Annotated in this window: 37 protein-coding genes, 1 tRNA gene and 1 pseudogene (1 of these 39 only partly in view); 14 read left to right on the top strand and 25 right to left on the bottom strand. The window is 61.6% G+C overall.

Annotated features, from left to right (window positions below; genetic code table 11):
* Positions 1–925: pseudogene (locus tag GG26_RS03710) on the top strand (RNA-guided endonuclease InsQ/TnpB family protein); the annotation flags it as partial.
* A 220-nt stretch (positions 926–1145) separates the two neighbouring features.
* Here the strand turns inward: GG26_RS03710 and tgt are convergent.
* A complete protein-coding gene (tgt, locus tag GG26_RS03705; RefSeq protein WP_414388934.1) occupies positions 1146–2243 on the bottom strand; it encodes a tRNA guanosine(34) transglycosylase Tgt in 1098 nt (365 codons plus the stop codon).
* A 121-nt stretch (positions 2244–2364) separates the two neighbouring features.
* Here tgt and GG26_RS03700 point away from each other — a divergent pair.
* A tRNA-Leu gene (locus tag GG26_RS03700) sits at positions 2365–2447 on the top strand.
* Between the two features lie 44 nt (positions 2448–2491).
* On the opposite strand, the gene GG26_RS03695 is transcribed toward GG26_RS03700, so the two are convergent.
* The 3 genes from GG26_RS03695 to GG26_RS03685 all read right to left on the bottom strand — a co-directional run bounded on the left by GG26_RS03695 (position 2492) and on the right by GG26_RS03685 (position 4058).
* Positions 2492–2878 carry a hypothetical protein gene (locus GG26_RS03695; protein ID WP_414388932.1) on the bottom strand — a complete coding sequence of 129 codons (387 nt, stop codon included), beginning with the start codon at positions 2876–2878 and terminating at the stop codon, positions 2492–2494.
* Between the two features lie 133 nt (positions 2879–3011).
* Positions 3012–3422 carry a hypothetical protein gene (locus tag GG26_RS03690; RefSeq protein ID WP_414388930.1) on the bottom strand — a complete coding sequence of 137 codons (411 nt, stop codon included), beginning with the start codon at positions 3420–3422 and terminating at the stop codon, positions 3012–3014.
* Positions 3423–3680: 258 nt separating this feature from the next.
* On the bottom strand, positions 3681–4058 hold the full coding sequence (locus tag GG26_RS03685; RefSeq protein ID WP_414388928.1) for a hypothetical protein: 378 nt from the start codon (positions 4056–4058) through the stop codon (positions 3681–3683).
* Positions 4059–4427: 369 nt separating this feature from the next.
* On the opposite strand from GG26_RS03685, the gene GG26_RS03680 reads away from it, so the two are divergent.
* Positions 4428–8999 carry a GAF domain-containing protein gene (locus GG26_RS03680; protein ID WP_414388926.1) on the top strand — a complete coding sequence of 1524 codons (4572 nt, stop codon included), beginning with the start codon at positions 4428–4430 and terminating at the stop codon, positions 8997–8999.
* Between the two features lie 212 nt (positions 9000–9211).
* Here GG26_RS03680 and GG26_RS03675 read toward each other — a convergent pair whose 3' ends face one another.
* The 8 genes from GG26_RS03675 to recJ all read right to left on the bottom strand — a co-directional run bounded on the left by GG26_RS03675 (position 9212) and on the right by recJ (position 17466).
* Positions 9212–9382 (bottom strand): chlorophyll a/b-binding protein, encoded by a 171-nt coding sequence (locus GG26_RS03675; RefSeq protein ID WP_011431605.1) that lies wholly within the window; start codon positions 9380–9382, stop codon positions 9212–9214.
* 73 nt (positions 9383–9455) lie between these two features.
* Positions 9456–10520, bottom strand: a complete 1065-nt coding sequence (locus GG26_RS03670; protein WP_414388924.1) for a spermidine/putrescine ABC transporter substrate-binding protein — start codon at positions 10518–10520, stop codon at positions 9456–9458.
* A 97-nt stretch (positions 10521–10617) separates the two neighbouring features.
* A complete protein-coding gene (locus GG26_RS03665) occupies positions 10618–11604 on the bottom strand; it encodes a CHAD domain-containing protein (protein ID WP_414388922.1) in 987 nt (328 codons plus the stop codon).
* 123 nt (positions 11605–11727) lie between these two features.
* A complete protein-coding gene (gene tmk / locus GG26_RS03660; protein ID WP_011431602.1) occupies positions 11728–12342 on the bottom strand; it encodes a dTMP kinase in 615 nt (204 codons plus the stop codon).
* A 15-nt stretch (positions 12343–12357) separates the two neighbouring features.
* Positions 12358–13479, bottom strand: coding sequence for a hypothetical protein (locus GG26_RS03655; RefSeq protein ID WP_099812685.1), 1122 nt, complete (start codon positions 13477–13479; stop codon positions 12358–12360).
* Positions 13480–13671: 192 nt separating this feature from the next.
* Positions 13672–14265: an RdgB/HAM1 family non-canonical purine NTP pyrophosphatase gene (gene rdgB / locus GG26_RS03650; RefSeq protein ID WP_011431600.1), complete on the bottom strand. Its 594-nt coding sequence runs from the start codon at positions 14263–14265 to the stop codon at positions 13672–13674.
* Positions 14266–14315: 50 nt separating this feature from the next.
* Positions 14316–14981: a metallophosphoesterase family protein gene (locus GG26_RS03645; RefSeq protein ID WP_011431599.1), complete on the bottom strand. Its 666-nt coding sequence runs from the start codon at positions 14979–14981 to the stop codon at positions 14316–14318.
* A 22-nt stretch (positions 14982–15003) separates the two neighbouring features.
* Positions 15004–17466: a single-stranded-DNA-specific exonuclease RecJ gene (recJ, locus tag GG26_RS03640; RefSeq protein WP_240527781.1), complete on the bottom strand. Its 2463-nt coding sequence runs from the start codon at positions 17464–17466 to the stop codon at positions 15004–15006.
* Positions 17467–17563: 97 nt separating this feature from the next.
* Between recJ and GG26_RS03635 the strand changes: the two genes are divergently transcribed.
* A complete protein-coding gene (locus GG26_RS03635) occupies positions 17564–17980 on the top strand; it encodes a hypothetical protein (RefSeq protein WP_011431597.1) in 417 nt (138 codons plus the stop codon).
* Positions 17981–18175: 195 nt separating this feature from the next.
* Positions 18176–19249: an SPOR domain-containing protein gene (locus GG26_RS03630; RefSeq protein WP_414388918.1), complete on the top strand. Its 1074-nt coding sequence runs from the start codon at positions 18176–18178 to the stop codon at positions 19247–19249.
* Positions 19250–19323: 74 nt separating this feature from the next.
* On the opposite strand, the gene GG26_RS03625 is transcribed toward GG26_RS03630, so the two are convergent.
* The 4 genes from GG26_RS03625 to GG26_RS03610 all read right to left on the bottom strand — a co-directional run bounded on the left by GG26_RS03625 (position 19324) and on the right by GG26_RS03610 (position 23105).
* Positions 19324–20019, bottom strand: a complete 696-nt coding sequence (locus GG26_RS03625; RefSeq protein WP_099884437.1) for an HNH endonuclease — start codon at positions 20017–20019, stop codon at positions 19324–19326.
* 23 nt (positions 20020–20042) lie between these two features.
* Entirely contained in the window at positions 20043–20795 is a 753-nt protein-coding gene (locus tag GG26_RS03620; protein ID WP_228375373.1) for a DsbA family protein, read from the bottom strand.
* Positions 20796–20928: 133 nt separating this feature from the next.
* A complete protein-coding gene (locus tag GG26_RS03615; protein ID WP_414388916.1) occupies positions 20929–21474 on the bottom strand; it encodes an RNA recognition motif domain-containing protein in 546 nt (181 codons plus the stop codon).
* Positions 21475–21737: 263 nt separating this feature from the next.
* Positions 21738–23105, bottom strand: a complete 1368-nt coding sequence (locus GG26_RS03610) for a glutamate-5-semialdehyde dehydrogenase (RefSeq protein WP_414388914.1) — start codon at positions 23103–23105, stop codon at positions 21738–21740.
* Between the two features lie 248 nt (positions 23106–23353).
* Here GG26_RS03610 and ctpC point away from each other — a divergent pair, with 248 nt between their 5' ends.
* On the top strand, positions 23354–24649 hold the full coding sequence (ctpC, locus tag GG26_RS03605; RefSeq protein ID WP_011431590.1) for a carboxyl-terminal processing protease CtpC: 1296 nt from the start codon (positions 23354–23356) through the stop codon (positions 24647–24649).
* 132 nt (positions 24650–24781) lie between these two features.
* The gene (gene argF, locus GG26_RS03600) at positions 24782–25699 is read left to right on the top strand and encodes an ornithine carbamoyltransferase (RefSeq protein WP_187147178.1); all 918 of its coding nucleotides are present in this window, start codon (positions 24782–24784) and stop codon (positions 25697–25699) included.
* Positions 25700–25732: 33 nt separating this feature from the next.
* Here argF and GG26_RS03595 read toward each other — a convergent pair whose 3' ends face one another.
* Positions 25733–26158: an ExbD/TolR family protein gene (locus GG26_RS03595; RefSeq protein ID WP_011431588.1), complete on the bottom strand. Its 426-nt coding sequence runs from the start codon at positions 26156–26158 to the stop codon at positions 25733–25735.
* Positions 26159–26161: 3 nt separating this feature from the next.
* Positions 26162–26854 (bottom strand): MotA/TolQ/ExbB proton channel family protein, encoded by a 693-nt coding sequence (locus tag GG26_RS03590; RefSeq protein WP_369781495.1) that lies wholly within the window; start codon positions 26852–26854, stop codon positions 26162–26164.
* A 293-nt stretch (positions 26855–27147) separates the two neighbouring features.
* Between GG26_RS03590 and purH the strand changes: the two genes are divergently transcribed.
* Positions 27148–28761: a bifunctional phosphoribosylaminoimidazolecarboxamide formyltransferase/IMP cyclohydrolase gene (purH, locus tag GG26_RS03585; RefSeq protein WP_011431586.1), complete on the top strand. Its 1614-nt coding sequence runs from the start codon at positions 27148–27150 to the stop codon at positions 28759–28761.
* On the opposite strand, the gene GG26_RS03580 is transcribed toward purH, so the two are convergent.
* The 4 genes from GG26_RS03580 to GG26_RS03565 all read right to left on the bottom strand — a co-directional run bounded on the left by GG26_RS03580 (position 28758) and on the right by GG26_RS03565 (position 31591).
* Positions 28758–29513, bottom strand: a complete 756-nt coding sequence (locus GG26_RS03580; RefSeq protein ID WP_071813541.1) for a transporter substrate-binding domain-containing protein — start codon at positions 29511–29513, stop codon at positions 28758–28760. The genes purH and GG26_RS03580 overlap by 4 nt on opposite strands.
* Positions 29514–29562: 49 nt before the next feature.
* On the bottom strand, positions 29563–29919 hold the full coding sequence (gene rplT / locus GG26_RS03575) for a 50S ribosomal protein L20 (RefSeq protein ID WP_011431584.1): 357 nt from the start codon (positions 29917–29919) through the stop codon (positions 29563–29565).
* Positions 29920–30041: 122 nt separating this feature from the next.
* Entirely contained in the window at positions 30042–30242 is a 201-nt protein-coding gene (rpmI, locus tag GG26_RS03570) for a 50S ribosomal protein L35 (protein WP_414388910.1), read from the bottom strand.
* Positions 30243–30364: 122 nt separating this feature from the next.
* Positions 30365–31591, bottom strand: a complete 1227-nt coding sequence (locus GG26_RS03565; protein ID WP_049749799.1) for a class I SAM-dependent methyltransferase — start codon at positions 31589–31591, stop codon at positions 30365–30367.
* Between the two features lie 69 nt (positions 31592–31660).
* Between GG26_RS03565 and glcD the strand changes: the two genes are divergently transcribed.
* Positions 31661–33151, top strand: a complete 1491-nt coding sequence (glcD, locus tag GG26_RS03560) for a glycolate oxidase subunit GlcD (protein WP_414388908.1) — start codon at positions 31661–31663, stop codon at positions 33149–33151.
* Here the strand turns inward: glcD and GG26_RS03555 are convergent.
* The 3 genes from GG26_RS03555 to GG26_RS03545 form a co-directional block, all read right to left on the bottom strand.
* On the bottom strand, positions 33148–35037 hold the full coding sequence (locus tag GG26_RS03555) for an AAA family ATPase (protein WP_099834738.1): 1890 nt from the start codon (positions 35035–35037) through the stop codon (positions 33148–33150). The two genes, glcD and GG26_RS03555, sit on opposite strands and share 4 nt — an antisense overlap.
* A 123-nt stretch (positions 35038–35160) precedes the next feature.
* On the bottom strand, positions 35161–35724 hold the full coding sequence (locus GG26_RS03550; RefSeq protein ID WP_011431579.1) for a phycobiliprotein lyase: 564 nt from the start codon (positions 35722–35724) through the stop codon (positions 35161–35163).
* 47 nt (positions 35725–35771) lie between these two features.
* Positions 35772–36314 (bottom strand): HNH endonuclease, encoded by a 543-nt coding sequence (locus GG26_RS03545; protein ID WP_011431578.1) that lies wholly within the window; start codon positions 36312–36314, stop codon positions 35772–35774.
* Between the two features lie 175 nt (positions 36315–36489).
* Here GG26_RS03545 and GG26_RS03540 point away from each other — a divergent pair, with 175 nt between their 5' ends.
* The 5 genes from GG26_RS03540 to GG26_RS03520 form a co-directional block, all read left to right on the top strand.
* On the top strand, positions 36490–38697 hold the full coding sequence (locus GG26_RS03540) for a glycoside hydrolase (RefSeq protein WP_099812693.1): 2208 nt from the start codon (positions 36490–36492) through the stop codon (positions 38695–38697).
* Between the two features lie 33 nt (positions 38698–38730).
* Complete coding sequence (gene pip / locus GG26_RS03535) at positions 38731–39681, top strand: prolyl aminopeptidase (protein WP_011431576.1); 951 nt, start codon at positions 38731–38733, stop codon at positions 39679–39681.
* Positions 39682–39936: 255 nt separating this feature from the next.
* Positions 39937–40458, top strand: coding sequence for a PDZ domain-containing protein (locus tag GG26_RS03530; RefSeq protein WP_414388904.1), 522 nt, complete (start codon positions 39937–39939; stop codon positions 40456–40458).
* A 31-nt stretch (positions 40459–40489) separates the two neighbouring features.
* Positions 40490–40798, top strand: a complete 309-nt coding sequence (locus GG26_RS03525) for a hypothetical protein (protein WP_011431574.1) — start codon at positions 40490–40492, stop codon at positions 40796–40798.
* A 5-nt stretch (positions 40799–40803) separates the two neighbouring features.
* Positions 40804–41831, top strand: the 5' portion of a protein-coding gene (locus GG26_RS03520) for a hydantoinase B/oxoprolinase family protein (RefSeq protein ID WP_414388902.1). 553 nt of this gene lie beyond the right edge of the window; only the first 1028 of its 1581 coding nucleotides appear in the window; the start codon lies at positions 40804–40806; its stop codon lies beyond the right edge, outside the window.

Below are 41831 nucleotides of genomic sequence, written 5' to 3'. Positions count from 1 at the left end.
CGGTCAAAGCGTTCAAGAGAGGCTTTGCGACCTACGATGCCCGTATCTTTTCGTTCCGCGAGAAAGACTGGACGGTGTCGCTGACCACGGTGGAGGGTCGGGAGCGCTTTGAGCTGGCGATTGGCCGTTACCAGAGAGAACGGCTGGCGGGCTCCAATCCCAAATCTGCCACTCTGGTCAAGCGCAAAGACGGCTCCTACTCCATTCAAATCTGTGTGGAAACGGAACCGTGCCCACCGCAACGCACGGATAGAGTGCTAGGCGTGGATTTGGGCAGGACGGATATTGCCCATACGTCAGAAGGGGATAACTGGAATGGACAGCAGTTGAACAAAGTCCGAGACCACTACTCCAAGCTGAGGGCGGCACTCCAACGCAAAGCCAGTAAGGGCACCCGCAGTTCGCGGCGCAGATGCAGAGAACTGTTGCAACGGCTGTCTGGCAAGGAGAGGCGCTTTCAGGCGTGGGTCAATCATCGCATCTCCAAAGCTCTAGGGCAAAAGCTACCAACAGCGCTATCGCCCTGGAAGACCTGACAGGGATCCGGAAAAGAGTCAATCAACAACCCCGCAGCAAAACCGAAAGGCGCAGGGCCAACAGTTGGGCGTTCTACCAGCTAGGCCAGTTTCTGGAATACAAGGCGAGGGTTGCAGGGGTTTCTCTGGTTCTTGTGCCGCCTGCCTACACGTCGCAGACCTGCCACCGGTGTTTGCACATCCATCCCGACCCTACGCAATCCTATCGCAGTGGTAAGTCGTTCAAGTGTGGGCACTGTGGATGGGAAGGGGATGCGGATTTGAATGGTGCGAATGTGATTGCGCTTTTGGGGGCTGCTGTAAACCAGCCTAGAGGTTCGGGCCTGTTTTGTTCTCTGGTAGGGCAGAGCAGGCTCAGGGCTACTGAAAGCCCGCTCCGTACCGCTTAGCGGTCGGAGCTGGGTAGTTTACTGGCCCGCCCTATCAAAACAGCAATCAAGCCCGGAAGGCCGGCAATGTGCTGTTCGACTACGCTGCTGAGGGTTCGGATAGCCATGATCTGACTCCTTCCTGCGGCTACATGGGATAATTTAGGTATATACACGGGATATTGGAGTGTCTAGTGAACTAGGATGGATCGGATATTTCCAGAGAAATCTCCTGACCGGCTTAGCTCCAGGGATCCCAATTTTCGTGAAACTTACCTTCCAGGATGGCCTGGCGCATTTTCTGCATGTAGCGCACTAGCTCAGTGATGTTGTGGATAGAAAGCAGAGTGTAGCCCAGAAGCTCCCCTGCGCGGATGAGGTGGCACAAGTAGGCGCGGCTGAAGTGGCGGCAGGTGTAGCAGGGACAGTCGGGATCAATGGGATCCAGGCTGCGGCGGTGTTCGGCGTTCTTGATGTTCCAGCGTTGGCCGCGGCTGATCACGGTGCCGTGGCGGGCATAGCGCGTGGGAATGACGCAGTCAAACAAGTCCACGCCGGCAGCCACTGCCGCCCGCATCTCGGCATAGGTGCCTACCCCCATAAGATAACGGGGGCGATCCGCCGGCAACAGAGGAGCTGTTTGTCGTACCACCGCGTGCATCAGCTCCACCGGCTCTCCCACGCTGACGCCGCCGATGGCATAGCCGGGCAGATCCAGCCGGCAGACTTCTTCTGCTGCCTGCCGACGCAGCTCCGGGTAAACCCCGCCCTGGACAATGCCAAACAAAGCCTGGTCTGAGCGGCGGTGGGCCTCCACGCAGCGCTTCAGCCATTGAGTAGTCCGCCGCACCGCTGCCGCCACCGCCTCAGGGCTAGCAGGATAGGGCGGGCACTCGTCAAAGGCCATGATGATGTCTGCCCCCAGGGCATTTTGGATCTGGATAGACAGCTCCGGGGTGAAACGGATGAGACGGCCATCGCGGGGCGAGCGAAACGTTACCCCTTCCTCGTCGATTTGGCGGATGGCGCTGAGGCTGAAGACCTGAAAGCCGCCCGAATCCGTGAGGATGGGGCCCGGCCAAGCCATGAAGCGGTGCAGCCCCCCGGCCTCTTGGATGATGCTTTCGCCAGGCTGGAGGTGGAGGTGATAGGTGTTGCTGAGGATAATGTGGGCGCCGGTTTCCTTGAGTTGGGCAGGGGTGAGGGTTTTCACATTGGCCAAAGTCCCCACCGGCATGAAGCAGGGGGTGGGGATCTCCCCGTGGGGGGTAATGAAGTATCCTGCCCGCGCCTGGGTATTGGGACAAGTGCCCTCGCAAACAAAGGTAAAAGCTGCCAAAGTTAGCGCTCTGGATCCAGTGCGTGCGCAGCCGAGCTTAGCATAAGGGCAGGATCCCCTTCCAAAGCCCGCCTCAGACCTTGACAAGGATCCCTTTCCTTGGGCATCCTTATAGATCGGCGCGGAACTGGCGGAATGGTAGACGCGCTAGATTCAGGTTCTAGTGGCAGCAATGCCATCGGGGTTCAAGTCCCCGGTTCCGCATTGAGGGTTTGGGCAGCAAGCGGGCTTCTGAGCAGACAATGGGCCTAGTTTTTTCCAGCTAGCTCAATCTCAGAGGCTATTTGAGCAAGCTTCAGGCGAGCATGGGCTAGGTTGGCCTTGTCTTGTTCTAAAACTAGAAGGAAGAACAGGCCAGTTATGGCGTTAGCCACTCGGATGATGTAAAAGAACTCTTTGTAAACGAAAATTATTTCCGCAATTTTTTCCCCAGATTTTTCACTTTGCGTAGCTTTGTTTCTAATCACTTCTGAGCTGCTGGCTACCAGCAACATCATTTCAGCCTGCGAAAAACCACTGGCGTCCGTGCTGAGTTGATAGGCTAAGCATTCACCTCTTCTCCAGTCTGCAAAAGCAGCTCCCAAGACTCCGTCGATGGAAAGGCTTTCACCTAGAGCATTCTGAATGTTTTGCACAGCCTAAAGTCCTCCTGCTCTTCTGCAAAGCTTAACACGCACCCAGGAGGGTTAACAATATCTTTAAACTTTAAATCTAGAGGGCTGAGCATCCTGGATTTCTTCAGCCAGGGGCTTACGGAGAGAAAAGCTTTTAGATTATCCTTGAAGTTTTGAGCGGCAACTGGCCCAACTGCTCTGCAAGCTGCTCCAACTTGATACGAGCCAAGGCCAAGTTGGCCTTTTCTAGATCCAAGGCCAGGTAGATGAACAGCCCGCGGCTGTTGACTAAACGGATCAAATGATACTGTTCTTGGGAAACTATAATGATCTCCTGTAACCGCTGGTTCAGAGCCTCTGCAACCCTGAGTTTGCTGCGCAGCACTTCCGAGTTGCCGGCTATGGCCAGCGATAGATCGCGCTCAGGAAAAGCAGAGGCATCTGCAGACTTAGCTCCCAAGCAGGCGCCGCTTCTCCAATCTCCCAGGGCAACACCCAGCGCTCCGCCGATAGCAAGAGCCTCCAGAAAAATCTCCTCCAGCGTAGCTATAGGTGTATTCCCCATTTCCTACCTTACTACTTGACTACTTGCCAGCATTGTTGTCACAGCTATCTAGATAACTTGACATGAGGCCAGCAGTGTTCCACACTTAACCCAGCTATATCGTAATTCACGCTTGCTAGAAAAGAAAGAAGCAAGGCGAGAAGCAGGAGCTACGCCGCAAGGCTGGGCAGAACTAGATAGGAGAGATTTAACTGCTTGGGCAAAAAAGAGCAGAACCTTTTTCAGCTCTGCCCTTACTTACAAGAGCCTTGACCTGGACTAGATTGATAGCTGCTCTGCAATCTGGTCTAGCTTGATGCGGGCAAGAGCCAGGTTACCCTTCTCTCGATCCATAACAAGATAGAAAAACAGCCCTCGGACAGACCTCACTACTCGGACAAGATGGTATTGCGCCTTTAGAACAATGAGAATCTCTTCCAGATCCTCCTTAACGCCTACAGACTCCAAAACTCGAAACTTAGACCGAATAACCTCGGTCATGCCTGCTACGGCTAACTCCAAGTTTCGTTCAGGAAAAGCAGGGGCGTTGGTACCCTTAAACCCCAGGCACATGCCGCTCTTCCAGTCGCCGAGCGCAATGCCTATGGCCCCATCAATGGCTAAGGCAGCGACCAAACTTTCTTGAACTTTTTGCACTGAACCCCCCCCAACAGGATGCATGCAGGAGTTTCTACAGATTCTTCCTGGAAGTATCATGCCCGCCCTGTATTTTAGTTAATAGACCTCTTTTTTGTCAACTCCAATTCAGAGAGTTAGCTTAACATACCCTCAGTTGGGCGAGGTTGAAGCAGTCCACTCCGATATATTGAACAAAACTAAACAAAGCTGTACTTTTATAAGCGGGATCCGATGCTCAGCGTTGGAGAAGATCCTCCTGAGGAGAAAGTTGTCCTGAGGAACGGATTCCGACAAGGCGGCCTGGGAGTTATGCTGGGGTTGTCTCTTTTACCAGGCTGCTGAACTTCCCCAACAGCGGCGCGGGATCCCGTCTCTTCGGCTTGACCTATGCCCAAAGCTCCCCTTCCTCCCAACGAAAAAGAGCGGCTGGCTGCCCTGCGGCAGTATCAGATTCTCGATACGGCACCTGAAACTGCCTTTGACGAGATCGTCCGCCTTGCCGCCTACATCTGCGGCACGCCCATCTCGCTGGTCACCCTCATCGACGAGCATCGCCAGTGGTTCAAGGCCAAGTTCGGAATTGAGGGGATCGAGGAAACGCCGCGGGATGTGGCCTTCTGTGCCCACGCCATTCTCTCGCCCAGAGAGCCGCTGGTGGTGCCCGATGCCACTCAGGATCCCCGCTTTGCCGACAACCCGTTTGTTACGCAAGAGCCCCACATCCGCTTCTATGCTGGCATTCCCTTGGTAACTCCAGAAGGGCAGGCCCTGGGCACGCTTTGCGTTGTCGATTATCAGCCTCGGCACCTGACCCCAGAACAACTGGAGCAATTACAAGCCCTGGCCCATCAGGTGGTGGCCCAACTGGAGCTGCGCCGTACTTTGAGGGAACTGGCTCAGACGCCTCTGCTGCCTAAGTCGGGGGATACTAAACCTGCCCGCAAAAACCGCTTTCTCCTCAAAGTTACCGCCGGTTTTGGCCTGGCTGCCTTGCTTTTGGGCGGGATCACCTACTCAGCTCAGCGGAATGCCTCTCAACTGCCGCAGCTTACAGAACGAGTGGCCCACACTCTAAAAGTGATCCAAAACTTGGAAGGATTGCTGGCGGAAACCCGCGCCGCCGAAGCCGGTCAATATGGTTATCTTCTGACCAATAATCCTCGCTATCTCAGTGAGTACCAAGCCAGCCTTGAAGCCACCTCCACCCATCTGCGCTTGTTGAAAGAGCTCACTGCTGACAACCCCCTGCAGCAAGAGCGTCTGAAGCGCCTAGAGCTGCTGGAGCAACGGCTACGAGTCATCCAAGACTTGATCCGGCTGAGGGAGCAAGAGGGGCTACCTGCCGTTCAGGAAGCTCTAGAAAGCAGCGAAGGGCCAAGGTTAATGGAGCAAATTGTCGAGTTGATTCGGGTGCTCCAGCAGGAGGAAAATCGCCTTCTGCAGCAACGCAGCCAGGAATTTCAGTTTGCCTGGGTTAGAACCAATCTCATTGCTTTTGGCGGGCTCATTTTTACTTACCTGGTTTTGGCCTCGGTTTACTTCCTCATCCGCCGGGAGACTGCCGAGCGAGAAGAGGCAGAACGATCCCTCAAGCAAGAGCGAGATTTTACCAACGCGGTTATTGATACAGCAGGGGTGCTGGTGGTGGTTCTGGATCCTGAGGGACACATTTTGCGCTTCAACCGCGCTGCTGAGCAGCTCTCTGGCTACTCGCTGGCAGAAGTCAAGGGCCGGCTGCTATGGGACTTAGGTTTGATCCCACCGGAAGATGTGCCTGGTGTGAAGCAAGCTTTTGAACAGCTCAAGGGCAATCATTCCCTCTTTTTGAATCGCCATGAGAATTTTTGGCGCACCAAGCAAGGGGCACTGCGGCTTATTTCTTGGTCTAACACCGCTCTAATCAACGCTGCCGGCGAGGTGGAGTTTGTCATGGGCACCGGCATCGACATCACCGACCGCAAGCTGGCGGAGCTGGCCTTGAGAGAAAGCGAAGAGCGCTACCGGGATCTCTTTGAAAATGCCACTGACCTCATCCAAAGCGTGGATGCTGAAGGGCACTTTTTATATGTCAACCGCGCTTGGAAAGAGACCTTGGGCTATGACGAAGCTCAAGTTTATCAAATGACCCTCTTCGACATTCTCCATCCCGACTGCCGGGAGCACTGCCAGGCTCTTTTCCAGAAGCTTCTAGCAGGGGAGAAACTGGAGAGGGTAGAGACAGCTTTCCTCACGGCCAGCGGTGAAACCGTTTGGGTGGAGGGCAATGTCAACTGCCGCTTTGAAGATGGGGTAATGGTGGCTACGCGGGGCATCTTCCGCAACATTACCGAGCAAAAGAAAGCGGCAGAGGAATTGGAGCGGCAAAACCGCCGGGCTCAGTTGCTAGCCAATCTCAGCTTGAAGATCCGCGAATCTTTGGATATCGCCGAGATCCTAGAGACGGCGGTAACAGAAATCCAAGCCCTGCTCAAAGCCGACCGGGTTTTGGTCTATCGCTTCCAGCCGGATGGTTCTGGGATCATCTCCAACGAGAAAACTCAGCCGGGGATCCCCTCGCTGGCAGGAGAGGTGATTGAGGATCCTTGCTTTCAGGAGAAATACGCCCAGCTCTACAGCCAGGGCCGCGTTCGCGTTGTTAGCGATGTGGAAAGTGAAGGACTGGAGCCTTGTTACCTAGAGCTGCTGCAAAAAATGCAGGTCAGGGCCAACTTGGTGGTGCCGCTGTTTTTGGAGCAGCAGTTGTGGGGGTTGTTGCTGGCCCACCAGTGCTCCGGGCCCCGTCAGTGGCAACCCTTTGAGATGGAGCTGCTGTCGCAGTTGGCCAACCAAATTGGCATTGCCCTCACCCAGGCAGCCCTTTTGGAACGGGAGAGAAAGCGCAGCCTGGAGCTGGAGCAGGCCCGCAAAGCAGCAGAGCAGGCTGCCCAGGCCAAGAGCAGCTTCTTGGCCACCATGAGCCACGAGATCCGCACCCCCATGAACGCGGTGTTGGGGATGACGGGCCTGCTGCTGGAGACCCCCCTCAATGCAGAACAGCGAGACTTTGTAGAGACCATCCGCGTCAGCGGCGATGCGCTGCTCACCCTTATCAACGACATCCTGGACTTCTCCAAATTGGAGGCCGGAGAAATGGAGCTGGAGATCTTGGACTTCGATCTCCGCTCGTGTCTGGAGGAGGTGGCGGATCTTTTCGCCCACACTGCCCATGCCAAGGGGTTAGAGCTGGCGGTGCTTATGCCGCCGGAAGTGCCGCGCTACCTGCGGGGAGATGCCTCGCGTCTGCGGCAAATCCTCAACAATTTGGTAAGCAATGCCATTAAGTTCACCCATCAAGGGGAGGTGGTCATCCAGGCCGAGCTGATGCAGGAAACAACCACCCACGTCCAGCTCCGGCTTTCGGTAAGGGATACAGGGATCGGGATCCCCAAGGAGGCCCAAGCCAAGCTGTTTCAGCCCTTTACCCAAGTGGATGCCTCCACCACCCGCAAGTACGGGGGCACAGGACTTGGCCTGGCCATCTGCAAGCAACTGACAGAGCTGATGGGGGGCAAGATCTTCCTAGAGAGCGAGGAGGGCCGCGGCAGCACCTTCAGCGTCGAGCTGACTCTGGAGCGACAGCCTTATGTGCATCAGCTTTCCCAGCCTGCTGTTCGCATCCCGGTGGATTTGCAGGGCAAGCGGCTGTTGGTGGTGGACGACAACGCCACCAATCGCAAGATCCTGCGCTGCCAGGCCACGGCTTGGGGAATGGTGGTGGAAGAGGCCGAAAATGCCTATCAGGCTATGGACAAACTGCGCCAAGCCGTTCGGGAAGGCAGACCCTTCCCCCTGGCCGTTTTGGATATGCAGATGCCGGAGGTGGATGGGGAGACCCTGGGCCGCTGGATCAAGGCGGATCCCGAATTGTCCCAGACGCAACTGGTGATGATGACCTCGCTGGGGTTGGGAGAACACTCCCGCCGCGCCGCCGAAATCGGCTTTGCCGCCTACCTGACCAAGCCGGTCAAACAAACGCGGTTGCAAGAAGCTCTGGTCATGGCCCTGGGCAAGTCTTCCGGCCTGGCCACCTCGCTGCTGGGCATGGGCCCACCCCTTTCGCAAAGTGCGCCCTCGGCCAGCCGCCCCCAGCAACCTTTGCGCATTCTCTTGGCCGAAGACAACCCCGTCAACCAGAAGGTGGCCCTGCGCCAGCTCCAGAGCCTGGGCTATATGGCGGATGTGGTGGCCAACGGACAGGAGGTGCTGGATCTGTTGCAGCGAGTCCAGTACGACCTCATCCTCATGGATTGCCAAATGCCGGTGATGGATGGCTACGAGGCCACCCGCCGCCTACGCCAGCAGGAGCGGGGATCCGGCCACCGCACCGTGGTGATCGCCATTACAGCCAACGCCATGCAGGAGGATCGGGAGCGCTGCTTGCAAGCTGGCATGGACGACTATCTCAGTAAACCGGTGCTGAAGGAGGATCTGGAAAGAGTGCTCAACCACTGGAGCCAAAGGATCGCTCCCTCCGCAGCAGGAGCAGCCAATGGGCCTGCCTCGCCCGATCCCCCTTCTGCTGAGGGCGCCAACGGCAACTCTGCTCCCACGCTGCCCTACCCCATCGACGCCGCCTACTTGGATCGAGTTACCGGCGGAGACCGCCAGTTTCAGCGGGAGCTGCTGCAGGTGTTTGTCCAAGATTGCCAGAACCAGTTGCCGCACCTGCGCCAAGCGGTTACGAAAGGTGACCCTGAAGAGCTGCGGAAAGTTGCCCACCGCCTCAAAGGGGCTAGCGCCAACGTCGGGGCGAATGCCTTCTGTCAAGTGGCCCGCGAGCTGGAGCACCTAGGGGTGGGATTGGCCCAGCCGGGATCCCAGGCTGATGAGCTAGCCTGGGCCAGCGCTTCCCAGAAGCTGGAGGAGCTGGAGCGGATCTTGGCCGACATTCGCCAGTACTTGCAGGATTTGGAGGCCTAGGGCTTCTTAGACTTGTCGCCCTCACCCCCAGCCCCTCTCCCAAAGGGAGAGGGGAGATGGGGATCAAGAGGAGCAAATTGGTGCAGCTGTTTGGGCCTCGTTCTGGCTCGAAATTGCGGCAAAAGCCCGGCTGCTTGATCAATCTGGGAGAGGACAGCCGGGCAGACAGTATCTAGCTAGTGCTTCAACCCGATCGATCGGGCGGGTTGGGCTTACATCAGGCCAATTTGAGAGAGGATCCCTTGGCCGGTCAGCAACTCGGTGGCCACGCCAATCACAAAGCCCAACATCGCCAGACGGCCATTCCATTTTTCGGCAAAGGGGGTAAAGCCAAACTTAGCTTCTTGGTTCTCCATGGTTTTAACTCCATCAGTGGGTGACATCTCCAATGTGGCTCAAGTATTAAAAAGTGTCAAGTTTTGTGTCGAGAGCTAACAAGCCGCAGGCAGTGGATCCCTAGCTGCTTTTGACGGCAGTCCAGACAGCGTCAACCAGACGTAGCTGCTCCTGCGACAGCACTTTGAGGTACTTTAGCCTGGCAAAGGTCGTCTCATCGGGATAGATAGCTGGGTTTTGGCGATCCCGGGGGTTGATCCTGGGTAGGGCAGCAGCGTTGGGGGTGGCGAAGCGGTTGTAGTTGCTCAGTTGAGCGCCGACCTCGGCATCCAAAATGAAGTTGATGAAGCGATTGGCCAGCTCAGGGTTGGGGGCTTTGGCAGGGATGGCCATCACGTCCAGCCAAATGTGGGCGCCCTCGCGGGGGACAAAGTAGCCAATGTTGGGATTTTCTTCGGCAGCTTGCAGGGCATCACCGCTGTAGACAACCGCCACATTGGCTGTCCCGGAGACCAGTTGATTTTTGCCGCCCACCCCGCCAATGAGACCGGCGCTGCGGCGTTTGGCTTGAATCAACAGCTCCTGAATCTGCTGCAGCTCTGCGGGAACGGTAGTACTGGGGTCAAAGCCCAGGTAGAAGGCGGCAGCCGCAAGCATAGAGCGCATCTCGTCGATCATCACAAAGGGGCCGTACTGCTGCTTAGGATCAAAGATCAGCCCCCAGGAACGCTCAAGGTTTTCCGGCAGGCGGTCTTTGCGGTAGCCAATGCCGGTGGTGCCCCACTGGTAGGGAACGGTGTAGGTGTTTTCTGGGTCAAAGGGCAAGCCGACAAACTTCTCGTCCAGGTTGCGGAGATTGGGAATGAGGTTTTTGTTGAGAGGCTGCAGCAGGCCCAGCTCCACCATGTTGGGCACAACGTAGTCGGTGGGCACGACAATGTCGTACTGGCTGACGCCGCCCCCCCGCAGCTTGGCAATCATGTCCTCGTTGGACTCGTACACACTTACCACTACGCGGCTGTTAGTGGCTTTCTCAAAGGCCGTGAGAATGGCTGGGTCAATGTATTCCGACCAGATGTAGAGTTGGAGGGTTTGTTTTCGGGCAGCAGTTCCTAAGCGCCAAAAGAAAAGTAGGGCCAGTAGACAGCAGAGCAAAGCAACGGCCGTGGCAATTCTCTTTTTCATGGGCATTTTCAAACCTAGTGGAGCTGGACGTCGCCCTTACACCTAGCCGTGGATCTGGAGCGATCCTGTTCAGCCAACTGCGGTTCAAACCCCTGCTCTAGCCTACCACCTGGACTTCCCCGTTGCTGTTCTCCCCAACCAAGAAGAGCAACTGATATAGCCGCTGCTGCTCGGCAGGGTTACAGTAACGCTGTTGCTGCGTGGGCCAATCTTGGAGAGCCAGCTTCTGTTGTTCCTGCAGCCAGTTCTGCAAGCTTGAGTCGGCAGGTAGCTGGGCCTGGAGAACTTGCAAGTCGTTAAAGCGGCCCAACTGTTCCTGCAGACGCTTGAGGGCCTTCACCCAGCTTTGGAGGGTCTCTCCGTAGAAGGGGGCAAAAAACTCTAGCTGGTAGCGCAGGCGTTTGGTGGCTTTGCGCAGGTCATGCAGTTGTTCAGCCTGAGCTTCGGTTTCGGGGAAGGCCGGGATCCGCCAACCCGGCTGCAGGAACCACGCCGCTACTAGCGGCGCCAAAAGATGGGGCAAGCTCTCCTGCACAGGAAGCTGGGCCGCAGGCCGGTAGCGAGGAGAAACCAGCCACTCTTCGCAAGCAGCCTGGAACTTCAGGAAGTCCTCCTCTGCCAGAATGCGGCGGGAGTGTTTCTCGGCTTGAGCTTGGCGCCGCTGCAGCTTTTCCTTCAGCTCCTCTAGCTCCGCCTGCTGGTCTGCCGGGATCCCTTGCCAACAGGGTTCGCGGAGGATTTCTAGCAACACGTCCAGATCCCGCTGCTGGCCCAGCGTCTTGATCAACTTTCGCAAACGTTTGGGCCTGAGCGGCTTGGGCAGGCGCAGGGATCCCTGAAACACTTCCGCCCAGGTGCCGATGCGGCGCAAGCTCACCCGGATCTGATGAAGGGATTCTGCCGCCTCCGGGTGGTGCTTGAGCACTCTCCCCACATGCTTCTGCAGCCGCTGCCATTGCTGGCTCAGCAGTTGGTGGGCCAAAGCAGCTAGCGGGGGCAAGCTTGAAGACGAGAGCAAGAGTGACTCCGAGGACTCCGCCTTGCCGAGGCTCTCAGTTTTCGATTCAGCAGCAATGATGTCCACCGCAAGTCTCTTCTACCCACGACAACCACTCCAAAGAGCGGCAGACCCCCTTGCCCTAGCCTACCCAGGCTAGCTTGAGCCGCCCCCTGCTCCCCCCTTTTTAACCAAATCTTAACCTTTCGTCTAGGGCCTTGGGACTGCTGCCAGCAGGCGAGGCTTGACCACCGACCAGATGCGGGCAGCCACCTCCAGGGGGGATCCCCCGGCGTCAATGCGGACAATCCGCTGCGGCTCTGCGGCGGCTAGAGCTTGAAATCCGCGGTAAACCCGGCGGTGGAACTCCAGGTGCTCCTGTTCGAGCTTGTCGCCAAGACGGGAGCGCGCCAGCCCCACTTCGGGAGCAAGATCCAGCCACAGGGTAAGCTGCGGCTGCAGCCCGCCGGTGGCCAAGTGGTTGAGCTGGCGGATCTGCTCCAAGTTCAGGCCTCGACCGTAGCCCTGGTAGGCCAAGGTGGAATCGGTGAAGCGATCACAGATCACCACTTGTCCCACCGCGAGAGCCGGCGCGATGACCTTGTTCACGTGTTCAGCCCGATCCGCAGCGTACAGGAGCAGCTCGGCCAGCGGCGTCAAGGGATCCCCGTGCAACAGCAGCTCCCGCAGCGCTTCGCCCAGCGCCGTCCCTCCCGGCTCGCGGGTAGACACGCAGGCGTAGCCTTCTCGTTGCAGCCGCTCGGCCAAGAGGGCTTGCTGGGTGGTTTTGCCCACCCCCTCCCCGCCTTCTAGAGTAATGAACACGGCGCCGTCAGGGGGCTAGCGCAGATTAAGCTGCGGTTGCAAATCAAAGGAGTGGCCCGGCACCATCACGTACACGTCGGGGATGTTGGTGGGCTCCAGGTTTTGCAGGGCCAGCCCCTCCACGTTGGAGCGGAGCGCGTTGTTGACGGCGGTTTCCAGTTGGGACAAAACCTGGGCCTCATTACCCTGAGTGGCTAAGCTGGGAAACTGGTTGTAGACGGCGCGGGCCAAGCTGCTGGCCAAGGGGATCTGGATCAGGGTGAGGTTGGATCCGCCCAGTTGCGGGCCCAAGGTGTTTGCCCGCCCGCGGATGCCCAAAGCTTGGAGGGCATTGGCCGTTTGGCTGACAGGGATGGTGCAGGTGTCCATCTTGTAAATGGGCACCGAAGCCATGGTGAGGGCAGAGACGCTGGTCAGTTGCACCACGGTAAAGGAAGCCGTGCCGTTGTAGGCAAAGCAAAAATCCCGGAAGGCCGCCGGCACATTGGCAGCGCGGATGGGGCGCTCATCGTCAAAGCCGCCCGACTCGGCAAAGATGTTGCGGATGGCAAACCCGCCGAAGAAGGCCAGCAGGGCCACCACCAGCAGGATGGTCAGATCTGAGGAGGAGACTCCCCCTGAAGAGCTGCTGCTGCGTCCTCCCCCTCCATATCCCCCCCTGCCCCCGTAGCTGGGGGTGTAGCCGTAAGCTGCAGAACGGCTGGAGTCGCTCCGGTAGGAGCCGGCATAGGCGGCAGAGCGGGCGGATCCGTCGTAACCCCAGTTGCTGGAGATAGGGCGCCGGGGAACCAAGGCTTGTCCGGCACGGCTGGGCCGGGGCCGAGAGGACTCCGTCTCGGCACCCCGCGAAGATCCGGCGGCAGCTTCTCGGGCTGAGCTGGCCCTCTGTCCTCCGCGCCCAGAGAGACGAGCAGCGGACGTCTTGCCATCGTTTTGCCTCTCCTCATCCTCTAGCCAGTCTTCGGCACCTCCAGTGGAGGGAGTAGAGCCGTCCTCCGGCAAGGGGGGCGGGGAACGCCGGCCTTGGGACTCTGGGCTGTTGGGAGCTTGGCCGCGGCTTCCCTCGCCGGCAGCAGCCGTTGAGTCTGGAATACGGTTTGGATCCCGGCTTGGATCGCGCTCCTCAGAGAAGGTCATTCTTCAGGCTCCCAACGCAAAACTGGCACTCCCATCTTCCTGTACCGAGGAAACCTTTTGACAGGTAGGATCCACAGAGCTGCAGCCTTAGGGTTCAAGGGATCCCCCCCGCGGCCTCGTGAAACCTTTTCTGGCCCAGGCTGCTGCCATTGTCTCGGCCCCCCTCGTGGAGAATGCAGCCGTACCTTCAAGCTAGCCTAGACTGCGCTCCAAGATGAGGAGCTGTTCTTTCAGGGCTCTCAGGGCCTGGCCGCGGTGGCCGACCGCTTCTTTTTGCGCCGGGCTCATCTCGGCGAAGGTCAGCCCCACTTCGGGCACCCAAAAGAGGGGGTCGTAGCCAAACCCTCCCTTGCCCCGCGGCTGAGCCAGGATCTCCCCGTGGCAGATGCCCTCCACCAAGGCCCGCACCTGGCCCTGGGGATCGACAAGGGCAATGGCGCAGTGAAAGCTGGCTTGGCGGTTGGGGATCCCTTCCATCTCCCGCAGCAGCCGCTGGATGCGGGCGGCATCGTCGGGGGCATAGCGAGCGGAGTGGATCCCGGGGGCGCCGCCAAGGGCTGCCACCGCCAGGCCGGAGTCATCAGCAATGGCCCACTCCCCCAGCGATTCTGCCACGGCCTTGGCCTTGAGAAGGGCATTTTCGGCAAAGGTGCTGCCGCTCTCTTCCACAGTCAGCTCGGCAGGCAGGGGGCGCAGCTCCCAGGCAGGGGCATGGAGCTGAAAAAAGGTGCTGAACTCCCGCCATTTGCCGGAGTTGCTGCTGGCCAAGATCAAGGGGCGTGCCATAAGGGTATCTTAGGGGAAACCAGCAGACAGTGGGGGGGCTGCCCAGGGGCTCAGGGGATTTCCAGAACCATGTTGTGCAGCGCCGTGTTGATCACCAGGGTGGATCCGCACCGCTCCACCTTGCCCCCGTCCCAGTGCATGTGGCCGCAGATGTAGTAGCGCGGCTGCAGGTGATCCACCAAGGGGCGCAAGGTGGGCATGCGGCGGTGGTACCATTTTCCGCCTTCGTCCAACAGGCCCCGCGGCGGCGCGTGGCTGAGCAACAGGTCAATGGGGCGAGGAGGTTGACCGTAGAGGGTGAGCAGCTCCTGCAGATGGCTGCGGGTGAGGGTCCAGCTCCAACCACAGGGGGGAGTCCAGGGCACCGCCAGCACTTGGAGCCCCAGCCACTCAAAGCAACAGGACTGGGTAATCGCCCGCCCCCAACTGCCAGCCAGCGGCTCCAGAACAGAGGCTGCCGGATCGTGGTTGCCGGGCAAAAAGAGCCAGGGCTTGCCCAGACTGTCCACCGCCGCCAGAAAAGATTGCAACTGGGCCACCTCGGCTTGGGCTGTGGGGTGAAAGCCTTGAGTGGCTTTGCAGGAGGGCTTGCCGGCCTTGGAACAGAAATCGCCGCAGTTGATGTAAGCATCCACTTGGGGCAGATGGTCAAGGGCCTGCCGGATCAGCCGGTCGTTGCCGTGGTAGTCGGAGCCGAGGAGCAGTTTAATTCCCATAGGCTGGCGGGAAGCGAGGGGTCTATTGCGGACGAGATCCCTGCAGCAGGGCAGCCACTTGTTGCCAAGAGCTGCGGTACCAGGCCCGCTGGGCCTCCAGCTCCTCTTCCAAAGATCCTGTCGGGCCAAACTCTGGACAGGCATACCCCAGGGAGCGCAGGCCGGCCACTAACAGCGCTGGCGACAGCCACCATTGCTGGGCCAAGCGTAACAGATCCACCTGGGCTTGGTTTTGCAGGTAGTGGCGCAATTGCCGTTGTAAGGCAGCGGCGGAGGGCAGAGGCACCGCCTGGTGGTGCAGGACAATCAGCAGCGCGTCGCCGGGAGTGCAGGAGAGCAACCACTTGAGGTGATCCAAAGAGGGAGGCCAACTCCACAGCCACAGTTGGTTGTAGCGATGGCCAGCTTGGGGGCGGTCGTAGTGGAGGGTCAGGGAGGGATGCTGCTTCGGTGGCAGGACAAACGTAGGGCGCCGGAAGCCGTAGAGGAGGATCGTTCCCCGCGCCTGGGGCAGGAGGGCAGAAAATCGAGATACAGCCTGCCAACGCAGCGGTTGGGTGGGCTGGGGGGCAGGGCGGTAGATCAGCAGGGGGGAGGGTGCTGCCTGGGCGCCAGCTTTGGCATCGGAGAGGGTGGGAGCGACGGCGGCGGGCGAAAGATCGGCAGAGCTGGCTTCTGCGGCAGGCCGGATCCCAAGAATCTCCAGCTCCAGTTGGGTTTCTTCCCCCCACCTTTTGGCCTTGAGGGTGTAGGCGATGTCAATCTGCGCCGGCAGGGGATAGGCGGCGGCCCCTCGCCACCAAATGGCCCACAGGGGACGGCTGCGGGCTTTGGCTGGGGCAGCAAGTGAGGATCCTGCCCCGTCTAGGCCCCGGCTGACGGGATCCCGGAGCAGCAGCTTCAGGTGGCCGGGGGTATCCTCCCCCCTTTGGGCAGGCTGTGGGCAAAATCGCTGCTGTTGCAACACCTGCAGGTTGCGGCTGCAAAAGACCGGCTCCGGATTGCCGATGCCACAGGGCTGCAACCGCTGCAGCTCGCGGTAGAGGTCGAAGGTGAGATCCGCCAGTGCCACCTCCGCGTCGATCTGCACCAGGGGACGGATTTGTTCCGGCTGCAACCGCTGTTGGGCAAATTGCCGAAGCCGCTCTTCCAAAAGAGGCCAGTTTTCCGCCCTCAGGCTAAATCCCCCCGCCGCCGGGTGGCCGCCGTGTTTGCTGAACAAATCTTTGCAAAACTCCAACGCCTGAAACACGTCGAACTCCGGGATCCCCTGCCGCGCCGAGCCGGTAATCTCCCCCTGGGGCGACTGGCTGCCGATAAACACCGGACAGCCAAAACGCTCCGCCAGCCGCGAGGCCACCAGGCCAATTACCCCTTTGTGCCAGCGCTGCTGCGGGGATCCCAAAATCGTCAACACTCGCTCTTGCTGCAGATCCCGCCCTTGCCGGGCGATTTGCTCCAGGGCCTCCGCCTCGATGCGCCCACACATCTGCTGCCGCACCTGGTTGAGGCGTTCGCAGCGGCGGGCCAGTTTTTCTGCCTGCTGCGGATCGTCGGTGGTCAGCAACTGGATCCCCAGCTCCGGTCGGCCAATCCGCCCAATGGCGTTGATGCGCGGCCCCAGGCCAAACCCTACCCACTCTGGCCGCAGCTCCTCTGGGGATCCCGTCATTCCCATCACCGCCAAGAGGGCGCGGATCCCGGCCACCTGGGAAGTGGGCAAGAGAGCCAGCCCCTGCCGCACCCAAAGGCGGTTAACTCCCGTCAGCGGCGCCAAATCGGCAATGGTGCCCACCGTAAACAGTTCCAGCGCCACCCGCTCCAAATGTTCGTCCCCGCGGCGCTCTGCCAAGGCCTGGGCCAGGAGGTAGGCCACCCCCACCCCGGCCATCCCCCGATAGGGAGAAGAGAGGGGGAGCTGTTTGGGATTGAGGATGGCGTCGGCAGGGGGCAACTGGGGGGGCAAGTCGTGGTGATCCGTCACGATCACCGTCAAGCCCAGCTCTTTGGCCAGTTGGATGGGCGCATGGGCGGCAATGCCGTTGTCCACGGTGAGGATGAGGCGTACCCCCTCGCGGTGCAGCTCCTGCACCATGCGGTTGTTGAGGCCATAGCCCTCCCTGAGGCGGCTGGGGATGCGGTAATACACTGGAGCGCCCCGCAGCGCCCGCAGCAGCAGAGCCGTGCTGGTCATGCCGTCGGCATCGTAATCGCCGCAGATGGCAATGGGCTCTTGTCGGCGAATCGCCCCCTCCAGCAATTCCACCGCCAGCGGCAAATCGGCAAAATCTTGGCTGGGCGGGGGCAGGTGGACGGGATCCGGCTGCAAATACTGCTGCACGGCAGCAGGGCTGGAGAGGCCGCGATTGAGCAAGATCTGAGCCAAGACGGGCGAGACCCCCACCGCCTCAGCCAAGCTCTGGGCAGCCAGTGGGTTCACAGGCTGAAACAGCCAGCGTTGGTCAGGGATCCCGGCCATGGCCATCGGTCTTCAGATAGCGGGTAGCAGTGCTACAGTTGGCCTATGAGCTATCTTTTGACCCTAACCCAAAAACGCCTCTCTGCTCCTCAGTCCGCTGCCCATGTATTCTCTGCTGCTTACCTATGGCCTCAACCCCTTGGCGGGACTGAAGCTGTTGGTCAAATCTCCTGAGCAGGCCTCTCTGTGGACGTTGGCCCAACAGCTCTGGAGCCGCCCCGGATCCCGGCGACGCGGGCCGCGCCTACAAATCTCTCTGGGCCGCCTCGTGCCCGAACAGACCGAGCGACTGTCTAAATTGGAGGTGCTGCTGCGCTTGCGGTTTTTCATCGCCATCGAAGCCGCAACGCCGGAGCAGTCTCTGCCAGCCCTCCCCTCCGGCCAGGGATCCGCCATCCAGCTTGCCCGCTACACGGAGGGCTCACAGCAGTACAAGACGGAGATCATCCGCTTTGCTCTGGGGGGATCCCCGGCCCTCCGCCGACCGAGTCGCCAGCGCTATCGTCGCCGTCGCTTCTGAAGACCGCAGGTGACAGGGGTTGTCAAACCCTCCTCGGCCAGCGGCGTGTCTATACTAGAGGTACACTAAATCTGCGCTTCTCCCGTGAACGCTGGGCTGCGTAACCGCCGCAGATGGATTGCTCGCCTGTGGCTTGCCTCAGGGGGGACGACTTGTACAGGCCTCCTTCCATGCGTCCCTTGGCTGCGACCGGCGATGGCGACGGCGCTCGTGGCCGGATCTCTGGCAGCTTTTGCCCTCGCCCTGCCTGCTGCTCTGGCGCTGACGCGTTACCAAGTTCACGTGTTGGCCGATGGGGCAGCCGAGCTGGCCAAGGTGCGCGCCCAGGTGCCGGACGCCTATTTCGTGCAAGGGGATGGACAAGTGTTCATCTTAGCGGGGACGTTCATCAACCGCAACCACGCCCAACGCCGCCAAGCGGAATTGGAACGGCTGGGGTTGCCGGTGCGGGTGGTGAGCCGCCAAGAGACGGATCCGCCCCTGCCGCCCGCTTTTCCCGCTCCCTCCCCCAGTCCTGCCCCGCCAGCGCCAACGGCTCCCCCCTTCGATCCGCAGCGGCCCTTTGCCACCCAAGTGCCCAACCCTACTGGGGATCCCCGGCTGGAAGAGCGGGTGCGCCGCTTCTTTCCAGGGGCTGCTGTGGTGCAATACCGCGGCCAGGCGGCTTTGCAGACGGGCACCTTCTCCCGCCTGTCGCTGGCGCAGGATCAGGCCCGCTGGCTGACCGCCCAGGGCCTGCCGGCGGTGGCGGTGTCGTTGGCAGGAGAGGAAGCTGTGGGGGATCCCGACTCCAACCCACCTCAGGGGGAGCGCTACTGGGTGTTGGTGGCCGATCCCAGCGGTGAAAAATGGCCTGCACTCCAACAACTGCTAGAGGGATCCCTGCCCTTGATCTACGACGACCTGCAGGTGGTGCGCACCGGCGGGTTTGCCGACCCCGCTGCTGCCGCCGAACAGGTGCGGTACTTGGCCGACCAAGGCTACGAAGCCGGGATCTTCCCCGCCGATCTGCGCCGCTCTCGACCGCTTCTGGTTCAGGATCCCACCCCCTCTGCCGCATCCCTGCGCGCAGAAGGCACGGGCGGATTTTGGGTGGTGGTATCCGCCGGGGCAGAGGCGCTGCCCAAGCTCCAGCAGTTTGCCCCTGACGCTTTTGTGCGCGGCTCAGTGATTCAGGTGGGCACCTACCGGCAACGGGCCAATGCCGAACAGGCGCGGCGTGCTCTGGCTGAAGCAGGGTTTGACGCCCGCATCCTGCCCGTCGAGTAGCGGCAGCCGGATTCAGCCCCTCTCCCTCAGGGATTCCCTCACCCCCAGCCCCTCTCCCTCAGGGAGAGGGGAGATTAGGAACCGTTTCGCGGCTGTTGGGAATAGCTCCATCGGGCTGCTTGGGCCTCGCTGCCCTTTGCACCACTGGTTGGAATCGCCAGGGATCCTTCTTCCAGTGAGATCGCCGCCAGCGTGAGGCGCAAGGTTTCCGCCTGCAATTGGGCTGGGCTGGCCAAGGGATAGGCCAACTGTTGCACCAGTTGGGGGCGATCCCCGCCGCCAAGATCTAGGCCGGGATCCAACCAATCCAACTGCCGCTCGCGGGCTTGCTTTTCCTCGACGCCGCCGAGGCCGAGCCAACGCCGAAAGCTGGGCCAAAGGTGCTGAGGCAAGGGTCGCACCCGCCCCGGCACGGCTCTGTCAAAACAAATGAGAAAATCCGCCTTCCAGCCGTTGCAGGCTGGACAAAGAGGCTGCAGGTTGGCAGCCGTGTTGGGCCCCCCACGGCTAAGGGGGATGATGTGATCCTGGACAGGGGCGGATCCCACCTCCGGCCAGGGCTTGCCACAGCAAGGGCAGCAGGGGTACCAACGCAACAGTTGCCAGAACTCGGCGGCGGCCACCTGGCCCGTCAGGTCGTAGCTGCCCCGTTTTTCCCTGGCGCGGGCAGCCTTCTGTTTCTGGCGTTCTCGGCTGGCACAGGTGGGGCAGGGATCCGGCCGAAACAGGAAACTATCTCCGCACTCTGGGCAACGATAGGGACTCGACATCTGGACTTGAGGCTCTAACCGGGCTAGAGGGCTTGCTTGGCCTGTTGCAGCGTCTGCTCAAACACCTCCAAAGGCTGCGCCCCCGAAAAAGAAAGGCCGTTCAAGATGAAATGAGGGGTGCCGCCGATGCCCAGTTGAGAGGCCAGATCCATATCTCGCTGAATGGCGCGCTCCGCCGCCCGGCTGCGCCGATCCCGATTGAATTTCTCCACATTTAGGCCCAACTTCTCGGCGGTAGCTACATAAAATTCATCCCCAAGCTGGGATTGGTTGGCAAACAGCTCGTCGTGGAACTCCCAGAACTTGCCCTGACGGTGGGCAGCCCAGGCCGCGCGAGCCGCCGCCATCGCCTCCGGGTGGATGCTGGTCAAGGGCAGGTGCTTGTACACCAAGGTCACCTCATTCCCGTGCTCGGCCATGAACTGTTTGAGGGTGTCGTGGGCGCGGGCGCAGAAGGGACATTGAAAATCGGAAAACTCCACCAACACCAACCGCAAAGCGTCGGATCCCAGTTGAGGAGAGTCTCCGATGACGGCACGCGGGTTCTCCCGCAACTGCCGGCCAAATTCTTCCGCCAACTTCTGCTGTTGTTGCTGCTGCTCTTGGTACTGCCGCTGCTGGTACTCCTGCACCGCCTCCAGGATCACCTGGGGGTGCTTGCGAATGATCTGCAGCACCTGCTCCTCCAAATCGGCTGGAGCTGCGAGGGCAACTTGGACAACGCTGCTCATCCCCAGCCAAACCAGCAGCGCGCCGAGGAACCCAGCTTTGGCCAAGCACTGTCCCCACGCGCGAAAAACCCTTGCCAGACTATCCATCCCAAAACCCCCTCTCGAGTATGCCCAGAGCTGTACAGCTCAACCAGGCTAACGCCAGATGGCGGCGATGTCCACCACGCTTTTGGGGGGATCAGGAGTTGGTCGCTTGGAGAAGCTGCTCCTTAATCCGCTGCAACTGACTGGCCCAACGGGGATCCGGCTCAAAGGCCCCTTCAGTCTCGGCAACGACATTGCCTCCACTCGCTTTGTTGCCCCGCTGGCGTTGCTTTTTGCTGGGAGCGGACTTTTCCCCAGACTCTTTGGAGCCTTTGGAAGAACCTCGGGGCTCAGGATCCCCGGGCGCCCTAGAATCCTTGCCAGCATCTTTGGCAGACTCCTTAGCTGGGGAGCTGGAGGCTGCTGCCCTGGCTTCGGCGTCTTCCCGTTTCTCCCGCCGCTGGGCAATCTCGATGCGCAGGTTGACATCGCCAAAGCTGTGGCCGTTGAACTTTTCGATGTACTGCTGCGCCTGCTCTTCGGTGCTCACGGTTACAAACCCGAAGCCGCGACATTTGCCTGTCCGCCGATCCCGAATCACCTTGGTGGAAATGACCTCACCTGCAGAGCTAAAGAGCTTCTCCAATGCCTGACGATCCACCTCTTCCGGCAGATTTCCGACATACAGACGAACGGGCATGATGCAGCGAAGCTCCTATCGAAATAACAAAAGGCAGCCAAAAAGCAAGGTGCTAGGTCAAAGGCGCTCAAGCCGACAGCAAATTTCAAAACCCAGTAGCCTTCGGTGGTCTATTGTTGCACCACAGCGGGGCACAAAGCACAACCTTTGCAAATCACAAGGCTATCTTCTAATTTACCTTAACTTGGAGCCACCCAGACGAGCAGAACGGTTTCCGTCATGGATTGCTTTGTACAGTCGGCCGCTGCAGCAGGCCCTGATCCCTAAGACAAACCGGTGGTGTTCAGGCGATCTCGATGTTGAAAAGGTCGGGCCTGGGGGCCTGTATAGTCGGCTACAAGATGGCCTCGCCCTCGCAGTTGGTAGCGGTAGGTCACCAAGCCCTCCAAACCCACCGGGCCGCGCGGCGGCAGCTTTTGGGTGCTGATGCCCACTTCTGCCCCCAAGCCGTAGCGAAAGCCATCGGCAAAGCGGGTGGAGGCATTGTGAAAGACCCCTGCTGCGTCCACTTCGTCGAGGAAGCGCTGGGCAGCGGCGGCATCTTCGGTCACGATGGCCTCGGTATGGCGGGATCCGTACCGCTCGATGTGGGCAATGGCTTCGTCGAGAGAATCCACCATTTTGATGGCCAGAATCAGGTCGGCGTACTCCGTGCGCCAGTCGGCCTCGCTGGCCGGGATCAGATCGGGCACCAGTTGGCGGCAGCGGGGATCCCCGCGCAACTCCACCCCCTTCTCGCGCAGCGCCTGCACGGCCAGGGGCAAAAACCGGGGGGCGATCTCTGCGTGCACCAGCAGGGTTTCGATGGCGTTGCAGGCGGCGGGGTACTGGGTTTTGCTGTCCAGGGTTAGCCTCACCGCCATGTCCACATCGGCAGCCCGATCTACGTACAAGTGGCAGAGGCCATCGGCATGGCCCAGCACCGGGATGCGGGTATTTTCCATGATGTAGCGGACAAAGCTGCTGGAGCCGCGGGGGATGATGAGATCCACCAGCCCTTCCAGTTGCAGCAGGGCCTTGACCTCGGCACGGCTGGTGAGCAACTGCAAAGATCCCTGGGGAAACTCGGGGATCTGCTGCAGCCCCGCCTGGATGGCCGCCATCAATGCCTGGCAGGAGCAGAGCGCCTCCAAGCCACCCTTGAGCAGGACGCTGTTGCCGGTTTTCACCGCCAGGGCGGCAATTTGCACCAGAGCATCGGGCCGCGACTCGAAGATCACCCCCAGCACTCCCAGAGGGTAGGTGCGCCGCTCCAGCACCAGCCCCTCATCCAGTTCCCGGATCAGCAAGGCCTGCCCCACCGGATCCGGCAGCCGCAGCACCTGCCGCACCCCGGCCACCGCGTCGGCCAATTTCTGGGCGTCCAACTTCAAGCGGGCGTAGGCCGAGGCGGACAGCTCACCGGCCTTGACCTGCTCCGCTGCCTGCTCCAAATCCGCCTGGTTGGCTGCCAAGATGGCCTCTTGGTGTTCCAGCAAAGCGGTGGCCATGGCCTCTAGGGCGGCATTTTTAATGGCAGTGGGCAAGGTAGCCGTGCGTCGAGCGGCAGCGCGAGCCAACTGCACCTGGGCCAGCAGGGGCGAGTCAGCAGCAGCTTCCGGCAGGCTGGGAGAGTCGGTTACAAGAGACATGGACTCCAGAAGAAAAAGCGCCTTTGCAAATGTGATCGCGAGAGCACCTTTGCAGGGATCCCTGTGCTACGTTGGGCACAGTTGGGCTGTACCATTTGCAGCCTACCAAACTTTGGATACCACCGGCTGGGGCAGGCAGCACTGCTTTGTCCCTGAGATAAAGTTGGGGCAGGGAAGAGCCTCTGGGCGAAACCCCCAAAAGCTGGAGATTAACCTCGACTTTTAGACCTTGTCTTCCAGGAGAGCCAATGAGAAAGCGTGGGTTTGTGGTGAGTGCAACGGCTGCAGTGGTCACAGCCGTGTCGCTTGTCGGGGTGCAGCTATCCATGCCGGGTTGGGCAGGGTTTCGCCGGGATCCCAAGGAAGTGGTGGACGAAGTTTGGCAGATTGTTAATCGCGAATACGTCGACCCTTCCTTCAACTCCGTCGACTGGGAGGCGGTGCGGCGGGATCTGCTCAGCCGAGAATATGCCACCCGAGAAGATGCCTATGCAGCCATTCGCGAAGCCCTGAAGAAACTGAACGATCCCTACACCCGCTTCTTGGATCCCGACCAGTTCGCCAGCATGCAAATTGACACATCCGGTGAGCTGACCGGGGTGGGGATCACGCTGGGCATGGATCAAGAGACCAACGAGCTGGTGGTGATCTCCCCCATCGAAGGATCCCCCGCCGACCGGGCCGGGATCAAGTCCAAAGATGTAATCGTGCGCATCGACGACAAATCCACCGAAGGGATGGACACCAACACCGCCGTCAGCCTCATTCGCGGCGAGCCGGGCACACGGGTGCGGCTGACCATCCGCCGCGAGGGGGAAGGGCTGAAGGTGTTCGACCTGGTGCGGGAGAGAATTGAGCTGGCCACCGTGCGCTATGCGGTTCACCAGGAAAATGGCCTGCCCATTGGCTACATCCGCATCACCCAGTTTTCCGGCAATGCCGCCGACAAGGTGCGCCAGGCCATTCGCGAGCTGGAGAAACAAGGGGTGGCCGCCTATGTGCTGGATCTGAGGGCCAATCCGGGGGGGCTGCTCTACTCCAGCGCCGAGATCGCCCGCATGTGGATCGACCGGGGCAGCATTGTCTCGACGGTGAACCGGCAAGGGGAGCAGGATCGCCTCACGGCCAACAACAGCGCCCTCACCGACAAGCCTTTGGCTGTCTTGGTGGATGGAGGATCCGCCAGCGCCAGCGAGATCTTGTCGGGGGCTTTGCAGGATAACCGGCGCGCCGTGATCGTGGGCACGCAAACCTTTGGCAAGGGCCTAGTGCAGTCGGTGCATCCCCTCTCCGATGGGTCGGGCCTGGCGGTGACCATCGCCCGCTATCGCACCCCCAAAGGCACCGATATCGATCACAAAGGCATCACCCCTGACATTGTCGTGGAACTGTCCGAAGAAGATCTCAATCGCCTCAGCCGGGATCGCGAGTTGGTGGCGACTCCCGCCGACCCGCAATATGCCGCCGCTATCCAGGCCCTCCAGGCGCAGATCTCGGCCCGCCAGCAACAGGCCAAGGAGCCAATGCGTTCCTCTTCCCTCTAGCCAGCGTTGGGGCCCAGGCTGCGAGACCTTGCTGAGTAGCGGCCTTGCGCTGGCGAGCAGGCAGCAGCGCGGGCCGGAAGTTGTTTGCGGAGGCGGTGAAGCGCGATGGCGGGGTTGCAAGCTGTAGGATCCATCAACTTAGCCGGGCGGGATCTGCTCAAACTCAGCGACCTGAGCCCGGCGGAGCTAGCGGCCTTGCTGGTCCAAGCGGCGCAACTGAAGCGGGATCCCTATCGGGTGGATCTGCGCGGCCGGGTGCTGGGGCTGTTGTTTCAGAAGGCTTCTACCCGCACCCGCGTCAGCTTTACCGCTGCCATGGCCCAGTGCGGGGGCAGCACCCTAGATCTGGTGCCGACGGCGATGCAGATGAGCCGCGGCGAGCCTCTGCAGGATACGGCCCGCGTTCTCTCCCGCTACCTGGACGCCATTGCCATTCGCACCTACAACCAGCGGGAGCTGGAAATCTTTGCCGAATATGCCGAGATCCCCGTGATCAACGCCCTCACGGATCAGTTTCACCCCTGCCAAGTTTTGGCCGATCTGCTCACCATCCAGGAGAACTTCGGCCAACTGGCGGGCCTGACCTTGGCCTATTGCGGCGACGGCAATAATGTTGCCCATTCCCTGCTGCTGGGCTGTGCCATGAGCGGGATCCACATCCGCGTCGCCACCCCCCCCGGCTACGAGCCAGATGCGGCAGTAGTAGCAGAAGCGCAAGCCTTGGCCCAGGGATCGCAGGTGTGGGTGTTGCGGGATCCCTACGAAGCGGTCGCGGGAGCCCAGGTGGTCTATACCGACGTGTGGGCCAGCATGGGCCAAGAAGACCAGGCCGAGGCGCGCAAAGCCGACTTCCTGCCCTACCAGGTCAATGCTAAGCTGCTGAAACAGGCGGCTCGCGAGGCCATTGTGCTCCACTGCCTGCCCGCGCACCGGGAAGAGGAGATCACCGCCGAGGTCTTGGAGGGATCCCAGTCCCGGGTGTGGGATCAAGCAGAAAATCGCCTCCACGTGCAAAAAGCGCTCCTGATCCAACTGCTGGGGGCAGGGTGATGGCCCTCACCCCCGGCCCCAGAGGGGAGCCTGTCAACGGTTATTGGCAGGGCGGCGGGCAGCGATGGCCAGGCTGACGTTGGGCAGTCGCTGCAGGGTATCCATCACCTCCACCACCTTGCCGTGGGAGAGAGCCAAATCGGCGTTGATCACCACCAGGCGGCGCCCTTCAGCCGGCTTCTCGGCCAGGACGCGTTCCACCTCTGGGATCAGGGCGGCAAGATTGGCAATCGCCTTGCGGTTGACGGCAATTTGGCCTTCAGCGGTGATGCTCACCGTAACGTCTGGCTGGCGGCGGGCTTCGGCTGTGGAGGCCTCTGGCAAATTGACATCGAGGGCCTCCGAGCGGGTAAGCACCAGGCTGGCGATGACGAAAAACACCAAGATCGAGAAGATGACATCGATCAGGGGCACGATGTTGATCTCGCCGGATCGAAAGTTTTCTTCGGGGATGCGCATAGGCTAGGAGGGCTCAAGGGGGGAGTAGGGAGGAAGAGTGGAGCTGCCGCTGGGGCTGGGCTTGGCGTAAGAATACTGGGAAAGCTGTTGGGCTTGCATCTCTTGCCGCTGGCGATGCAGCAACTCCAGCTCGCCGCCGTACTCCTGGATCTTGGAGAGCTGCCGCAGGTACAGAGAGCGGAAGACGTTGGAGATTAGCAAGGTGGGAATGGCCACGATCAGCCCAAAAGCGGTCGAGTAGAGGGCTTCGGCGATCCCCTGCCCTACCCCTTGCGTATCGGTGCCGCCGATATCCCCCAGTTGGATGGAGCTGAGGATCTGGATGATGCCGGTAACGGTGCCCAGCAGGCCCAGGAAGGGGGCAACGGTAATGACGGTGTCGAAGACCGTATTGAAGCGCTTCAGCAGGGGCACCTCTGCCGCCAAGGCTGTCTCCAGGGCCAGCTTAAAATCTTCGGGGCTGGCTTCGTTCAGCTCCAGGCCGGCCAAAAAGATGCGGGCAATGGGGAGATCCGCATTTTGCTCCAGCAGGTACTGGGCAGCGCGTGGGTTGCGGCGGTACTGGCTCAGGGCTTGCCGCACCACCTCCTCCTGCCGGTGGGTGACTTTCCACCAAAACAAGGCCCGCTCGATGCAACAGGCCACCGAGAAGACTGAGAACGTCAACAGGGGGATGGAATAGTACCAACCCTGGATCAGGAGCTGCAAGACTCTATCCATACGATCCTAGTTACCCCCTTCTAGCGGCAATTCACGCTCATCTTGTCATAGCACTTTCTCGGCAGGGCTGGGATCCCTTTTGAGTGGCTGGAATTGCACCTTCTGGCATCCTGGATCATCCCACGTGAACCCCAGCCACCTCTCCGACCTCTCAGTAGTGGCAACAACCTCCTATCCCCCTCCCGGCAGGGGCGCTATGCTGGGGCGTGGGATCTCCACCTGTTGGGATCTCCTAGGCAACTCTGCTCTCTTGAGATCGCTAACAACCGATGTCTGCTCAGCCCTTCCCACCTTTGGCTCTCCTAAGTGTCTCCGATAAGACCGGCCTGATCCCGCTGGCCCAGGCCCTCGTGCAGGAGCACGGCTTTCAGCTGCTCAGCAGCGGAGGCACAGCCAAGGCGCTGTCAGAAGCTGGGATCCCGGTCACCCCTGTTTCGGAGCATACCGGCGCGCCGGAGATCTTGGGGGGACGGGTAAAAACGCTGCACCCCCGCATTCACGGGGGCATTCTGGCCCGCCTGGAGCGCCGCGAAGACCGGGCGGATCTGGAGGCGCTGGGGATCCCTCCCATCCAGTTGGTGGTGGTCAATTTCTATCCTTTCGAGCAGACGGTGGCCCGGGCAGGGGTGTCGCTGGAGGAGGCTTTTGAACAGATCGACATCGGCGGGCCGACGCTGGCGCGGGCGGCAGCCAAGAATTATCCCCACGTTACCGTGCTCACCGATCCCAGCCAGTACCCTCAGTATTTGCAATTGCTCTCTAGCCCCTCCAGCGAGGCGGAGCGGCTGGCCTTTCGCTTCCAGTGTGCCCGCCGCGCCTTCGAGCAGGTACTGGCCTACGACCGCGCCATTGTCGACTACCTAACTCGCTCAGAGCTGTCCCGCCCCTCTCAAGCTCCAGCTCCTGCAACCGCTGCCGAGCAGGTTTTTCAACTGCAAGGGATCCCTTGGCAACGCCTGCGCTACGGGGAAAATCCCCACCAAGCCGCCACCTGGTATGTGGTGGATGCGGCTGCTCCCGGCTGGCATCGGGCCAAACAGTTGCAGGGGAAGGAGCTCAGCTACAACAACCTGCTGGATCTAGAGGCGGCCCGCGCCCTGGCGGCAGAACTGAGCCTAGGGCTGGCCAACGGCCCTAGGCCAGCGGTGGCGGTGATTGTCAAGCACAACAACCCCTGTGGGGTAGCCGTTCGCCCAACTCTGGCTGCCGCTTTTGAGGCGGCTTTGGCCGCCGATCCCGTTTCCGCCTTCGGGGGCATTGTCGCCCTCAACCAAACCTTGGATGGGGAGGCTGCCCGGCGGCTGGCGGAGCCCTTTTTGGAATGCGTGGTTGTCCCGGACTGCACCCCCGAGGCGGCTGAGCAACTGGCAGCCAAAAAGAACTTGCGGCTTTTGGTTCTGCCGGACTTTGCGGTTGGGCCGGCCCAAACCGTTCGCACCCTGGCTGGGGGCTTCCTGGTGCAGGAGGCTGACTTGGCCCAGGGATCCGACCGCCGCCCGTCCTGGCGGGTGGTGAGCGAGCGCCAGCCGACACCGGAAGAGTGGGCGGATCTGGAGTTTGCCTGGACGGTCTGCAAACACGTGAAATCCAACGCCATCGTCGTTGCCCGGCAGGGGCAGACCCTCGGCATTGGCGCAGGCCAGATGAACCGGGTAGGCGCCGTCGAGATTGCCCTTCGCCAGGCCGGCTCGCAGGCAGCAGGAGCGGTTTTGGCCAGCGACGGCTTTTTCCCCTTTGCCGACAGTGTGGAGGCGGCAGCCCGTGCTGGGATCCGCGCCATCATCCAGCCGGGAGGCAGTCTCCGCGATGCCGATTCCATTGCTGCTGCCAATGCTGCTGGGATCGCCATGGTCTGCACTGGCATCCGTCACTTTTTGCACTAGGGCAGACCCCAGGCTCTGGCCCGCTCCGCCAGCCAGCCCTCAGCGCGCAGGTTCTCCAGCTCGCGGCGCACCCGCAGCCGCAATTCAGCATGCTCCAGCCCCTTGGGCAGGGCAATGCCCAGCCCCACCGCCGCCAACGGGGATCCCAAAAACTGAAACTGGGGGTGCTCCGCCAGCCACCCTGCCAGCACCGAGCGATCCGCTGCCCAGGCCTGCACCGCTCCCTTTAGGAGCAATTCCGCCCCTTCCCGGTAGGAATCCACCGCCACCAACTCAACCCCTGGGAGGTAGCGCTGGAGGTAAGGAATAGCAGCCGATCCGCGCAGGACGGCAATCCGCGCGCCGCCCACATCCGACCACCTTTCCCAGTTGTGGGAACGGGCCACAACCAAGCTGGGGCCATCCTGATAGTAGGGCGAGGTAAACTCCACTTGTCGCGCCCGATCCGGCGTAATGCCAAGCTGGGCAATAGCCAGATCTACCTCCCCAGCGGCCACTGCCTGCAGCCGCTTCACGTTGGCTACCGGCACCAGCTCCACCGCCTCCGCGGATCCCAAGAGCCGGGATCCCAGCTCGCGGGCCAGCTCGATCTCAAACCCCTGCAGCTTGCCCATGGGATCGCGAAAGCCCAACGGCCTCAGGTTGTCTTTGACCGCAATTCGCACCTGACCCGAACGCACAATCTCTGGCCAGGGGCGGGCAGCTGCAGGGATCCCCCTCCCCAAGCAAGCCAAGGCCAGGCCGGCTGCCATGCAAGACCTCTGGATTGCTGCGGCCAACGGAGACCGAGACCCCATCTCTTTAGGAGGCGCGGGCCTGGCGAGCTGCTTCCACCACTTGGGTAAAGGCTTCTGGATCCAGGAAGGCCAAGCGGGCCAGCATTTTGCGGTTCAGTTGGATATTGCCTTTTTTGAGGCCGTCGATGAACTCGCTGTAGCGCAGGCCCTGGGCGCGGGTGGCCGCGTTGATGCGGGCAATCCACAGGCGGCGAAAATCCCGCTTCTTGCGCCGGCGATCCCGGTAGGCGCTGCGCAGAGCCTTCATCACCTGCTGGTTGGCAGTGCGGAACAGCTTGGAGCCGGCTCCTCGAAAGCCTTTGGCTAGCTTGAGGATCTTCTTACGACGCTTGCGGGCAACATTGCCGCGTTTGACTCTCATGGCAGTAACCCAATACAGACGGATATAGAAGTTGGCGAGCCCCCGGCAAACCTTGAGACTTCAACCCGTCCCCAACGTGCCGAGGCGTCGGGGAAGCGGCGCGTAGCGCGAACAGGACCCAGCTAGTGGGTGTTGGGCAGCATCAGGCGCAGATTGGCCAGATCCTGCTTGCTTACCAGGGCTACACCTGCCAGCTTGCGCTTACGGTTGCTGGTTTTGTGCTCAAGTAGGTGGTTGTGCCCGGCCCGGCGGCGCATAAACTTGCCGCTGCCGGTGAGGCGAAAGCGCTTGGCGGCTGCCTTGCGAGTTTTGATTTTGGGCATGGCAGTACCCCCAGAATGGGTGGGGCTGGAGAAAAGGTCACAGCCTCCCAGCATAGAGCAGGAAAGTCCAAGAAGGCAAATGCTGCCACCGGTCTTGGCTGCCCACATTTGCTCAGAGGCACTCAAAGACAGCCCTCCCGTGGCTCCAAGAGCAGCACTTGCCAGCGCAGCAACTGCTGCAACTGCGGCCAGCCCAGGGGAGACTCCAGGCTGTCTTGAAGGGCTTGGACGGTGCGGATCCCGTCCACCTGCTGCAGGAAGGCGAAGGCTTCCTCGCTGAGGGAGATTGCCTCGTAGGCGTAGTTGAAGATGCTCCGGCCCGGCCACAGGCCTAGACATGGGCTGAGGTGGGCAACAGCCGAGGCCACCGCCTCCGGACTGGTCCATTCCCAGCGGGGGAGGGGAGGCTTGCCGAGGAAGAGCTCGTAGTGGGCCACCACCGGATCCAGCAGCTCGATCAGGCGGTAGCGCTCCGGCTCTGGCAGTTGAGCCGCCTGGGCCAGCAGGGCCTCATCCTGGCCCAACACCCGTTCCAGCCGCCAGAACTCCGGGTTGGAAAAGCGCAAAAACTGCAGCCCGGAGGCGCGGATCAGCTCAAACAGGGTCTCAATGTTGTAGTCCACTTCCTGCGGGTGCAGGTACATGTCGGCAAAGCATTCGTCGTCCACGTTCTCAACGGCCCAGCGGGCGCGTTCCTGCTGCTGGATGCGGTTGCTCTCCGGCAAAATCCGGAAGAGGCGGCGGCCTACCTGTAGCCCTTGTTGCAGGTGTTCTGCGGAAGCCAGGGGCTGGTGTTCGGAGCCGGCGACCAGTAGGCGGATGGCCTTTTGCATCAGGCGAATTTCGTGGCGGCCCAGCTCGCCATAGACAAACAAATGCAGGATCCCGCCAGGGGCCAATTTGCTCGCCAGCGCCTGCAGCCCCGCCAGCGGATCCGGCAGGTGGTGGAGCATGCCCACGCAGTTGATGAAGTCGAACTGCCCCGGCAGTTGGTCGATGTCGTAAACGTTGAGCTGGCAAAACTGCACCGGCGGCGCCTGGGAAGCCCGGCAGCGGGCCTTGGCAATCTCCAGGGCGCGGCCGCTTAGGTCAAAGGCCCAGATCTCCGCTTCCGGGTTTTGGTGGGCGATGTATTCTGTCCCTACCCCAGAGCCGCAGCCGGCATCCAGGATGCGCACCTTGCGCCGGCCCGGATGGGATCCGGTGCAAAAAGCATAGGCCTGGGGCCAGCTCCAGCGCCAGTTCCACCCCGGCGGGGGAACGGTGCCGATGGGCTGTGGTGGGAAGGGGTAGAGGTCGTAGAGCTGCCGCACTTGCTCAAGGATCTGTTCGGCGTTGCGGGACTGCATAGGCTCTCCGGCCAGACTATCCAGACTATAGTGACGATATCCCCCTCACGAGATGTTCTGCCGCCCCCTATGGCTGTTCGCTCCTCTCACCCGTTGCAAGCTGGCCTCACCTTCGATTGGCTCAAACTGAGGGCTGAGCTCAAAAAAATTCTCGATCCCCGGCGGGTGATCAGCAGGCCGGAGGAGCTGCTGGTTTACGAGTGCGACGGGCTGACCAGCTACCGGCAAAGGCCGGCTCTGGTGGTGTTGCCGCGCACCACGGAGGAGGTGGCGCAGGTGGTGAAGCTGTGCAGCCGCTACCAGGTGCCCTTCGTGGCGCGGGGATCCGGCACCGGCCTTTCGGGAGGGGCGCTGCCGCTGGAAAATAGCGTCGTCATCGCCACCACCCTGATGAAACAGATCCTGGAGATTGACCTAGACAACCGCTGCATGGTGGTGCAGCCGGGAGTAATCAACGCCTGGATTACCCAAGCGGTGGCCGCCCAGGGCTATTTTTATGCGCCGGATCCCTCCAGCCAGTCGGTTTGCTCCATCGGCGGCAATGTGGCGGAAAACTCCGGCGGCGTCCACTGTCTCAAGTACGGGGTGACGGCCAACCACATCCTCGGCCTGACGGTGGTGCTGCCGGATGGGGAAGTGGTGCGCTGGGGGGGCAAGATCCCGGAGATGCCCGGCTACGACTGGGTGGGCCTGTTCGTCGGCTCCGAGGGCACTCTGGGCATTGCTACCGAGATTACCCTGCGCTTGCTCAAGGCGCCGGCCCAGGTGCAGGTTTTGCTGGCGGATTTTGACAGCGTCGAGGCGGCAGGAGCCACCGTTTCCGACATCATCGCCGCCGGGATCATCCCCGCCGGCCTGGAGATCATGGACAACTTCAGCATCAATGCTGTGGAGGATGTGGTGCAGTTGGGCTGCTACCCGCGGGATGCGGCAGCCATCTTGCTGGTGGAGGTGGACGGGCTGGAGCTGGAGGTGGAGGAAGTCGGCCAACAGGTGAGGGCGCTCTGCTTGAAAAACGGGGCCCGCCAGGTGCAGGTGGCCGTCGATGCAGAAGAGCGGGCACGGCTGTGGAAGGGGCGCAAGGCGGCCTTTGCCGCCATGGGCAAGCTCAGCCCCAACTACTACGTCCAGGATGGGGTGATCCCCCGCAGCCAGCTAGCCTATGTCCTCAAAGAAATCGAGCGCCTCAGCCGCCAGTACGGCTACCCGGTGGCCAATGTGTTCCACGCCGGCGACGGCAACCTCCATCCGCTGATTCTCTACGACGAGTCGGTGCCGGGATCCCTGGAGCAGGTGGAGAAGCTGGGGGGTGAGATCCTCAAGCTCTGCGTGCGTCTAGGAGGCAGCATCTCTGGCGAGCATGGCATCGGGGCCGACAAGCGCTGCTACATGTCGGAGATGTTTACGCCCACGGATTTGGAGAGCATGCAGTGGGTGCGGCAGGTGCTCGACCCGCAGCGCCTCGCCAATCCCGACAAGATCTTTCCCACCCCCCGCACCTGCGGCGAGGCGGCCCACGCCCACCGGCAGCCGGAATGGCAAGGGATCCCGGTCTTCTAGGTGGCCTGGCGCTGCTGCTGCAGCTCGGCAAAGGCCTGGGCAAAGTCCTCCTGGCGGATGACCAGGGTCTTGGGATCCACCGACTCGGCAGTGGCCCGGTGGCGGCGAATGGCGGCAATTGCCGCCCGGTTGCTCAAGAGAGCCAGATCGGCGCCGCTCCAGCCTTCCGTGCGCTCAGCCCATCCTTCCAGATCCACATCCGGCCCCAGGGGGCGCTTGCGGTTGTGCACGGCCAAGATCTCCCGCCGCCCGGCCCGATCCGGCAGCTCCACACTCAGGTGCAGCTCCAGCCGGCCGGCGCGGGTGAGGGCGGGATCCAAGCTGGCTTTGCGGTTGGTGGCGGCCACCACCAACACCCCCTGGCTGGGGCGGATCCCGTCCAGTTCGGCCAGCAGTTGCCCCAGAACGCGGTCGCTGACGCCGCTATCGCCGGAGTAGCTGCCCCGCGCCGGCGCCAGGGTGTCGATCTCGTCGATGAAAATCACGCAAGGAGCGCACTGGCGGGCGCGGGCAAAGAGCTCTCGCACCGCCTGCTCGGAGGATCCCACCCATTTGCTCAAGAGCTCTGGGCCGGAGACGGCGATGAAGTTGGCCTTGGCCTGGGAGGCAATCGCCTTGGCCAGCAGGGTCTTGCCGGTGCCGGGAGGGCCGCTGAGGAGGATCCCTTTGGGCGCTTGCGCCTGGGCCTGCTCGTACAGCTCCGGGTGCAGCAGGGATCCCTCGATGGCCTCCTGCAGAACCTGCTTGGCCTGCTCCAGGCCGCCGATCTGATCCCAGCTCACCTGGGGCGACTCGATTTCCACTGAGCGCAACACCGCCGGCTTCACCTGTTGCAGGGCCTGCTGAAAGTCCGCCGCCGAAACTGTCAAGGAGTCGGGGATGGGGGATCCCAGATCCGGCACCTGCCGCCGCAAGGCCGCATAGGCTGCCGCCTGGCACAGGCCGCGCAGATCTGCCCCCACAAAGCCCAGCGTCTGATCCGCCAGGCTGTCCAAGTCCACATCTTCTGCCAGCGGCATGCCGCGGGTGTGGATGGCCAAGATCTCCCGCCGCCCCTCCCGATCCGGCACCTTGAAAATGACCTCGCGGTCGAAGCGGCCCGGTCGCCGCAGCGCCGGATCCAGGGCCTCGGGCCGGTTGGTGGCCGCCAGCACCACAACACCTTTTTGGGCCACAAAGCCGTCCATCAGCCCCAGCATTTGAGCCACCAGGCGCTTTTCCACCTCTCCCTCGACGGCGGCGCGGTTGGGCACAAGGGCGTCGATTTCGTCGATGAACACCAGACAGGGGGCCGACTTGGCCGCCTTTTCAAATACCTGCCGCAGGCGCGCCTCCGCCTCCCCATAGTACTTGCCGATCAGCTCCGGGCCGACGAGGGCAATGTAGTTCACCCCCAGGCTCTCGGCCAAAGCGCGGGCCGTCAGGGTCTTGCCAGTGCCAGGGGGGCCAACCAACAGCACGCCACGGGGCGGCTCCAAACCCAACTTGGCCAGCAGATCGGGCCGCTTGAGGGGGATCTCCACCAGCTCCCGCAAAGCTTGCAGTTGTTCCTTCAACCCCCCCACATCCTTGAGGCGCGGTCCCGGCCAGGTGTCTGGGCTGCCGGGGGGGTCGGCGACAGTGGCCTCAGGCGTAGGGTCAGCCTTGGGCGGCTCGCGCCAGCCTGACGTGGACATCACCTGAGGCTCGCTGCTCCAGGAGGGATCCCCCGTCTGGGCACTGCGGCGGCGGGGGATAGAACCAGAAGGGGGGATGGAGCTGCCCAGGGATCGGGCCTGGATGCGCACTTCGGTTCGCAGCCCCCCCGTGTTTTTTTTCTCGTCCAGCTTCTGGGCTAGCTCGATGAGCTGCTCAATACCCTGGATAAAGTCGCTTAGATCCGCCACAGCCCGGGTTTTCCGTCTACAAATGACCCACCAACAGAGGTTTTAGCCCATCCCTTGCCGGCTGAGGCTCTCCCCAGTAAGCCAGGGATCCGGCGCCGGCAAGCTTTCTGGTCAGCCCACAGCCTAGAGAGAGCGGGATTCAGCCACAGCCGAGATGGGGGAAGGGCTGGCGGAGAGCTTGCGCACCTCGGAGCAGAAAGAGGCCATGCTGAAGCCGCCGAAGCGCTTGACGGTGCTGGCCCGCAGGCGCAGGTTGGGGCTGGCAAACCAGATGCGCTCCTCCGACTCGGTCATCTCGTACTCGGTGTAGAGGGTGAGGGCGCCGTCCGATCCCATGACGTAGGTGCCGGCCACCGGCACTTTCTCGGCATAGCCCTGATCCCGCAACAGTTGCCCCCGCATGGGGTTGTCGGGATCGGGAATGGGAACCAGCACCACATCGCCTTTGTACTCTTCGTTGTCCCACTCCTGCTCCCCATTCCACTGCACTCGCGCCGCCCCCACGGCCCGCCGTGGATCCACCTTGAACAGCTCACAAACCTGGATAACTGCCGGATCGGCGGGCGAAAGGGTAGCAATTTGCATCCGCGATCTCCCCCCCTCAGAGCGGCGAAAGGCCAAGTGATGGCTGGTACGCTGACACATCCACTCGCCAGCGCTGAGGGCAAAAAACTCCATTACGGTCATCATGGCCGACGCGGATCCTCCTCGATAACAACCGAAATTTGCCGATTCTAACTTGCGCTGTAGCCGTAGATTGGCTCTTGCCGGCTCTGCTGTTCGCGCCAAAACTGCTCGGCAAAAGCCACCGTCGGGTGGAGGGGGGCGCGGGGTTTGCTGCGCAGAACCATGCCCGCCTCTTCGGGCGTGCGGTTGCCCTTGCGCTGGTTGCAGCGCTCGCAGGCAGTCACCACATTGTCCCAAGTGTGGGATCCCCCGCGAGAAAGAGGCACGACATGATCCAGGGTTAGGTTGTGGGTGCTGCCACAGTACTGACAGGTGTGGTGATCCCGCCGCAGAACCTCCCGCCGGTTAACAGGGGGCACTCGCCAGGCCCGCTCTTTGCCCTTGATGGTCAGGCGGATGTGCTCGGGCACCTCGATCACCTGGCTGGGGGAGCGCACTTTCCATACCGGCACATTCATCATCGCCAGCGGCTCTGCCTTGCCCGTCAGCAGCAGCACAATCGCCCGCCTAATGTTGACCCGGCTAATGGGCAAGTAGTTTTGGGAGAAGACAACGATCGACTGTTCCAGGACGTGGGTAGCAGCAGTCATGACTTAGCTCTTCCATTTGCCGCCATTGTCCTGAGAAATCCGGCGAATGACAAGGTTTTCCCGCAGTGGGCACCATCCAGGCGGATCCCCACCGTTCAACATTCCAGAGTTTCTGACGATCGGGAGCCGGACAGATGGGCTAGTATCCGGGTGATGGTCGGATCCCGTGCCTCCCATGACCTACCCGCTGCATATCGCCTTGGTTTGGCACCAACACCAGCCCCTCTACAAAAGTCCGATAGCGGGTAAATATCGCATGCCTTGGGTGCGCCTACACGGGATCAAAGACTACCTCGACTTGGTTCTGCTGCTGGAGCGCTATCCTCGCCTGCACCAAACGGTCAACCTGGTGCCCTCTCTGATTGTGCAAATCGAAGACTACGTGGCCGGCTCCGCCTTCGATCCCTATTTGGAGCTGACTTTATCTCCTGTCGAAAAGCTGACCCCGGAGCAGCGGCGCTTCATTGTCGAGCGTTTCTTCGACAGCCATTACCCCACCATGATTGAGCCCTATCCCCGCTACCGCCAGCTCTACGAACAGCGGGAATCGCAGGGGATCAACTGGTGCCTACAGTACTGGACACCGCAAGACTTCAGCGACCTGCTGGCCTGGCACAACCTCTCCTGGTTCGATCCCCTCTTCCACGAGGATCCCGAGATCGAGGGCTGGATCAAGATGGGATCCGGCTTTACCCTGGCGGATCGGCAGCGGATCTATGCCAAGCAGCAGCAGATCCTGGCCGCCATCTTGCCCCAGCACGCCAAGCTGCAAGAGAGCGGCCAACTGGAGCTGACCACCAGCCCCTACACCCATCCCATCTTGCCCCTGCTGGTGAGCGAGCGCTCGGCGCGGGTGGCTCGGCCCGGCTTGCCCCTGCCCCGCTACCCCTTCCACTGGGAGCAGGATGTCCACAGCCAACTGGAGCGGGCCAAGCAGATCTACCGGGAGCGCTTTGGCCGCGAGCCGCGGGGTCTGTGGCCTTCGGAGCAATCCGTGAGCCCGGCCATTGTCCCCATCGTGCAAAAGCAGGGTTTTGAGTGGATCATCTCCGACGAGGGCGTGCTGGGCTGGAGCCTGGGCCAACCCTTTCATCGCGACGGGCAGGGCCATATCCTCGAGCCGGAAAAGCTCTATCGGCCCTACCGTCTGGAGAGCGAGGCAGGGGATCTGGCCATTGTCTTTCGGGATCACCGCCTCTCCGATTTGATCGGCTTCAGCTACAGCGCCATGCCCGCCGATGCTGCCGCCAAGGATCTCATCGGCCACCTGGAGAGCATCCGCAACCGCCTGCCCCAGGAACAGCCCTGGCTGGTCACCATCGCCCTAGATGGGGAAAATTGCTGGGAGTACTACCCCCAAGATGGCCGGCCCTTCCTGGAGAACCTCTATGCCCGCCTCAGCCAGCACCCGGCGCTGCGCTTGGTGACGGTTTCGGAGTTTTTGGACCAGTTTCCCCCTACGGAGTTTCTGCCAGCCGAACAACTGCACAGCGGCTCCTGGATTGAAGCTGACTTTACCACTTGGATCGGGGATCCCGTCAAAAACCGCGCCTGGGAGCTCCTGGCCCAAGCCCGCCAGGTCATTCAGGATCACCCTCACGCCAATCCCGAAGCCTGGGAAGCCCTCTGGGCCGCCGAGGGATCCGACTGGTTCTGGTGGTTTGGGGCGGGCCATTCCTCGGCCCACGATGCCGTTTTCGACCAGTTGTTTCGGGAACATCTGCAGGCCCTCTACACCGCTTTGGGAGAGGCCGTGCCGGCAGTGCTGCAGTTCCCTCTCGAGGATCACGATGGGCTGGGGGATCGCCTGCCGCAAGGATTTATCCACCCGGCCATCAACGGCCGCCCCGCCGAACGGGAGTGGAGCCAAGCCGGGCGGGTGGAGATCGGCGCCGCCCGCGGCACCATGCACCGCAACAGCGTCGTCCGCCGCCTCTGGTACGGGTTCGATCACTTCAACCTCTACCTGCGGCTGGATTTTAACTCGGTGGTGCAGCGGCCCAAGCAACTGCAGGTGCTGTGGTTTTACCCCAACTGCGTCACCGTCAACAGCCCCATTCCCCTCCAAGGGTTGCCGGCAGAAGCCCCCCTCAACTACCACTACCGCCACCTGTTGAAGCTATCGCTGCCGCCCCCCGGCACCGGCCAGCATCCCGCCCCTGTCGAGGCTCAGCTCTTGCAGGCAGGGGAGTACCACACCTGGCACGCCATCAGCCACCAAGTGAAAGCGGTGGTGGATGCCTGTTTGGAGGTGGCTATTCCTTGGAGCAATCTGGGCGCCCAGCCGGGACAAGAGCTGCAGTTCGTCATCGTGGCCGCCGATGGCGAGACCTTCCAGGAAGGGATCCCGCCCAAGGCCACCATCGCCCTGCGCAGGCCTTGAGCGGCTGGCCGTTGATCCTTAGAATCTCTGGTTATGCAGCGCGACCTCTACCCGCCCATCGAGCCTTACGATCACGGCTTTCTCCCCGTCTCTTCCCTGCACACCCTCTACTACGAGCAGTGCGGCAACCCAGACGGGAAGCCGGTGGTGTTTTTGCACGGAGGGCCCGGCGGCGGCATCGATCCCCTTTACCGGCAGTACTTCGAGCCCAGCCGCTGGCGGGTGGTGCTGTTCGATCAACGCGGCTGCGGCAAGAGCCGCCCCTACGCCGAGCTGCGGGAGAACACCACCTGGGATCTGGTGGCCGATATCGAAAAGCTGCGCCGGCACCTGGGCATTGAGCGCTGGTGGGTGTTCGGGGGCAGTTGGGGCAGCGCCCTCGCCTTGGCCTATGGGCAAACCCACCCCCAATCCTGCCTGGGGTTTATCTTGCGGGGCATTTTTCTGCTGCGCTCGTTTGAGATCCGCTGGTTCTACCAGTCGGGGGCCAGCTACCTGTTCCCCGATGCTTGGGAACATTACCTGGATCCCATCCCCCCCAACGAGCGGGATGACCTGCTGGCAGCCTACCACCGCCGCCTCAACGACCCCGATCCCCAGGTGCGCCTGAGGGCGGCCCGCGCCTGGGCCATCTGGGAGGCCAGCACCAGCAAGTTGATCCCCAGCCCTGAGCTCATCGAGCGCTTTGGCCGGGAAGAGTTTGCCGAGGCCTTTGCCCGCATCGAGTGCCATTACTTCGTCCACGGCGGCTTTCTGGATCCTGAAGATCAGCTCCTCAGGGGGGTGGAGCGCCTGCGCCATCTGCCGGCTGTCATTGTCCAGGGGCGCTACGATGTGGTCTGCCCCCCCATTTCCGCCTGGGAACTGCACCAGGCCTGGCCAGAGGCGGAGTTTCATCTCATTCCCGATGCCGGCCATTCCATCACCGAGCCCGGGATCCGCACCGCCCTGCTGCAGGCCACCGATCGCTGCGTTGGTCTGTGAGCCGCTGAGATAGGCCGGGTTGAGGATCCCAAGAGCTTGAAGAATTGCTACAGAAATGCCGGCAAAACCTTGGGATCTAGCCCCAAAGCACGGCCAAGCCTATCGACAGTTGGCGATTTTGGGTTTATCACTGAGGGAAGGGCGGTGCAAGCTGCCCGGTTGATGGCTTCCGCTGTCTCTCTCGGGCTGGTCGATCCATCCCAATGCTTTTGCGGATCTCAACTTGTTATTCTTCGCCGTTTCCAGGCTCGAACTATGCAGAAACCGAACACTCTGTTCAAGCTTGCCCTCGCCCTGCCCGCCTCCCTCCTGCTGGCAGATGCTGTTGTGGCCTACCCCTGTGACTCGGTTGGGGGTGAAGCTTACAACTTCTACAGCCCCACGGTTCAGGTTGACAGTTTCGGGGCTCAGGTGTCGCCTGCTGTCGTAGGCAACGGTTTCATCGGGGTTGCCATCGAAACGGTGGATGGACAGCCGGCTCAAGGCGCTATCAGCCGTCGCCTGTTCGGCCCTGCGCCTCGAGTTCAAGGGGTGCAGGTGGTTGGCCTGCTCCAGGATGGCCCGGCTCAACGAGCGGGTCTGGCCCAGGGGGATATTTTGATTGGGGTGGACGGGCAGCGGGTCACCTCGGTGCAACATGTGCAGCAAATTATCCAAAACACCCCCGTGGGCCAGCGGGTACCCATTACCTTCCGGCGCGGCGGACAAGTGCTATCGACGGTGGTTGTGGTCGGCGATGGCCGTGTGTTGCGCCCCTTGATGCTGCAGCAGCAGTGAGTGTTGCCAGGGATCCCTTGCTGAGCTCTCTGTGACTGCTGGACTAGGGACAGAGTGGGCAGTTTGGGTGGTTTGCGGCCTCAATGGGCTGCTGTTTTTAGCCTTGCTTGCCCTGATTCCTGTCCTCTTGAACCTGCGGTCGGCGCTCTGGGTTACGGAGCGGGCTATGGCTGATTGGCGGGAAGCCGCTGAGCGGGCTTTGGCTCCCACGCCGGCTGAGTTGCTGCGCCTGCGGGATCGGCTGCGGGAGAATCGCCATACCCTCGACCGCTGGCAGCGCCGTCTGCAGTTTTGGCAAGGGATCCGCAGGGTGGCTGTTTGGCTGGGGCGCAGGCTGTGAGGGGCATGGATACCCATCCCATCCGGCTGCAGGTGATGGCCAATGCGCTGGCGGGGATCGCCGAGGAGATGGGGGCGCGCCTCATCCGCGGTTCTTACTCGGCCAACATCAAGGAACGGCGGGATTGCTCGACAGCCCTGTTCGACGCCCAAGGGGCCTGTATTGCCCAGGCGGCCCACATTCCAGTTCACCTGGGAGCTCTCTCGGAGGCGGTGCGGGCGGTGGTGGCAGCCGGCCCGCGGCCCGGCGATGTGTTCGTCCTCAACGATCCCTACCAGGGGGGATCCCATCTGCCGGATATCACGGTGGTTACGGCCATCCCCGGCCTGCGGGATCCAGAACAGGTCTGTGCCTATGCGGTGAACCGCGCCCACCATGCCGATATTGGGGGGATGCGCCCCGGCTCCATGCCCGCCGACTCTACGGAAATCTGGCAGGAGGGGCTGGTGATCCCGCCGCTACGGCTGGCCCAGATGACCTCGACAGGGGAGCTGCGCTGGCAGGAGGATCTGCTGCGCCTGATCCTGGCCAATGTGCGCAACCCTGAGCAGCGGCGGGGAGATTTGCAGGCCCAGGTGGGGGCCAGCGCCGTGGGGGTGAGCCGGTTTGGCGAGCTGCTGGCCCGGTTCGGGGAAGAGGAGGCCTGGCAGTTGATTGCCGGGGTGATCGCCTACAGCCGACGGCGGATGCAGGCCCAGATCCGCGCTCTGCCCGATGGGATCTACACCGCCTGCGACTACCTGGAGGGCTACGGGGATCCGCCCGCGCCCATTGAGATCCGGGTGCAGGTAGAGGTCAAGGGGGAGAGGCTGCGGGTGGACTTCGCCGGCACAGCCCCGGCCACCGCGGGGAACCTGAACGCGCCTCTGGCCGTGACCCGCTCGGCGGTGCTCTTTGCCCTGCGCTGCCTGTTGGATCCCACTGCCCCCAGCAATGTCGGCCTGGAGGATCCCATCGAGATTGTGGCCCCGCCCGGCTGCCTGGTCAATGCCCAATTTCCGGCGGCGGTGGTGGCCGGCAACGTGGAAACCTC

This window comes from Synechococcus sp. 'PEA 65AY6A-5F PE A' (genome assembly GCF_047462575.1).
Lineage (GTDB): Bacteria > Cyanobacteriota > Cyanobacteriia > Thermostichales > Thermostichaceae > Thermostichus.
The sequence above is the reverse complement of the archived record's forward strand: the minus strand, read 5'-3'. Positions and strand labels throughout refer to the sequence as shown.

Coding starts and splice junctions, on each gene's coding strand:
- glcD (WP_414388908.1), top strand. CDS start 31,661: ATGGCTGTTCGCTCCTCTCACCCGTTGCAAGCTGGCCTCACCTTCGAT.
- ctpC (WP_011431590.1), top strand. CDS start 23,354: ATGAGAAAGCGTGGGTTTGTGGTGAGTGCAACGGCTGCAGTGGTCACA.
- GG26_RS03540 (WP_099812693.1), top strand. CDS start 36,490: ATGACCTACCCGCTGCATATCGCCTTGGTTTGGCACCAACACCAGCCC.
- GG26_RS03635 (WP_011431597.1), top strand. CDS start 17,564: ATGTATTCTCTGCTGCTTACCTATGGCCTCAACCCCTTGGCGGGACTG.
- GG26_RS03680 (WP_414388926.1), top strand. CDS start 4,428: ATGCCCAAAGCTCCCCTTCCTCCCAACGAAAAAGAGCGGCTGGCTGCC.
- GG26_RS03565 (WP_049749799.1), bottom strand. CDS start 31,591: ATGCAGTCCCGCAACGCCGAACAGATCCTTGAGCAAGTGCGGCAGCTC.
- GG26_RS03655 (WP_099812685.1), bottom strand. CDS start 13,479: ATGACCTTCTCTGAGGAGCGCGATCCAAGCCGGGATCCAAACCGTATT.
- GG26_RS03580 (WP_071813541.1), bottom strand. CDS start 29,513: ATGGCAGCCGGCCTGGCCTTGGCTTGCTTGGGGAGGGGGATCCCTGCA.
- rdgB (WP_011431600.1), bottom strand. CDS start 14,265: ATGGCACGCCCCTTGATCTTGGCCAGCAGCAACTCCGGCAAATGGCGG.
- GG26_RS03615 (WP_414388916.1), bottom strand. CDS start 21,474: ATGCCCGTTCGTCTGTATGTCGGAAATCTGCCGGAAGAGGTGGATCGT.
- GG26_RS03610 (WP_414388914.1), bottom strand. CDS start 23,105: ATGTCTCTTGTAACCGACTCTCCCAGCCTGCCGGAAGCTGCTGCTGAC.
- rpmI (WP_414388910.1), bottom strand. CDS start 30,242: ATGCCCAAAATCAAAACTCGCAAGGCAGCCGCCAAGCGCTTTCGCCTC.
- GG26_RS03545 (WP_011431578.1), bottom strand. CDS start 36,314: ATGACTGCTGCTACCCACGTCCTGGAACAGTCGATCGTTGTCTTCTCC.
- pip (WP_011431576.1), top strand. CDS start 38,731: ATGCAGCGCGACCTCTACCCGCCCATCGAGCCTTACGATCACGGCTTT.
- GG26_RS03670 (WP_414388924.1), bottom strand. CDS start 10,520: ATGAAAAAGAGAATTGCCACGGCCGTTGCTTTGCTCTGCTGTCTACTG.
- GG26_RS03625 (WP_099884437.1), bottom strand. CDS start 20,019: ATGTCGAGTCCCTATCGTTGCCCAGAGTGCGGAGATAGTTTCCTGTTT.
- GG26_RS03690 (WP_414388930.1), bottom strand. CDS start 3,422: ATGGGGAATACACCTATAGCTACGCTGGAGGAGATTTTTCTGGAGGCT.
- GG26_RS03550 (WP_011431579.1), bottom strand. CDS start 35,724: ATGACCGTAATGGAGTTTTTTGCCCTCAGCGCTGGCGAGTGGATGTGT.
- recJ (WP_240527781.1), bottom strand. CDS start 17,466: ATGGCCATGGCCGGGATCCCTGACCAACGCTGGCTGTTTCAGCCTGTG.
- GG26_RS03675 (WP_011431605.1), bottom strand. CDS start 9,382: ATGTCACCCACTGATGGAGTTAAAACCATGGAGAACCAAGAAGCTAAG.
- purH (WP_011431586.1), top strand. CDS start 27,148: ATGTCTGCTCAGCCCTTCCCACCTTTGGCTCTCCTAAGTGTCTCCGAT.
- GG26_RS03530 (WP_414388904.1), top strand. CDS start 39,937: ATGCAGAAACCGAACACTCTGTTCAAGCTTGCCCTCGCCCTGCCCGCC.
- GG26_RS03645 (WP_011431599.1), bottom strand. CDS start 14,981: ATGGGAATTAAACTGCTCCTCGGCTCCGACTACCACGGCAACGACCGG.
- GG26_RS03630 (WP_414388918.1), top strand. CDS start 18,176: ATGGCGACGGCGCTCGTGGCCGGATCTCTGGCAGCTTTTGCCCTCGCC.
- GG26_RS03595 (WP_011431588.1), bottom strand. CDS start 26,158: ATGCGCATCCCCGAAGAAAACTTTCGATCCGGCGAGATCAACATCGTG.
- rplT (WP_011431584.1), bottom strand. CDS start 29,919: ATGAGAGTCAAACGCGGCAATGTTGCCCGCAAGCGTCGTAAGAAGATC.